The sequence below is a fragment of the Mesorhizobium sp. M1A.T.Ca.IN.004.03.1.1 genome (assembly GCF_003997555.1).
GTDB lineage: Bacteria > Pseudomonadota > Alphaproteobacteria > Rhizobiales > Rhizobiaceae > Mesorhizobium.
In genome coordinates, this window is record NZ_RZTV01000001.1 from 226,835 (window position 1) to 284,005 (window position 57,171).

53 protein-coding genes, 2 tRNA genes and 1 riboswitch (2 of these 56 only partly in view) are annotated in these 57,171 nt (G+C 65.0%); of the genes, 26 read left to right on the forward strand and 29 right to left on the reverse strand.

Annotated features, from left to right (window positions below; translation table 11 throughout):
- From EOD29_RS01095 to EOD29_RS01120, 6 genes are all read left to right on the forward strand, one after another.
- Positions 1-349, forward strand: partial view of an aminotransferase class V-fold PLP-dependent enzyme gene (locus EOD29_RS01095; protein WP_127245732.1) — the 3' portion only. The gene continues 842 nt to the left of window position 1, outside the view; only the last 349 of its 1,191 coding nucleotides appear in the window; its start codon lies beyond the left edge, outside the window; the stop codon is at positions 347-349.
- 10 nt (positions 350-359) lie between these two features.
- Complete coding sequence (locus EOD29_RS01100) at positions 360-1,322, forward strand: CoA ester lyase (RefSeq protein WP_095825700.1); 963 nt, start codon at positions 360-362, stop codon at positions 1,320-1,322.
- Positions 1,323-1,339: 17 nt separating this feature from the next.
- Positions 1,340-2,527: a malate--CoA ligase subunit beta gene (locus EOD29_RS01105; RefSeq protein WP_067001218.1), complete on the forward strand. Its 1,188-nt coding sequence runs from the start codon at positions 1,340-1,342 to the stop codon at positions 2,525-2,527.
- A gap of 13 nt (positions 2,528-2,540) precedes the next feature.
- Positions 2,541-3,440 carry a succinate--CoA ligase subunit alpha gene (gene sucD, locus EOD29_RS01110; RefSeq protein WP_067001220.1) on the forward strand — a complete coding sequence of 300 codons (900 nt, stop codon included), beginning with the start codon at positions 2,541-2,543 and terminating at the stop codon, positions 3,438-3,440.
- A gap of 88 nt (positions 3,441-3,528) precedes the next feature.
- Positions 3,529-4,497 (forward strand): D-glycerate dehydrogenase, encoded by a 969-nt coding sequence (locus EOD29_RS01115; protein ID WP_127239922.1) that lies wholly within the window; start codon positions 3,529-3,531, stop codon positions 4,495-4,497.
- A 66-nt stretch (positions 4,498-4,563) separates the two neighbouring features.
- On the forward strand, positions 4,564-7,248 hold the full coding sequence (locus EOD29_RS01120; RefSeq protein ID WP_127245733.1) for a phosphoenolpyruvate carboxylase: 2,685 nt from the start codon (positions 4,564-4,566) through the stop codon (positions 7,246-7,248).
- A 146-nt stretch (positions 7,249-7,394) separates the two neighbouring features.
- Here the strand turns inward: EOD29_RS01120 and EOD29_RS01125 are convergent.
- Positions 7,395-7,479, reverse strand: a tRNA-Leu gene (locus EOD29_RS01125).
- A 240-nt stretch (positions 7,480-7,719) separates the two neighbouring features.
- Here EOD29_RS01125 and lipB point away from each other — a divergent pair.
- Positions 7,720-8,463: a lipoyl(octanoyl) transferase LipB gene (lipB, locus tag EOD29_RS01130; protein ID WP_095780840.1), complete on the forward strand. Its 744-nt coding sequence runs from the start codon at positions 7,720-7,722 to the stop codon at positions 8,461-8,463.
- 10 nt (positions 8,464-8,473) lie between these two features.
- Here the strand turns inward: lipB and EOD29_RS01135 are convergent, their stop codons facing one another.
- The 23 genes from EOD29_RS01135 to EOD29_RS01245 form a co-directional block, all read right to left on the reverse strand.
- On the reverse strand, positions 8,474-9,724 hold the full coding sequence (locus tag EOD29_RS01135) for an SRPBCC family protein (protein ID WP_127245734.1): 1,251 nt from the start codon (positions 9,722-9,724) through the stop codon (positions 8,474-8,476).
- A 513-nt stretch (positions 9,725-10,237) separates the two neighbouring features.
- On the reverse strand, positions 10,238-10,921 hold the full coding sequence (locus EOD29_RS01140; RefSeq protein ID WP_197507520.1) for an ABC transporter ATP-binding protein: 684 nt from the start codon (positions 10,919-10,921) through the stop codon (positions 10,238-10,240).
- The gene (locus EOD29_RS01145; RefSeq protein ID WP_127245735.1) at positions 10,918-12,201 is read right to left on the reverse strand and encodes a lipoprotein-releasing ABC transporter permease subunit; all 1,284 of its coding nucleotides are present in this window, start codon (positions 12,199-12,201) and stop codon (positions 10,918-10,920) included. Before EOD29_RS01145 ends, EOD29_RS01140 begins: the two co-directional genes overlap by 4 nt.
- The gene (proS, locus tag EOD29_RS01150) at positions 12,201-13,526 is read right to left on the reverse strand and encodes a proline--tRNA ligase (RefSeq protein ID WP_127245736.1); all 1,326 of its coding nucleotides are present in this window, start codon (positions 13,524-13,526) and stop codon (positions 12,201-12,203) included. Before proS ends, EOD29_RS01145 begins: the two co-directional genes overlap by 1 nt.
- 576 nt (positions 13,527-14,102) lie before the next feature.
- The gene (locus tag EOD29_RS01155) at positions 14,103-14,387 is read right to left on the reverse strand and encodes a DUF1467 family protein (protein ID WP_067001240.1); all 285 of its coding nucleotides are present in this window, start codon (positions 14,385-14,387) and stop codon (positions 14,103-14,105) included.
- The gene (gene mce / locus EOD29_RS01160) at positions 14,384-14,788 is read right to left on the reverse strand and encodes a methylmalonyl-CoA epimerase (protein ID WP_067329189.1); all 405 of its coding nucleotides are present in this window, start codon (positions 14,786-14,788) and stop codon (positions 14,384-14,386) included. Before mce ends, EOD29_RS01155 begins: the two co-directional genes overlap by 4 nt.
- 100 nt (positions 14,789-14,888) lie before the next feature.
- Positions 14,889-16,559: a ribonuclease J gene (locus tag EOD29_RS01165; RefSeq protein WP_127245737.1), complete on the reverse strand. Its 1,671-nt coding sequence runs from the start codon at positions 16,557-16,559 to the stop codon at positions 14,889-14,891.
- A 49-nt stretch (positions 16,560-16,608) separates the two neighbouring features.
- A complete protein-coding gene (locus EOD29_RS01170) occupies positions 16,609-17,430 on the reverse strand; it encodes a biotin--[acetyl-CoA-carboxylase] ligase (RefSeq protein ID WP_067329185.1) in 822 nt (273 codons plus the stop codon).
- Between the two features lie 4 nt (positions 17,431-17,434).
- Positions 17,435-18,871, reverse strand: a complete 1,437-nt coding sequence (gene nuoN / locus EOD29_RS01175; protein ID WP_127245738.1) for an NADH-quinone oxidoreductase subunit NuoN — start codon at positions 18,869-18,871, stop codon at positions 17,435-17,437.
- A 13-nt stretch (positions 18,872-18,884) separates the two neighbouring features.
- Positions 18,885-20,390: an NADH-quinone oxidoreductase subunit M gene (locus tag EOD29_RS01180; RefSeq protein ID WP_095826201.1), complete on the reverse strand. Its 1,506-nt coding sequence runs from the start codon at positions 20,388-20,390 to the stop codon at positions 18,885-18,887.
- Complete coding sequence (gene nuoL / locus EOD29_RS01185) at positions 20,390-22,363, reverse strand: NADH-quinone oxidoreductase subunit L (protein WP_127245739.1); 1,974 nt, start codon at positions 22,361-22,363, stop codon at positions 20,390-20,392. The genes EOD29_RS01180 and nuoL overlap by 1 nt, the downstream gene beginning before the upstream one ends.
- Positions 22,364-22,374: 11 nt before the next feature.
- Positions 22,375-22,683 carry an NADH-quinone oxidoreductase subunit NuoK gene (gene nuoK, locus EOD29_RS01190; RefSeq protein ID WP_066998791.1) on the reverse strand — a complete coding sequence of 103 codons (309 nt, stop codon included), beginning with the start codon at positions 22,681-22,683 and terminating at the stop codon, positions 22,375-22,377.
- 1 nt (position 22,684) lies between these two features.
- Positions 22,685-23,305, reverse strand: coding sequence for an NADH-quinone oxidoreductase subunit J (locus EOD29_RS01195; RefSeq protein WP_066998787.1), 621 nt, complete (start codon positions 23,303-23,305; stop codon positions 22,685-22,687).
- 236 nt (positions 23,306-23,541) lie between these two features.
- Complete coding sequence (nuoI, locus tag EOD29_RS01200) at positions 23,542-24,033, reverse strand: NADH-quinone oxidoreductase subunit NuoI (RefSeq protein WP_066998784.1); 492 nt, start codon at positions 24,031-24,033, stop codon at positions 23,542-23,544.
- Positions 24,033-25,076, reverse strand: a complete 1,044-nt coding sequence (gene nuoH / locus EOD29_RS01205; protein WP_066998780.1) for an NADH-quinone oxidoreductase subunit NuoH — start codon at positions 25,074-25,076, stop codon at positions 24,033-24,035. Before nuoH ends, nuoI begins: the two co-directional genes overlap by 1 nt.
- A gap of 2 nt (positions 25,077-25,078) precedes the next feature.
- Positions 25,079-27,160, reverse strand: coding sequence for an NADH-quinone oxidoreductase subunit NuoG (nuoG, locus tag EOD29_RS01210; protein ID WP_127245740.1), 2,082 nt, complete (start codon positions 27,158-27,160; stop codon positions 25,079-25,081).
- Between the two features lie 72 nt (positions 27,161-27,232).
- Positions 27,233-27,913 (reverse strand): NADH-ubiquinone dehydrogenase, encoded by a 681-nt coding sequence (locus EOD29_RS01215; RefSeq protein WP_127245741.1) that lies wholly within the window; start codon positions 27,911-27,913, stop codon positions 27,233-27,235.
- A 72-nt stretch (positions 27,914-27,985) separates the two neighbouring features.
- A complete protein-coding gene (gene nuoF / locus EOD29_RS01220; protein ID WP_095829698.1) occupies positions 27,986-29,290 on the reverse strand; it encodes an NADH-quinone oxidoreductase subunit NuoF in 1,305 nt (434 codons plus the stop codon).
- 10 nt (positions 29,291-29,300) lie between these two features.
- Complete coding sequence (locus EOD29_RS01225) at positions 29,301-30,605, reverse strand: NADH-quinone oxidoreductase subunit E (protein ID WP_127245742.1); 1,305 nt, start codon at positions 30,603-30,605, stop codon at positions 29,301-29,303.
- The gene (locus EOD29_RS01230; RefSeq protein ID WP_127240924.1) at positions 30,606-31,796 is read right to left on the reverse strand and encodes an NADH-quinone oxidoreductase subunit D; all 1,191 of its coding nucleotides are present in this window, start codon (positions 31,794-31,796) and stop codon (positions 30,606-30,608) included. It abuts the gene before it with no gap.
- 9 nt (positions 31,797-31,805) lie between these two features.
- The gene (locus EOD29_RS01235) at positions 31,806-32,411 is read right to left on the reverse strand and encodes an NADH-quinone oxidoreductase subunit C (protein ID WP_066998762.1); all 606 of its coding nucleotides are present in this window, start codon (positions 32,409-32,411) and stop codon (positions 31,806-31,808) included.
- A 4-nt stretch (positions 32,412-32,415) separates the two neighbouring features.
- The gene (locus tag EOD29_RS01240; RefSeq protein ID WP_013531090.1) at positions 32,416-32,997 is read right to left on the reverse strand and encodes an NADH-quinone oxidoreductase subunit B; all 582 of its coding nucleotides are present in this window, start codon (positions 32,995-32,997) and stop codon (positions 32,416-32,418) included.
- Complete coding sequence (locus EOD29_RS01245) at positions 32,988-33,353, reverse strand: NADH-quinone oxidoreductase subunit A (RefSeq protein ID WP_127245743.1); 366 nt, start codon at positions 33,351-33,353, stop codon at positions 32,988-32,990. Before EOD29_RS01245 ends, EOD29_RS01240 begins: the two co-directional genes overlap by 10 nt.
- A gap of 334 nt (positions 33,354-33,687) precedes the next feature.
- Between EOD29_RS01245 and EOD29_RS01250 the strand changes: the two genes are divergently transcribed.
- From EOD29_RS01250 to EOD29_RS01285, 8 genes are all read left to right on the forward strand, one after another.
- Positions 33,688-34,887 (forward strand): winged helix-turn-helix domain-containing protein, encoded by a 1,200-nt coding sequence (locus EOD29_RS01250; protein ID WP_127245744.1) that lies wholly within the window; start codon positions 33,688-33,690, stop codon positions 34,885-34,887.
- 29 nt (positions 34,888-34,916) lie between these two features.
- Positions 34,917-35,116: riboswitch (cobalamin riboswitch) on the forward strand.
- 38 nt (positions 35,117-35,154) lie between these two features.
- Positions 35,155-35,583 carry a DUF1636 family protein gene (locus tag EOD29_RS01255; RefSeq protein ID WP_095826209.1) on the forward strand — a complete coding sequence of 143 codons (429 nt, stop codon included), beginning with the start codon at positions 35,155-35,157 and terminating at the stop codon, positions 35,581-35,583.
- A 1-nt stretch (position 35,584) separates the two neighbouring features.
- Positions 35,585-36,622, forward strand: coding sequence for a cobalamin biosynthesis protein CobW (gene cobW / locus EOD29_RS01260; RefSeq protein ID WP_127245745.1), 1,038 nt, complete (start codon positions 35,585-35,587; stop codon positions 36,620-36,622).
- 17 nt (positions 36,623-36,639) lie between these two features.
- On the forward strand, positions 36,640-40,236 hold the full coding sequence (gene cobN / locus EOD29_RS01265; RefSeq protein WP_127245746.1) for a cobaltochelatase subunit CobN: 3,597 nt from the start codon (positions 36,640-36,642) through the stop codon (positions 40,234-40,236).
- Positions 40,233-41,594 carry a precorrin-3B synthase gene (cobG, locus tag EOD29_RS01270; protein ID WP_127245747.1) on the forward strand — a complete coding sequence of 454 codons (1,362 nt, stop codon included), beginning with the start codon at positions 40,233-40,235 and terminating at the stop codon, positions 41,592-41,594. Before cobN ends, cobG begins: the two co-directional genes overlap by 4 nt.
- Before the next feature lie 3 nt (positions 41,595-41,597).
- The gene (locus EOD29_RS01275) at positions 41,598-42,230 is read left to right on the forward strand and encodes a precorrin-8X methylmutase (RefSeq protein ID WP_127245748.1); all 633 of its coding nucleotides are present in this window, start codon (positions 41,598-41,600) and stop codon (positions 42,228-42,230) included.
- Positions 42,227-42,985, forward strand: a complete 759-nt coding sequence (locus EOD29_RS01280; RefSeq protein WP_127245749.1) for a precorrin-2 C(20)-methyltransferase — start codon at positions 42,227-42,229, stop codon at positions 42,983-42,985. Before EOD29_RS01275 ends, EOD29_RS01280 begins: the two co-directional genes overlap by 4 nt.
- Positions 42,982-43,746 (forward strand): precorrin-3B C(17)-methyltransferase, encoded by a 765-nt coding sequence (locus EOD29_RS01285; RefSeq protein WP_095801991.1) that lies wholly within the window; start codon positions 42,982-42,984, stop codon positions 43,744-43,746. Before EOD29_RS01280 ends, EOD29_RS01285 begins: the two co-directional genes overlap by 4 nt.
- Here EOD29_RS01285 and EOD29_RS01290 read toward each other — a convergent pair.
- Positions 43,710-44,477 (reverse strand): cobalt-precorrin-6A reductase, encoded by a 768-nt coding sequence (locus tag EOD29_RS01290; protein ID WP_127245750.1) that lies wholly within the window; start codon positions 44,475-44,477, stop codon positions 43,710-43,712. The two genes, EOD29_RS01285 and EOD29_RS01290, sit on opposite strands and share 37 nt — an antisense overlap.
- 1 nt (position 44,478) lies before the next feature.
- Between EOD29_RS01290 and cbiE the strand changes: the two genes are divergently transcribed.
- From cbiE to EOD29_RS01330, 8 genes are all read left to right on the forward strand, one after another.
- Entirely contained in the window at positions 44,479-45,720 is a 1,242-nt protein-coding gene (gene cbiE, locus EOD29_RS01295; RefSeq protein WP_127245751.1) for a precorrin-6y C5,15-methyltransferase (decarboxylating) subunit CbiE, read from the forward strand.
- Positions 45,717-46,103, forward strand: a complete 387-nt coding sequence (locus tag EOD29_RS01300; protein WP_067323331.1) for a cobalamin biosynthesis protein — start codon at positions 45,717-45,719, stop codon at positions 46,101-46,103. Before cbiE ends, EOD29_RS01300 begins: the two co-directional genes overlap by 4 nt.
- On the forward strand, positions 46,100-46,864 hold the full coding sequence (gene cobM, locus EOD29_RS01305) for a precorrin-4 C(11)-methyltransferase (RefSeq protein ID WP_127245752.1): 765 nt from the start codon (positions 46,100-46,102) through the stop codon (positions 46,862-46,864). Before EOD29_RS01300 ends, cobM begins: the two co-directional genes overlap by 4 nt.
- Positions 46,861-47,676, forward strand: coding sequence for a uroporphyrinogen-III C-methyltransferase (cobA, locus tag EOD29_RS01310; RefSeq protein ID WP_164763676.1), 816 nt, complete (start codon positions 46,861-46,863; stop codon positions 47,674-47,676). The genes cobM and cobA overlap by 4 nt, the downstream gene beginning before the upstream one ends.
- Complete coding sequence (locus tag EOD29_RS01315; RefSeq protein ID WP_127245753.1) at positions 47,673-48,989, forward strand: cobyrinate a,c-diamide synthase; 1,317 nt, start codon at positions 47,673-47,675, stop codon at positions 48,987-48,989. The genes cobA and EOD29_RS01315 overlap by 4 nt, the downstream gene beginning before the upstream one ends.
- Positions 48,986-49,756, forward strand: coding sequence for an adenosylcobinamide-GDP ribazoletransferase (gene cobS, locus EOD29_RS01320; protein WP_127245754.1), 771 nt, complete (start codon positions 48,986-48,988; stop codon positions 49,754-49,756). Before EOD29_RS01315 ends, cobS begins: the two co-directional genes overlap by 4 nt.
- A 24-nt stretch (positions 49,757-49,780) precedes the next feature.
- Positions 49,781-50,806: a nicotinate-nucleotide--dimethylbenzimidazole phosphoribosyltransferase gene (gene cobT, locus EOD29_RS01325; RefSeq protein ID WP_127245755.1), complete on the forward strand. Its 1,026-nt coding sequence runs from the start codon at positions 49,781-49,783 to the stop codon at positions 50,804-50,806.
- A 92-nt stretch (positions 50,807-50,898) separates the two neighbouring features.
- Entirely contained in the window at positions 50,899-51,291 is a 393-nt protein-coding gene (locus EOD29_RS01330; RefSeq protein WP_095826219.1) for a hypothetical protein, read from the forward strand.
- Positions 51,292-51,339: 48 nt separating this feature from the next.
- Here the strand turns inward: EOD29_RS01330 and EOD29_RS01335 are convergent.
- Positions 51,340-51,415: transfer RNA gene (locus tag EOD29_RS01335), tRNA-Lys, on the reverse strand.
- A gap of 105 nt (positions 51,416-51,520) precedes the next feature.
- On the reverse strand, positions 51,521-52,423 hold the full coding sequence (locus EOD29_RS01340) for a PhzF family phenazine biosynthesis protein (protein ID WP_127245756.1): 903 nt from the start codon (positions 52,421-52,423) through the stop codon (positions 51,521-51,523).
- A gap of 131 nt (positions 52,424-52,554) precedes the next feature.
- Here EOD29_RS01340 and EOD29_RS01345 point away from each other — a divergent pair, with 131 nt between their 5' ends.
- Genes EOD29_RS01345 through EOD29_RS01355 form a run of 3 tightly spaced genes read left to right on the forward strand, consistent with a single transcriptional unit; the run spans position 52,555 to position 55,762 of the window.
- Complete coding sequence (locus EOD29_RS01345) at positions 52,555-53,841, forward strand: efflux RND transporter periplasmic adaptor subunit (protein ID WP_067323310.1); 1,287 nt, start codon at positions 52,555-52,557, stop codon at positions 53,839-53,841.
- Positions 53,838-54,548: an ABC transporter ATP-binding protein gene (locus EOD29_RS01350; protein ID WP_127245757.1), complete on the forward strand. Its 711-nt coding sequence runs from the start codon at positions 53,838-53,840 to the stop codon at positions 54,546-54,548. The genes EOD29_RS01345 and EOD29_RS01350 overlap by 4 nt, the downstream gene beginning before the upstream one ends.
- Positions 54,545-55,762, forward strand: coding sequence for an ABC transporter permease (locus EOD29_RS01355; RefSeq protein WP_127245758.1), 1,218 nt, complete (start codon positions 54,545-54,547; stop codon positions 55,760-55,762). Before EOD29_RS01350 ends, EOD29_RS01355 begins: the two co-directional genes overlap by 4 nt.
- Before the next feature lie 28 nt (positions 55,763-55,790).
- On the opposite strand, the gene EOD29_RS01360 is transcribed toward EOD29_RS01355, so the two are convergent.
- On the reverse strand, positions 55,791-56,510 hold the full coding sequence (locus tag EOD29_RS01360; protein ID WP_067323301.1) for a hypothetical protein: 720 nt from the start codon (positions 56,508-56,510) through the stop codon (positions 55,791-55,793).
- A gap of 4 nt (positions 56,511-56,514) precedes the next feature.
- On the reverse strand, positions 56,515-57,171 hold the 3' portion of the coding sequence (locus tag EOD29_RS01365; RefSeq protein ID WP_127245759.1) for an endonuclease/exonuclease/phosphatase family protein. Its footprint extends 456 nt past the window's final position; 657 of the gene's 1,113 nt are visible here — the last part of the coding sequence; its start codon lies off the right edge, out of view; the stop codon is at positions 56,515-56,517.

The following is a 57,171-nucleotide window of genomic DNA, read 5'->3' on the forward strand; positions in this document are numbered from 1 at the left end:
GGCGGTCGACGCTTGGGGGTTGAAGCTGTGCGCCAAGGCGCCGCAATGGCACTCCGATACGGTGAGCGCGATCCTGGTGCCGGAAGGCATCGACGGCGGCGACGTGGTCAAGCGTGCCTACCGCACCTATCAGACATCGCTCGGCGGCGGCCTCAACAAGGTCTTCGGCAAGGTCTTCCGCATCGGCCATCTCGGCTGGCTGAACGAGGTGATGGTCTGCGCCTCGCTGTCGGCGGCCGAAATGGCGCTGCTTGATTGCGGCGTGCGCCTGGCGCCGGGCTCGGGCGTGGCGGCTGCGATCGAGCATTTCCGGCGCACGGCCGCAATGCCGGTCGCCGAGGCGGCGTGAGGAACGGACGATGAGCCACACCATCAACCACCTCAAGAAGCTCAGGCTCCAGCGCAGCGAGCTGGCGGTTCCCGGCTCCAGCCCGGAAATGATCGACAAGGCGGCGAACAGCGCCGCCGACTTCGTCTTCCTCGACATCGAGGACGCGGTGGCGCCGCCCGACAAGGAGCGCGCGCGCAAGAACATCATCCAGGCGCTGAACGACATCGATTGGCGCGCCAAGGGCAAGACCGTGTCGGTGCGCATCAACGGCCTCGACACCCACTACATGTACCGCGACGTGGTCGACGTCATGGAACAGGCCGGCGACCGGCTGGACACTATCCTAGTGCCGAAGGTCGGCGTGCCGGCGGACCTCTATATGGTCGAGGCCATGGTCAACCAGATCGAGATGGCCAAGGGTTTCAAGACCCGGGTCGGTCTCGAAGCGCTGATCGAAACCGCGCTCGGCATGGCCAATGTCGAGGCGATCGCCGCCACGCCCGGCCGGCTCGAAGCGATGCATTTCGGCGTCGCCGATTACGCCGCCAGCAACAAGGCGCGCACCGTCAACATCGGCGGCCTCAACCCTGACTATCCCGGCGATCAGTGGCATTTCGCCCTGTCGCGCATGACTGTCGCCTGCCGCGCCTATGGCTTGCGCGCCATCGACGGACCGTTCGGCGATTTCTCCGACCCCGAAGGTTTCACAGCAGCCGCCAGGCGCGCCGCCGCACTCGGCATCGAAGGCAAATGGGCGATCCATCCGTCGCAAATCGCTCTGGCCAACGACGTGTTCTCGCCGCCGGAAAAGGAGGTCACCCGCGCTCGCCGCATCCTTGAAGTGCTCAAGGAAGCGGAGGCGCTCGGCAAGGGCGCGGCGGCGCTCGACGGCAAGATGATCGACGCTGCCTCGGAACGCATGGCACGCAATGTTCTGGTGGTGAGCGAGGCGATCGAGCGCGCCAGCCAGGCGCATAGCGCAGCGCATTAGATTACCGGGAGGACAAGATGGACATTCACGAATACCAGGCCAAGGAACTGCTCGCCCGCCACGGCGTGCATGTCCCGCGCGGCGGCCTTGCCTACAGCCCCGAGCAGGCGACCTACCGGGCGCGCGAGATCGGCGGCTCGAAATGGGTGCTGAAGGCGCAGGTCCATTCCGGCGCGCGCGGCAAAGCCGGCGGCATCAAGCTCTGCTCCAACGACGAGGAGATCTCCAACGCCGCCGAGGGAATGCTCGGCCGCAAGCTGGTCACCCAGCAGACCGGCCCGCGCGGCAAGCTGATCTCGCGCCTCTATCTCGAGGAAGCCGTCGACATCGCGCAGGAGCTCTATCTCGGCTTCGTGCTCGACCGCAAGGAAGAGCGCGTCATGATCGTGGCATCGGCCGCCGGCGGCATGGAGATCGAGGACATCTCCGAAAAGAAGCCGGATTCCATCATCCGCGCCACCGTCGATCCGGGCGTCGGCATGCAAGGCTTCCAGGCGCGCGAGATCGCCTTCGGCCTCGGACTTGAAAGCAATCTGATCGGCAAGGCGACCGAGACCATCCTCGGCTGCTACCAGGTGTTCCGCGACTACGACGCCTCGATGCTGGAGATCAATCCGCTGGTGGTGACCCGCGACGGCAGCCTCGTCGCGCTCGACGCCAAAATGTCGTTCGACGAGAACGCGCTGTTCCGCCGCCCGGAAATCTCGGAACTGCGCGACAAGAGCCAGGAAGACCCGCGCGAGACTTTTGCGAGCGATCGCGGTCTCTCCTATGTCGGGCTGGACGGCAATATCGGCTGCATCATCAACGGCGCAGGCCTTGCCATGGCGACGATGGACATGATCAAGATCGCCGGCGGCGAACCGGCCAATTTCCTCGACATCGGCGGCGGCGCTTCGCCCGAGCGGGTGGCGAAATCCTTCCGCGCCGTGCTCGGCGACAAGAATGTCGAGACCATCCTGGTCAACATCTTCGCCGGCATCAACCGGTGTGACTGGGTCGCCGAAGGCGTCATCAAGGCGATCCGCGAGGTCGGCGTCGACGTGCCGCTGGTGGTGCGCCTCTCCGGCACCAAGGTCGAGGAAGGACGCAAGATCCTGGCCGACTCCGGCGAGGCGGTGATCGTCGCCGACACGCTGGCCGAAGCCGCCGAAAAGGCCGTCGCCGCCTGGCGCGAAGCCACCAAGAACAAGAAAGCAGCCTGAGGGAGGTCGAGAAATGGCAATCCTGCTCAACCGCAGCACGCGCGTCATCGTCCAGGGTTTCACCGGCAAGATCGGCAGCTTCCACGCCGACGACATGAAGCGCTACGGCACCAAGCTGGTCGGCGGCGTCACCCCCGGCAAAGGCGGCCAGACGCATCTCGGCCTGCCCGTCTTCAACACCGTCAAGGGTGCTGTGCGCGAGACCCGCGCCGAGGCGAGCATCGTCTTCGTGCCGCCGCCCTTCGCCGCCGATTCGATCATGGAGGCGGCGGACGCCGGCATTAAGCTTTGCGTCTGCATCACCGACGGCATCCCCTCCCAGGACATGATGCAGGTGAAGCGCTACATGCGCCGATACCGCTTCGAAGACCGCATGCGGCTCGTCGGCCCGAACTGCGCCGGCGTCATCACGCCCGGACAGGCGCTGATGGGCATCATGCCCGGCAGCATCTATCTCCCCGGACGCGTCGGCATCGTCGGGCGCTCGGGCACGCTGGGCTACGAGGCCGCCTCGCAGATGAAGGCGTTGGGGATCGGTGTGTCGACCAGCGTCGGTATCGGCGGCGATCCGATCAATGGTTCGTCCTTCAAGGATATCCTTCAGCTCTTCGAGCGCGACGAGGACACCGACGCCGTGGTGATGATCGGCGAGATCGGCGGACCACAGGAAGCCGAAGCCGCGATCTGGGCGCGCGACAACATGCGAAAGCCGCTGATCGCCTACATCGCCGGGCTCTCGGCGCCGAAGGGCCGCCGCATGGGCCATGCCGGCGCCATCATCTCCGCCTTCGGCGAGTCGGCGCAGGAAAAGGTCGAGATCCTGAAAGACGCAGGCGTCGTCATCGTGCCGACGCCTGCCTCCTTCGGCGAGGTCGTGGCCGACACGCTGGCGCGGACCAAGAAGGCGGCGTGACGGCCGGGCGACGGCCGCATAGTCCACAAAATGTGAAGTCTGGGCCGCCGTAAACGCCGCGGCGGCCCGTCGATCAGCAGGAAACTCGATGAAACCGCGTTTGATTGTCACCCGCAGATGGCCGGCGGCCGTCGAAGCGATCCTCGCCGAACGCTTCGACACGACGTTCAACGACAGCGACGAGCCGCTGAGCCCTGCCGCGATGACTTCCGCCTTCGCGCATTTCGACGCGATCCTGGCGACGGTCAGCGACCGCTTGCCGGTTGCGGTATTTCCCGAGAACGCCGCCCGCACCCGCATCATCGCCAATTTCGGCGTCGGCTTCAGCCATATCGATGTCGCGGCAGCCCGCGACCGCGACATCGTGGTGACCAACACGCCTGGCGTGCTGACGGATTGCACCGCCGACCTTGCGCTTAGCCTGATGCTGGCCGTCGCGCGCCGGACCGGCGAAGGCGAGCGGCAGCTGCGAGCCGGAGAGTGGCGAGGCTGGTCGCCGACCCACATGGCCGGGGCAAAAGTGTCGGGCAAGACTTTGGGTATTGTCGGCATGGGGCGCATCGGCAAAGCGACGGCCAGGCGCGCGCATTTCGGCTTCGGCATGAAGATCGTATTCTTCAACCGGTCGCCGGTCGATGATGACGAGACGCGCGCTATGGGCGCGGAGCAGTTGCCGACTTTGGACGATGTGCTTACGGCATCCGATTTCGTCTCGCTGCACTGTCCGGGCGGCGCGGAAAACCGCCATCTCATCGATGCTCGAAGCCTGGGGTTGATGAAACGCGGCGCCTTCCTGATCAACACCGCGCGCGGCGACGTCGTCGACCAGGATGCCCTGATCGGTGCACTGCAACGGCGCGAGATCGCAGGTGCAGGTCTCGACGTCTTTGCCGACGAGCCCGCCGTTCCGGAAGCGCTGAAGCAGTTGGAGAACGTCGTGCTGTTGCCGCATCTCGGCAGCGCGACCGAGGAAACGCGGGTGGCGATGGGCATGAAGGTGGTGGAGAACCTGACCGCCTTCTTCGAGGGCCGCCCCGTCCCCGATCGGGTCGCCTGACAGCCGGCGCCGCCCTCCATTCAAGGCGCTGCTGCAGTTGCAATCGATGCAGCCGAGGAAAGCGGTTTGGAACAGAGCAGACGCATCAAATTTCGCGAGGACGAGCGCAGCCTCCTGTTGCGCCTGCTGCTTCAGGTCGCAAGCGCTCGTGAGCCCGAGGTCGCCGCCGTTCTGAGCGGGCGTCGGTCGCTTGTCTCTCTCGCCGCGGAACAGCGCATCCCGGCGCTTCAGGCGAGCGGCGTGTGGTTCCAGTTGCTGACGATTGCCGACGAGTTGCTTGCCATGCGGGCGCGGCGCGAACTCGAACAAGGCGCGGGCGCCGACGAGGTGCCCGGGTCTTTCGCCAGCGTGGTCGCGCAGATGGCGGCGAACGGCCGCTCGGCGGGGGAAGTCCAGGCCACGCTCGATGAGCTATGTGTCGGGCCGACCATGACCGCGCACCCCACGGAGGCCAAGCGCGTCACGGTGCTGGAGATCCATCGCCGCATCTATCGCAAGCTGACCGAGCTCGACCAGCCGCGCTGGGCGCCGCGCGAACGCGACCTGTTGGTCGCCGATCTGGAAAGCGAGATCGAGCTTCTGTGGATGACGGGCGAGCTGCGACTTGAGCGCCCGACGGTCGAGGGCGAAATCGCCTGGGGCCTGCACTTCTTTCGCGAGGTCATCTTCGAGGCAACGCCGCAGCTCTACGGCAAGCTTCAAGGCGCGTTCGAGCGCCACTATCCGGGAGAGCCGATCAGAATCCCGTGCTTCATGCGCTATGCCTCGTGGATCGGCGGCGACCGCGACGGCAATCCGAATGTGACGGCCGCAGTCACCGCTCATGCCCTGGCCGAATACCGCAATACTGCCATGGGCTGGTATCTGACGCAGGTGCAGCGGCTGGTGACGGTGCTCAGCGCCAGCTCCAACGTCATCGACCTGCCGCCGGGCTTTAAGCCGGTGCTGCAAACGGCGCTTGATAAAAGCGGACAGGCGCAGGCGATTGCCGCCCGCAACCCCGATGAACCGCTTCGCCAATTCGCTTCGGCCATGCTTGCCCGGCTGGCGGCGACGCGCGACGGCGGCACGGCGGCATATCTCTCGGCGGAAGCGTTTCGTGCCGATCTCAACGCACTGTCTTCCGTTCTCGAAGCGATCGGTGGGCGCGCGGTCGCCAGGCGCTTCGTCCAGCCTCTCATCTGGCAAGCCGGAAGCTTCGGCTTCCGTACGGTCTCGCTCGACATCCGGCAGAACTCCACGGTCGTCAACCGGGCGCTGGCCGAGCTGCTTGCGCTGATAGATCCCGCGGACCCGGTCGCACCCGGCACGCCGCGATGGTCGGCGCACCTCCGCTCAAGCCTCAGCCAGGGCGAGCAACCGGAGATCGACGCAGGCCGGCTCTCGCCTGAGGCGGCCGAACTGCTTTCGACATTCTCTGTCATCGCCAGGCACAATTCGGGCGCGGATACCGACACCGTTGGCTCGTTCGTGCTCAGCATGACCCGCTCGGCCGACGACCTGCTCGCGGTCTATCTGCTGGCGCAATATTGCGGACTTTCGACCGCCCCTGGTAGTAGCGGCACGATCAGGCTGCGCATCGTGCCATTGTTCGAGACCATCGCCGATCTGCAGGCCGCTCCTGCCGTCCTGAATGATTTGCTCGGCGTTTCGCTGGTGCGGCGGACTGTGCGCGATTTTGGCGCGCGCCAGGAAATCATGCTTGGCTATTCGGATTCCAACAAGGACGGCGGCTTCCTCGCCTCCAATTGGGAACTGGCGAAAGCGCAAAAGCGCCTTGCCGCGATCGGGCGCAAGCACAAGGTCAGGATCAGTTTCTTTCACGGTCGCGGCGGCTCCGTCAGCCGTGGCGGCGCGCCGACCGGCCGGGCGATCGCGGCGCAGCCGGCGGGCACTGTCGCCGGCAGGATGCGGGTAACCGAGCAGGGCGAGGTCGTTTCTTCGAAATTCGCCAATCGCGGCACCGGCCTCAACCAGCTCGAGGTTCTCGCCGCCGGCGTTCTGGCCCACAGTGTCGGATCGCCCGCTGATGTCGGGCCGAAGGAAACGCCGGAGTTCGACGAAGCGCTCGAGGCTCTGGCGGGCATGTCGCAGGCATCCAATGCCCGGTTGATGGCCGAGCCCGGCTTCCTCGATTATTTCAACCAGGCGAGCCCCGTTGCGGAACTGGCGCTGCTGAAGATGGGCTCACGGCCGGATCGCCGTTTCGGCGCCAGCGGCATTGCCGACCTGCGCGCCATTCCATGGGTGTTCGCCTGGAGCCAGAACCGTCATCTGTTGACCGGCTGGTATGGCATCGGCAGCGCGCTGAACGCCTTCGTCACGGTGCGCGGCGAGGCCGGGCGCGAGCTTCTGGCCCGCATGTTCGAGCGCTCGCGCTTCTTCCGTCTGATCGTCGACGAGGCCGAGAAGACGCTCTACCAGTCCGACATGGAGATCGCGCAGCTCTACGCCGGCCTGGTAGCCGACGCCGATGCAGCTTGGCGAATCTACGGCCGCATCGGAGCCGAATACGAGCTGACGCGACGCCTGATCGGTGACCTCACCGGCGGCGATCTTTCCGCGCGCTTTCCGATGTTCAAGCGGCGTTTCGACAATCTGCGGCGACAGATGGACGACATCCACTGCCTGCAGGTCGATCTGCTGCGCGAGGTTCGGACCAGTCCCGGCACGGCGGATCGAAGGCGGACGACCGACGCCCTGCTCGTCTCGATCAATTGCATCTCGGCGGGCCTTGGCTGGACGGGATAGGCCCGGTTTTTTGTCAGAACTGAAGGGCTTGAAACCCAAAGCGGCGGTGCGGTCCTCAGGATCTGGCGCCGCTTTTGTTTTGGCCCGCAGGACGTCGGACGCGCCACCTCACGGGCTCATCCAAGCAATGCCTTTTTGGGGGAGAATGGTGCGGTCGAGAAGACTCGAACTTCCACGGGTTGCCCCACAGCGACCTCAACGCTGCGCGTCTACCAATTCCGCCACGACCGCACGTGGTAGGAGCCGGAACCGTCCGGCCCGGGGCCTGTAGCAAATCGTTTCCGGCGAAACAAGGGTGCCGTGCGGAATATTCGCTAATGCATGTCGCCCAAAAGTGCATGACGGTTTTGGGCGAACGACATGCATCAGACAAAGCTCCTGGCGCAATGCTCCACAGCCTCGACACGGGCCGGCCGAAACTGGACGTTTCAGCCAATTGCCGCCATATGAGGGGAGCATCGAGAAAGTTCCATGACAGAACGCAGCCAGATCGCCACGTCGTTCCTGCCCCTTCCCGGTTCGGCGCCGGTCGAGTGGGTGATCGAGCCCGGCCTGACGTCTTATCCCGACGCGCTCGCCTTCATGGAATCGCGCGCCGAGGCCATCCGCAATGGCGCTGCCGGCGAGATGGTCTGGCTGGTCGAGCATCCGCCGCTCTACACCGCCGGCACCAGCGCCCGTATCGAGGACCTCATCGACCCTGACCGCTTTCCGGTCTTTGCCGCGGGACGCGGCGGCGAATACACCTATCACGGCCCCGGCCAGCGCGTCGCCTATGTCATGCTCGACTTGAAGCGCCGGCGCGAGGATGTTCGCGCCTTCGTTGCCGCGCTGGAAGAGTGGATCATCGGCACGCTTGCCGCCTTCAACGTGCGCGGCGAGCGCCGCGAGGATCGCGTCGGCGTCTGGGTGGTGCGGCCAGATCGGCCTGCCCTGCCTGACGGCACGCCCGCCGAGGACAAGATCGCCGCAATCGGCATCAGGCTCAGGCGCTGGGTGAGCTTTCACGGCATTGCCATCAATGTCGAGCCGGAGCTTTCCCACTTCGGCGGCATCGTGCCCTGCGGCGTTTCGGACCATGGCGTGACCAGCCTCGTCGATCTCGGCCTTCCGGTCACCATGGCCGATCTCGATCTCGCGCTGAAATCCGCCTTCGAGGACGTGTTCGGGCCTGCCGCGGCCCCGGTCGCCGAGCCGGCCCGAAAGGCAGGGTAATCCGGCGCGGCTACATCAGTTGCGCGGAGGCCCAGAGCACGCCATAGCCGTGAATGGAAAAGACCGCCAGCAGCGCGCCGGCCATGGCCAGGCGATCGAAGGCGTGGATCGACTTCAGCTCGTGACGCGGTTTCACGCCGCTGCCGACCGTGAGCAGGCTGAGGACCGAGAACACCGCGCCGGCGACGAGCAGGAAGCTGGGCGAGAAGCCGGCGCGCCAGCCGAGCGCCAGCAAGGCGAACAGCAGCAGGAAGGAGGCAAGCGCCAGCGCGATCGGACCCGGGCAGATTTGGCGCAGCACCTGGCCGCCGTCGAACTTCCACACCGGCACCAGATTGGCGATGTTGAACAGCGACGTGCAGCCGGCAAGCGTCGCCAGCAGCACTGCCGCCGGGCGGTGTCCTTCGCTGCCGGCAAGGCCGCTGGCGGCGATCAGCAGAGGCACAAGGAAAGCGGAGAAGCCCGCCCCCATCAGCGCCACGAACGCGACCTCGAAGCGGCTGTCATACGGCCTGCCGCCCATGGCGATACCGCCGAGCAACGGAATGAAGATCATGCGCACCCGGCGATGCCCCGTCAGGCGGAATGCCGCCATGTGGCCAAGCTCGTGCAGCGCCACCACCGAAGTTAGGATGACAGCCAGCGCCAGTCCCCCGAGGTTGAGGCCGAAGAACGGCCACAGGATGAAGGCCGAAAGCACGGCAAAGCCTATCTGGCTCACCGGATGCTCGAACCAGCCGCCCCTGCGATACGTTCCGGTTCTCGCCCAGACCTGCAACTTGGCGAGCTCGCGGCGCATGGCGAAGTAGCGGAAGATCAGGAAGGCGACGCCGCGATAGCGGTCGGTTTGCGTGAGCGTAACGCGCGTCGCATCGCCTTCGGGCGCGAGCGCGGTGGTTTCGCGATAGTCGGCCCAGAACGAGGGATCGAGAGCCGTGTCCTCAACGACGCGCATCGAGAAACGGCTGCCTTCCACCACATCGTCGAACCGCGCCTTGCGTTCGATCGGCCGCCCGTCGCGCCCTTCCCAGGACAGTTTGATCAGCGCCGTCCCCTCGCCGTCCAGCGGTTCGACGGAAAGGATTTCACCCGACCAGCCGGCGTCGCTGCCCAACGGCCACAGCGCCTGCCACAGGCGATTCCGGTCAGCCTCGATCACGCGGCTGACCGTAACCGTGCGCAGCCCGAGCGGCACCGTCATCAAGAGAAAGATCAGTCCGAGATTTCCGGCCACGAGTGTGACCGTGGCGATGACCGACACTGCCCTTTGCTCCCTGTCTTTGCGGGGCAAGCTAGCGGGGGTCCGGCCAAGAAAAGCTTAACAACGGGCGGGCTCGTGCCCGTCCCAAACAGAGAGCGCACCCTTCGTCCGTCCAAGGCGGCGGCGCGAAGCCGCCTGCTCACATGGCGCCAATCCAGATCGCCATGGAAATGAGAAAGGTGCTCATGCAGACCAGCGAGACGACATCCTGAACCAGATCGGCCATAACTCTCTCCTGTTGTTAATATGTTCGCAATTTGTTCTAATTTTGTTCGAATGTCAACGATCGAAGAACGGCATGCCGAGTGAATTCAGGCGATCCGTTTGGGCACGGTTAAGGAAAGATTGACGAGACGATAGGCTCTTTTGAGCGCGCGGAGGGCAAGTCGAGATCAGCCCGAGCCGAGGATGGCGGCTTTTGAGAACCGGAACGGCGGGTACTTGTTCGTAGGTGAGTACGGAAGCGCAGAAGCTGCGGTCGATAGGCCGGCCCCAGCCTAATATCGGCTTGCCTTAAAGCGGCACCACCTTGCCCTCTGCCAGCGTGACCCGCCGGTCCATGCGCGAGGCCAGTTCGTGATTGTGGGTGGCGATCAGCGCCGCCAGCCCTGACTGCCTGACCAGCGCCTCCAGCGCATCGAACACGTAAGAGGCGGTGGCCGGGTCGAGATTGCCGGTAGGCTCGTCGGCCAGCAGCACCAGCGGCGCATTGGCGACCGCGCGCGCGATCGCCACGCGCTGCTGCTCGCCGCCGGATAGCTCGGCCGGCCGGTGCTGCGCCCGCTTGCCGATCTGCATGTAGTCGAGAAGCTGCGCCGCCCGCTCGGATGCCTCCTTGCGGCCGAGCCCCTTGATCAGCTGCGGCATCATGATGTTTTCGAGCGCGGTGAACTCCGGCAGCAGATGATGGAACTGGTAGACGAAGCCGACATCGTTGCGGCGGATAGCCGTGCGCTCGTCATCCGACAGCCGGCCACAGGCGCGGCCGCTGAGGATCACGTCGCCGGCGTCCGGCCGCTCGAGCAGCCCCGCCGTATGCAGCAGCGTCGACTTGCCGGTGCCCGACGGCGCCACCAGCGCCACCATCTCGCCACGCCTAAGCGAGAAGTCGGCGCCGTTCAGAATTGTCAGCTTGCGCGGCCCCTGGATATAGTGCCGCTCGACGCCCTTAAGCTCGATAATGGCTTCGGCCATCACTCGTACCTCAAGGCTTCGACCGGATCGAGCCGGGCTGCGCGCCAAGCCGGAAACACCGTGGCCAGGAAAGACAGGGTGAGCGCCATGATGACGACATAGGTGGTCTCGCGCGGGTCCATCTTCGCAGGCAACTGGCTGAGGAAATAGAGCTCGGGATTGAACAGGATCCTGCCGGTCATCCAGGAGAAGAACTGGCGGATTGATTCGATGTTGAGGCAGATGACGACGCCGAGCAGCACGCCGGCGATAGTGCCGGTGACCCCGATCGCAGCCCCCGTCATCAGGAAAATGCGCAGGATCGCGCCGCGCGACGCGCCCATGGTGCGCAGGATCGCGATGTCGTGGCCCTTGTCCTTCACCAGCATGATGAGGCCGGAGATGATGTTGAGCGCCGCCACCAGCACGATCAGCGTGAGAATCATGAACATGACGTTGCGCTCGACCTGCAGCGCCGAGAAGAAGGTCTCGTTGCGCTGGCGCCAGTCGACGAGGTCGACCGGCCGCTGCGCCGCCTGCTCGACCAACGGCTTCAGCGCATCCACATTGTCCGGATTGTCGACATAGATCTCGATGGTCTGCGCCCGTCCGTCCATGTTGAAATAGAGCTGCGCTTCCGAAAACGGCATGTAGACGATCGAGCTGTCATATTCCGACATGCCGACCTCGAAGATCGCCGCCACCTTGTAGCCCTTCATGCGCGGCGTGGTGCCAAGCGGGGTAACGTCGCCTTCGGGTGAGATCAGCGTGATGGTGTCGCCGAGCACCAGCCCGAGATTCTCGGCCATGCGCTTGCCGATCGCCACGCCATCGCCGGTGTCGAAACCGTCGAGCGTGCCCTGCTTGATGTTGCTGGACACAATCGAGATCTTGTTGATATCCTCGGCGCGAATGCCGCGCACCAGCGCGCCGGTGCCGCCGCCGACATTGCCTTGCGCCAGCACCTGCCCGTCGATCAGCGGGATAGCGTATTTGACGCCGGCAACGCCGTTGATGCGGCTCGCCACCTGCGCATAGTCCTCCAGCGGCGAATCGAGCGGCTGCACGATCAGATGGCCGTTGACGCCAAGGATGCGGGTGAGCAGCTCGGCGCGAAAACCGTTCATCACTGCCATGACCACGATCAGCGTGGCGACGCCCAGCATGATGCCGAGGAACGAGATCGAGGCGATGACCGAGATCACCGTCTCCTTGCGCCGCGAACGCAGGTAGCGCCACGCCACCATGCGCTCGAAGCCTGAAAAGGCGCCTGCCGGCGATCGAGCTGCAGCCGCCTCGCCCATCACGCGATACCCAGGCGTTTCTGGGCCTCCGCGATCGGCAGCGTCTCGCGCTCGCCGCTCCGGCGGTGCTTGATCTCGACCTCGCCGCTAGCCACCCCGCGCGGTCCGACGATCACCTGCCAGGGCAGACCGATCAGGTCGGCGGTTGCGAACTTGCCGCCCGGCCGCTGGTCGGTGTCGTCATAAAGCACGTCCTTGCCGGCCGAGGTCAGCGCTGCGTAGAGCTCGTCGCAGACGCGGTCGCATTCGGCATCGCCGATCTTCATGTTGATCAGACCGATATTGAACGGCGCGACCGCTTCCGGCCAAATGATGCCGTTATCATCATGGCTCGCCTCGATGATTGCCGCGACCAGCCGCGACGGGCCGATGCCGTACGAGCCGCCCGAAGCATAATGGTCCTTGCCATCGGGACCGGTGACCTTCGCGTTCATCGGCTTGGAATACTTCTCGCCGAAATGGAAGATATGGCCGACCTCGATGCCGCGCGCCGAGAGCCTCTCGCCTTCGGGTACCTTCTCCCATGCCGCTTCGTCATGCATCTCGTCGGTGGCGGCATAAGGAGTCGTCCATTTCGTCACGATGCCGCCGATCTCGGCATCGTTGGAGAAGTTCGTATCCGCGCTGGGCACGTCGAGCGACAGATAGGCGCGGTCGCAGAACACCTGGCTCTCGCCGGTCTCGGCCAGGATGATGAATTCGTGGCTGAGGTCGCCGCCGATCGGGCCGGTATCGGCGCGCATCGGAATGGCCTGCAGGCCCATGCGCGTGAACGTCCTCAAGTATGAGACGAACATGCGGTTATAGGCGGCTCTGGCGCCTTCAAAATCGAGATCGAAGGAGTAAGCGTCCTTCATCAGGAACTCGCGCGAGCGCATCACGCCGAAGCGGGGGCGCACCTCGTCGCGGAACTTCCACTGGATGTGATAGAGGTTGAGCGGCAGGTCCTTGTAGGACTTGACGTAGGCGCGGAAGATCTCGGTGACCATTTCCTCATTGGTCGGACCATAGAGCATGTCGCGGTCCTGCCGGTCCTTGATGCGCAGCATCTCCTTGCCGTAGTCATTGTAACGGCCGCTCTCGCGCCACAGATCCGCCGACTGGATGGTCGGCATCAGGATTTCCAGCGCGCCGGCTCGATTCTGCTCCTCGCGGATGATCTGGCAGACCTTGTCCAGCACGCGCTTGCCGAGCGGCAGCCAGGAGAAGCTGCCCTGCCCCTGCTGGCGGATCATGCCGGCGCGCAGCATCAGCCGATGCGAGACGATTTCGGCCTCACGGGGGTTTTCTTTGAGAATGGGCAGGAAGTAGCGCGACAAACGCATGGACTGGTCCGTGAATGAAAAAATGGCGGCGCGGGGAATCGGCGCAACCGAGGCTGCTTGCCCGGGCTTCATAGCCATTTCATGACCGAATGGAAACCCGAGCGCTCCAAAGTGTTGCGGCGTTCTGCGCATGATCAAAAGGCCCGTTTTGGCCACCAAAGTGCCGCATCTGGCCTTTTGATCGATTCATAAGCAAGCCCTGCCCCACTATTGTGCAGTGCAGCACGATATTGCCTATTCGGGGGCAAAATTCTTCGTGACATTTTCACCTGCCTTGGTCTAGTGTGCGCCGATAACCGAGAGGGCGGAGAAAAATCTGCTCTCCTACGCGGTCAAAGTCTTGGGAGGATGCGATCTAGGCGCGGTTACTCGCTGCCGCCGGACACCGGAAACAGATCGGACGCGTTTAAATTGCAAGGCCTCGTGCCTTGCATTTTTTTTGTGCAATCATCTGCTTAGCACCACGATCTGCCAAACAGCATTATGCTGCGTCAGCCCTTGAAATCGGAAGCCGGCTTCCGATTTCAACCAGCACGGGCGCGGGCTGATCAATACTTGCGGAAACTGGACAGAGCGCTAGCGGCCGGCAGTATGAGTAAAGTCCGGCACGATGTGCGGAATGTCGTCGAAACCGAAGCCGAGCCCCCTTGTCAGGCCGTAGAAAATGCCGATCACGATCGCGGTGACGACCGTCGTGCGGATCGCCGCGCGCAGCATGTGCGGTCCCTTCGGCGCGCTCGAGACCGTGCCGAGCGTCACGTCCTTGTCCTCATCCTGGGTGCGCAGGCTGAAGGGCAGCACCGCAAACAGCACCAGCCACCAGGTGACGAAGAACAGTGCGACAAAGGAAACCCAGTTCATGCCTGCTCCAATTCGACCAGCGTGCCGAAGAAATCCTTGGGATGCAGGAACAGCACCGGCTTGCCATGCGCGCCGATCTTCGGATTGCCGTCGCCGAGAACACGCGCGCCGCTCGCCTCGAGATGGTCGCGCGCGACGAGGATATCGTCGACCTCGTAGCAGACATGATGCATGCCGCCCGACGGGTTCTTCGCGAGGAAAGCTGCGATCGGCGAAGCGTCGCCCAGCGGCTCCAGCAGCTCGATCTTGGTGTTGCCGACATCGACGAACACAACCGTGACGCCATGTTCCGGCAGCGCCTGCGGCTCGCTCAGCCGAGCGCCCAGCGTATCGCGGTACGCAGCTGTCGCCGCAGCCAGGTTCGGCACGGCAAGCGCGACATGATTTAGGCGTCCGAGCATAAGCGTTCCGAAAGTTAGGGGAGTAGGGGGGTAGGAAAAACTCCGAGCTATTTGCTATTTGCTATTCCCTACTCCCTTATTCCCGTACTCCCCTACTCCCTTATCTAGTGACAAACACCGTCACCAGCGGCTTCTTGCCCCAGGCTTCGTTGGCGGCGCCGCGGACGGCGCGGCGCACGGCCTCCTGCACAAGGTCGAGGTCTTTTCTGCGCTGGCGGGGGATCGAGTCCACCGCGCCGATTGCCGCATCGAGCATCAAGTCCTCCAGCGCCTCGCCGCTGGCATCGGCCTCGGCGACACCGATCGCCACCAGATCGGGATCGCCGGCTAGCTCGTATTTCTCGTCGAGCACGACGTTGACCGCGACATGCCCGGCATAGGACAGCTTGCGCCGGTCGCGTATGCCCATCGCCTGGTCGGTTCCGATCAAGTATCCATCCTTGTAGAGGCGGCCGAACGGCACCTGGTCGATGATCGTGGCCGGACCGGGCCAGAGCCTCAGCATATCGCCGTCGCGCACCTGTGCCACCTGGCCGATGCCCGACATCGACATCAGCGAGCCCTGCGCCACCAGATGCGCCGCCTCGCCGTGCACCGGCACGCCGATCTGCGGCCGCACCCATTCATACATCTTGCGCAATTCGCTGCGGCGCGGATGGCCGGAGACATGCACCAGCGCGTCGCCGTCCTCGATGATCTTCATGCCGAGGTCGATCAGCCGGTTCTTGATCTCCAGGATCGCCTTCTCGTTGCCGGGAATGGTGCGCGAGGAAAACACCACCGTGTCGCCGGCCGTCAGCGCCACCGACTTCATCTCGTCGCGCGACAGCTTCGCAAGTGCGGCCAGCGGCTCGCCCTGGCTGCCGGTGCAGATGACCACCAGATTCTCGCGCGGGATATAGCCGTAATCCTCCTCGGCAATGAATTCCGGCAGGCCGTCCATGTAGCCGAGTTCGGTCGCGACATCGATCACGCGCTTCAGCGAGCGGCCGAGCACAAGGCACTGGCGGCCGGCGTCCCGCGCAGCCTTGGCGATCGAAACGATGCGCCCGACATTGGAGGAAAAGGTGGTGACCGCGACGCGGCCCTTGGCGTTTTCGATGACGCCTTTCAGGCCCTCGCCGACCGCCACTTCCGACGGCGACTCCCCTTCCCGCAGCGCATTGGTGGAATCGCAGATCAGCGCCAGCACGCCCTTGTCGCCGTAAGCGCGGAAGCGCGCCTCATCCGTCTTGGGGCCGATCGTCGGCGCCGGATCGATCTTCCAGTCGCCGGTGTGGATTACCGTGCCGGCGGGCGTAGCGATCGCCAGCGACATCGGCTCGGGAATGGAATGCGCAACCGGGATGGCTTCGATCTCGAACGGCCCGATAGTGAACGTCTCGCCGGCCCTGTAGATCATTGCCGGGATTTTTGGCGCGTTCTGCTCGCCCTGCCGTTTGGCCTCCAGCAGGCCGGCGGTGAACGGCGTCATCCAGACCGGCACTTTGAGCTTCGGCCAGATATCGAGCAGCGCGCCGTAATGGTCCTCATGCGCATGGGTTACGACCACGCCGCGCAAGCCGTCGAGGTTCTCCTCGATGAAGCGTGTGTCGGGCAGGATCAGATCGACGCCCGGATGCGCGCTGTCCGGAAATGTGACTCCGACATCGACTACGATCCATTCGCGCGCGTCCGCGGGCCCGTAGCCATAGAGGGCGAAGTTCATGCCGATCTCGCCGACGCCGCCGAGCGGCGCGAAGACGAGTTCGGCGTTCTCAGTATTCGCCATAAATCCTTTCCTTCCTGGCCAGTCAGGCCAAGCCAATCAAATCAAGTCGTCAAAGACGGGCCGACGCGACCGCGCCGAAATGCACGTCGCCGGCCGCGATCGTCAAAACAGTTCCGTCATCGTCGCGGATCACGAAACGGCAGTCCTCGTCAATGGTTTCGAAGACGCCGCGCACCACATTGCCGTCAATTCTGACAGCAACCTCGCCGCCGAGCCCCGCGGCGCGCGCCAACCAGCGTTTCCTGATCGCGCTAAGTCCCCGCCCGTCGTCCCACAATCTGAAATTCTCGCTCCAGGCATCCGAGAGCGCCAGGAACAGCATCTCGGCATCGCAATTGGCACCCAGCGCCTGCAGCGACGTCGCCGGATAAGGCAGATCCTCGGGGTATGCCACGACGTTGACGCCGATGCCGACGGCAACCGCGAAACGGCCGCCTTCGAGCAGGGTCGATTCCAGCAGGATGCCGGCAAGCTTGGCGCCGGTGGCGAGCACGTCGTTCGGCCATTTCAGCTCGAAGCGGTTGCGTCCTTCGCTGGCTCCGTCCAGGCCAACGGCGATCCGGCCTTGCGGGACGACGGCATCGAGCGCGTCGGCCAATGCAAGCCCGGCGACGAAGCCAAGCGTCGCGGCGAGCCGCAGCTCGCCATTCGGAACCAGAAGCAGCGTCGCCGCCAGATTGCCTTCAGGCGTCGCCCAGGCGCGGCCGCGCCGACCGCGTCCGCTTTCCTGCTTCTTCGAGACGACCCAGAGTTTTCCCGGATCGCCCGCGCGCGCGTGCTCCAGCGCCAGCGCGTTGGTCGAGCCGACGCTGTCATGGGCCTCGAGCCGGAACCCCTCCGACGCCGCGGTTGGAGCCAGCCGAAATGCCATCCCGTCAGAAGAAGGTCTTGGCGGCGGCTTCGGCATAGCTGCCGATCGGCCCGCCGATCAGCACATAGAACAGCACGAAGGCGCCGCTGACGCCGAGCACGAGGCGCAATTCGCTGGCCATCGGCACAAAGCCGCCGACAGGCTCGTCGAACCACATGATCTTGATGATGCGCAGGTAATAGTAGGCGCCCACCACCGAAGCCAGCACGCCGATGATCGCCAGGGCATAGAGATGCGCGTTGATGGCGGCGAGGAACACGTACCATTTCCCCCAGAAGCCGGCGAGCGGCGGAATGCCGGCCAGCGAGAACATCAGGATGGTGAGGATGGTGGCCATGATGGGATTGGTCGAGGCGAGGCCCGCCAGATCGCCGATCTGCTCGACATTGCCCTCCTTGCGCCGCATGGCGAGGATGAAGGCGAAGGTGCCGAGCGTCATCACCAGATAGATCAGCATGTAGATCGCCACGCCGCGCACGCCGGCCTGGCTGTTTGCGGCAAGGCCGACCAGCGCGTAGCCCATATGACCGATCGAGGAATAGGCCATCAGCCGTTTGATGTTGGTCTGGCCGATCGCGGCGAAGGCGCCGAGCGCCATCGAGGCGATCGAGATGAAGACGACGATCTGCTGCCAGTCGGCGGCGATCGGCTTGAAGGCGCCCATGGTGACGCGCACGATCAGCGCCATCGCCGCCATCTTCGGGGCGGCGGCCAGGAAGGCGGTGATCGGCGTCGGTGCGCCCTCATAGACGTCCGGCGTCCACATGTGGAACGGCACCGCCGAGATCTTGAAGGCGAGGCCGGCGAGCACGAAGACCAGGCCGAAAACAAGGCCGAGCTGACGTTCGCCGCTGCCCAGCGCCGTCGCGATCTCGTGAAAGCCGGTGTTGCCGGTATAACCGTAGACCAGCGAGATGCCGTAGAGCAGCATGCCCGACGACAGCGCTCCGAGAACAAAATATTTGAGGCCGGCCTCGGTCGAGCGGACATTGTCACGGTTGATCGCCGCCAGCACATAGATCGCCAGCGACTGCAGCTCGAGCCCGAGATAAAGGCCGATCATGCCGTTGGCCGAGATCATCAGCGTCATGCCGAGCGTGCACAGCACGATCAGCACCGGATATTCGAACTTGTCGAAATGCTCCTGCCTGGCAAACCGCATCGACATGACGAGCGTGACGGCCGAGCCGATCAGCGCCAGCATCTTCATGAAGCGGCCGAAGGAGTCCTGGACGAAAGCGCTGCCATAGGCAGACCCCTCGCCGCCGGAGAAAGCCAGCCAGAGGCCGGCGATCACAAGCACCGCGACCGCGAGCCCGGTCACCGTCGTGGTGTTGTCGGAGCGCGAATAGGCACCCACCATCAGAAGCGCCAGCGCGCCGATGGCGAGGATCAGTTCCGGCGTTGAGAGCGAAAGGCTGGAGAGAAGGTCCGGCGTCATGGTATTTCCCCGGTCAGTTCGCCGCCGCGGTCTGCGCGGAATTGATGGATGCGGTGACGTTGGTGACGAGCGCCTTGACCGACTGCGTGGTGGCATCGAACACAGGCGCCGGATAGACGCCGAAGAAGATCACCAGCACCACCAGCGGGTAGATGATCGCCTTCTCGCGCGTCGACAGATCGAGCAGGTTCTTCAGGCTCTCCTTGGTCAGCGCGCCGAAGATCACGCGGCGGTAGAGCCAGAGCGCATAGGCTGCCGACAGGATCACGCCGGTAGCGGCGAAGAACGCCACCCAGGTGTTGACCCGAAACACGCCGAGCATGGTCAGGAACTCGCCGACGAAGCCGCTGGTGCCCGGCAGGCCGACATTGGCCATGGTGAAGATCATGAACGCGGTCGCGTATTTCGGCATGTTGTTGACCAGCCCGCCATAGGCGTCGATTTCGCGCGTATGCATGCGGTCATAGATGACGCCAACGCACAGGAACAGCGCGCCGGAGACGAGGCCGTGGCTGAGCATCTGGAACATCGCGCCCTGCACGCCCTCCTGGTTCATCGCGAAGATGCCCATGGTGACGAAACCCATATGGGCGACCGACGAATAGGCGATGAGCTTCTTCATGTCCTCCTGCATCAGCGCCACCAGCGAGGTGTAGATGATGGCGACGACCGAGAGCGTGAAGATCAGCGGCGCGAACATCTCCGACGCCAGCGGGAACATCGGCAGCGAGAAGCGCAGGAAGCCGTATCCGCCCATCTTCAACAGGATGCCGGCCAGGATGACCGAACCCGCCGTCGGCGCCTCGACATGCGCGTCGGGCAGCCAGGTGTGCACCGGCCACATCGGCATCTTCACCGCGAAGGAGGCGAAGAAGGCGAGCCACAGCCAGGTCTGCATGTTGGCCGGGAAGTTATGCGTCAGCAGCGTGGTGATGTCGGTCGTGCCGGACTGGAAGAACATCGCCATGATGGCGAGCAGCATCAGCACCGAGCCGGCAAGCGTATAAAGGAAGAACTTGAACGAGGCATAGACGCGCCGCTTGCCGCCCCAGACACCGATGATGATGAACATCGGGATCAGGCCGCCCTCGAAGAAGACGTAGAAGAGCACGATGTCGAGCGCGCAGAACACGCCGATCATCAGCGTCTCGAGGATCAGGAAGGCGATCATGTAGGCCTTGACGCGCTTCTCGATCGCATCCCACGAGGCCAGGATGCAGAGCGGCATCAGGAAGGTGGTCAGGATGACGAACAGCATAGAGATGCCGTCGACGCCCATATGGTAGGAGATGCCCGAATCCAGCCAGGCGTGCTTCTCGACGAATTGGAAGCCGGCCTGCGAATTATCGAAGCCCTTCCAGATGAACAGCGACACCACGAAGGTGAACGCCGTCGTGATGAAGGCGATCGAGCGGATGTTGCGGCGCGCGTTTTCGCTGTCGTCGCTGATCGGCAGAATGAGCAGAACACCAACCAGCGGCAGGAAGGTGACCAGCGAGAGGATTGGCCAGTCGGTCATCAGAGCATCATCCAGGTGACGAGAGCGGCCACGCCGATCAGCATGGCGAAGGCATAGTGGTAGAGGTAGCCGGTCTGCAATTTGACGACGTGGTTGGTGACGTCGACGACGCGCGCCGAGATGCCGTCCGGGCCGAGCCCGTCGATGATGGCGCCGTCACCGGTCTTCCATAGGAACCGGCCGAGGCGCTTCGCCGGCCGCACGAAAAGGAAGTCGTAGAGCTCGTCGAAATACCATTTGTTGAGCAGGAAGCCGTAGAGCAGGCGATGGTTGGCGGCGACGCTCCGGGGCAGTTCCGGCGAGCGGATGTAGAACTTCCACGCGACCGCAAAGCCGATGACCATGGCGATGAACGGAGCCAGTTCCACCCACAACGGCAATTCGTGGATCTCGTGCAGGATGTGGTTGTCCGGCAGCGTGAACAGCGAGGCCTTCCAGAACTCGGCATAGCCCTCGCCGATGAAGGCGCCGTGGAAGATGATGCCGGCAAACAGCGCGCCGGCAGCCAGCACGTAGAGCGGCACCAGCATCACCGGCGGCGATTCATGCACGTGATGCATGACCTCGTGGCTGGCGCGCGGCTCGCCGTGGAAGGTCATGAAGATCAGTCGCCAGGAATAGAAGCTTGTGAAGGCGGCGGCGATCACGAGCAGCACGAAGGCAAAGCCCGCGACCGCGTTGTGGCTGGCAAAGGACGCTTCGATGATGGCGTCCTTGGAGAAGAAGCCGGCGGTGCCGATCACCGTCGCCGGGATGCCGACGCCGGTCAGCGCCAGGGTGCCGATCACCATCATCCAGTAGGTCTTGGGGATGAGCGTCCTCAACCCGCCCATCAGGCGCATGTCCTGCTCGTCGGAGACGGCGTGGATGACCGAGCCCGAGCCGAGGAAGAGCAGCGCCTTGAAGAAGGCATGCGTGAACAGATGGAAGATCGCCGCGCCATAGGCGCCGACGCCGAGCGCCACGAACATGTAGCCGAGCTGCGAGCAGGTCGAATAGGCGATGACGCGCTTGATGTCGTTCTGGACAAGGCCGACAGTGGCCGCGAAGAAGGCGGTGAAGGCGCCGATGAAGGTGACGACGGTCAGCGCCGAATGCGACAGCTCGAACAGCGGCGAGAGCCTCGCCAGCATGAACACGCCGGCCGTCACCATGGTCGCGGCATGGATCAGCGCCGAGACGGGCGTCGGGCCTTCCATGGCGTCGGGCAGCCAGGTGTGCAGCGGCACCTGCGCCGACTTGCCCATGGCGCCCATGAACAGCAGCAGGCAGACCACCGTCAGCGCCGTGTGCTTGTCGAGCGCATGGCCGAGGAAGGTGAGCACCGCGGCCCCCTCCGGCGCGCCTTCGGCCGGAAGGAAGGAGGCTGCGTTGGCAAAGACTGTGCCGAGATTGACCGAGCCGAACAGCACGAAGACGCCGAAAATGCCGAGCGCGAAGCCGAAGTCGCCGACGCGGTTGACGACGAAGGCCTTGATCGCAGCGGCGTTGGCGGAGGGCTTCTTGTACCAGAAGCCGATCAGCAGATAGGAGGCGAGGCCGACGCCTTCCCAGCCGAAGAACATCTGCACCAGATTGTCGGCCGTCACCAGCATCAGCATCGCGAAGGTGAACAGCGACAGATAGGCGAAGAAGCGCGGCCGGTTCGGATCGTGGTGCATGTAGCCGATCGAATAGATATGGACCAGCGCCGACACGGTGTTGACGACGACCAGCATCACCACCGTCAGTGTGTCGATCCTGAGCGCCCAGGCGACGTCGAGCCCGCCCGCCTGGATCCAGCGCAGCACCGGCACGGTGAACACTTCGCCATGGCCGAAGCCGACGGTGAAGAAGGCGATCCACGACAGCACCGCCGCGATCACCAGGAAGCCGGAAGTGATGTATTCGGATGCCTTGGCGCCGAGCGAATTGCCGAACAGACCGACAATCAGGAAGCCGAGCAGCGGAAGGAAGACGATGGCCTGGTACATGGTTGTTCCCGTCAACCCTTCATCTGGTTCACGTCTTCGACCGCTATCGAGCCGCGGTTGCGGAAGAAGACGACAAGAATGGCAAGTCCGATCGCGGCTTCCGCCGCGGCGACCGTCAGCACGAACAGGGCGAATACCTGCCCTACGAGGTCATGCAGCGCCGCCGAGAAGGCGACGAAGTTGATGTTGACCGCGAGCAGGATCAGCTCGATCGACATCAGGATGACGATGATGTTGCGGCGGTTCAAAAAGATGCCGAACACGCCGAGCGTGAACAGGATCGCCGATACGGTCAGATAATGCGCGATGCCGACGACCATCTCAGATACCCTCGCCCGACTTGACCTTGCGGATTTCCATGCCCGTTGCCGGCGTGCGGCCGACCTGCGCGGCGATCGACTGCCGCTTGACGCCTTCCTTGTGGCGCAGCGTCAGCACGATGGCACCGATCATGGCGACCAGAAGCACGAGGCCGGCGATCTGGAAATAATAGAGATAGTCCGTGTAGAGGATGTCGCCGAGCGCCGCCGTGTTGGAGCGCGCGGCGAGGTCCGGCGTTGCCTTGGCCACCGTCGAGGCAAGCTGCGGCGCGAAGCTGTAGCCGCCGAGCACGACGATCAGCTCCGCCGCCAGGATCAGCCCGACCAGCGCGCCGATCGGCGCATATTGCAGCGCGCCCTGCTTCATCTCCGCGAAGTCGACGTCGAGCATCATGACGACGAACAGGAACAGCACCATCACCGCGCCGACATAGACGACGAGCAGGATCATCGCCAGGAACTCGGCGCCGGTCAGCATGAACAGGCCAGCGGCATTGAAGAAGGTGAGGATCAGGAACAGCACGGAATGCACAGGGTTGCGCGACGAAATGACCATGAAAGCCGACGCCACGGCGATAAAGGCGAAGAGGTAGAAAAAGACCGCCTCTAGTCCACTCAGCATGGGGTTCCCTCGGGTTCCTGTCCGAACACTGGCTCAGCGCCCCTGCTCGATGTCGCCGCCGCCTCCGGCTGGCAAAGTTGCGTGTTCCTATCGCATGTTCCGATCGGGTTGAAAGACCCGATCGAAAGAAACATGCGACACTCTTTTCATTCCGGAGGATGATCTGGTCCGAAAGTCTGCAACTTTTCGGGGACCATCCTTTGGACGAGGCCCTCGCCCCGTCCATGCGTCAAATGTCAGCGATAGGGCGCGTCCAACGCGATGTTGCGCGCCAGCTCACGCTCCCAGCGATCGCCGTTCGCGAGCAGCTTTTCCTTGTTGTAGTAAAGCTCCTCGCGCGTCTCGGTCGCGAATTCGAAATTCGGCCCCTCGACGATGGCGTCGACCGGGCAGGCTTCCTGGCAGAAGCCGCAATAGATGCACTTCACCATGTCGATATCGTAGCGCACGGTGCGCCGCGTACCGTCGTTGCGGCGCGGGCCGGCTTCGATGGTGATCGCCTGTGCCGGACAGATCGCCTCGCAAAGCTTGCAGGCGATGCAGCGCTCCTCCCCATTGGGGTAGCGGCGCAGCGCGTGCTCGCCGCGGAAGCGCGGGCTGGTCGGTCCCTTCTCGTGCGGATAGTTGATCGTCTCCTTCGGCGCAACGAACTGGCGCATCGACAGGAAGAAGGCGCTGACGAAATCCTTCAGCAACAGGGCCTTTGCGGCTTGGGCAAGAGCGGACATCACGCAAACCCCGTGATCTTGAGGAAGGCCGCGGTGGCGACGACCATGAACAGCGAGATCGGCAGGAAGACCTTCCAGCCTAGCCGCATCAGCTGATCATAGCGGTAGCGCGGCACAAACGCCTTCACCATCGAGAACATGAAGAACACCAGGCAGACCTTGAGCACGAACCAGATCAGGCCCGGCACCCAGGTGAAGGGTGCGAAGTCGAACGGTGGCAGCCAGCCGCCGAGGAACAGGATGGTGGCCAGCGCGCACATCAGGACGACGGCGACGTACTCGCCCAGGAAGAAGAGCAGGAACGGCGTCGACGAATATTCGACCATGTGTCCGGCGACGAGTTCCGATTCCGCTTCCACCAGATCGAAGGGCGGACGGTTCGTCTCGGCCAGCGCCGAGATGAAGAACACGATGAACATCGGGAACAGCGACAGCCAGTGCCAGTCGAGGAAGGTGTTGGGCAGGCCGAGCTTAGTGCCGAGGCCATCCTGCTGCGAGAGCACGATGTCGGAGAGGTTGAGCGAGCCGACGCAAAGCAGCACGGTGACGATGACGAAGCCGATCGACACCTCGTAGGACACCATCTGCGCGGCTGAGCGCAGCGCGCCCAGGAACGGATATTTCGAGTTCGACGCCCAGCCGCCCATGATCACGCCGTAGACCTCGAGCGAGGAGATGGCGAAAACATAAAGGATGCCGACATTGATGTTAGCGATAGCCCAGCCTTGATTGACCGGAATGACCGCCCAGGCCGAGATCGCGAGCACGGCTGAGACCAGCGGCGCCAGCAGGAAGACGCCCTTGTTGGCGCCCGACGGGATCACCGGCTCCTTGAAGACGAATTTCAAAAGGTCGGCGAAGGCCTGCAGCGTGCCCCAGGGACCGACCACGTTCGGGCCGCGGCGCAGCTGCACCGCAGCCCAGATCTTGCGGTCGGCATAAAGCACGTAAGCCACAAAGATCAAAAGAACGACGATCAGCACGACCGACTTCAACAGGATCAGCAGCGCCGGCAGCACGTAGAAGGAAAAGAAGGTGTCCATGCTTATTCCGCCGCCTGCTTGAAGCCGCTCTTGGCCAGCGCCGAGCACTCAGCCATCACGGCCGAGGCCCGCGCGATCGGGTTGGTGAGATAGAAGTCCTTCACCGGCGAGGTGAAGGTGCCCTTGTTCAAGCGTCCGCCGAGCTTCGCCGCCCTGGCAACGCCGTCGGCGCTGCCCGCCGCGACATGATCGACGCGGGCAAGATGCGGGTATTCGCCATAGAGCTTGGCGCGCAGCTGCGCGAGCGAATCGAACGGCAGCTTCTTGCCGAGCACATCCGACAGCGCCCGCAGGATCGCCCAGTCCTCGCGCGCTTCGCCCGGGGCGAAACCGGCGCGGTTGGTCTGCTGCACGCGGCCTTCCGTGTTGACATAGGTGCCGGATTTTTCGGTGTAGGCAGCGGCCGGCAGGATGACATTGGCGCGGTGCGCGCCCGCATCGCCATGCGTGCCGATATAGACGACGAAGGCCCCGCCGGTCCTGGCCATGTCGATCTCGTCGGCGCCAAGCAGGAACAGGAGATCCGTCGCGCCCAGCATGCCGGCGACATTCTTGCCGCCCTCGCCCGGCACGAAGCCGACGTCGAGGCCGCCGACTCTGGCCGCCGCGTTGTGCAGCACCGCGAAGCCGTTCCACTCGGCCGTGACGGCATTGACGGCCGTCGCCAGCCTTGCCGCCTGGCCGAGCACTGCCGCGCCGTCCGAGCGCGCCAGGGCGCCCTGGCCGACGATGATCAGAGGATGCGCCGCATTCTTCAGCACCTCGAAGAACTTGCCGTTGCCGTCGGCCAGGTCCTTCAAGGATTCTGGGCCGGCGCCGATGAGCTCGTAGTCATAGCGCGTGTCGCCGATCTCGCCGATGACGCCGATCGGCAGGTTGCCGCCGCGCCAGCGCTTGCGGATGCGGGCGTTGAGCACCGAGGCCTCGAAGCGCGGATTGGCGCCGACGATCAGCACCGCGTCGGCCTGCTCGATGCCTTCGATGGTCGGATTGAAGATGTAGCTGGCGCGGCCGAGCGATGGATCGAGCGCAGCGCCGTCCTGGCGGCAGTCGATGTTCTTGGAGCCGAGCGCCGCCATCAAAAGCTTGAGCGCATAGATTTCCTCGACCGCGGCGAGGTCGCCGGCGATGGCGCCGATGCGCTCGGGCGCGGTCTTCGACACCTCGTCCTTGATCGCCGTGAAGGCTTCCGCCCAGCTTGCCGGAGCAAGCTTGCCGTTCTCGCGAACGTAGGGACGATCGAGGCGCTGGGTGCGCAGGCCATCCCAGATGAAGCGCGTCTTGTCCGAGATCCACTCCTCGTTCACGGCCTCGTTGACGCGCGGCAGGATGCGCATCACCTCGCGGCCGCGGCTATCGACGCGGATCGCCGAGCCGACGGCGTCCATGACGTCGATCGACTCCGTCTTGGTCAGCTCCCACGGCCGCGCCTGGAAGGCGAACGGCTTGGAGGTCAGCGCGCCGACCGGGCAAAGGTCGATGACGTTGCCCTGGAGCTCCGAGGTCATCGCCTGTTCGAGATAGGTGGTGATCTCGGCATCCTCGCCGCGGCCGATCAGGCCGAGTTCGGAGATGCCGGCGACCTCGGTGGTGAAGCGGACGCAGCGCGTGCAGTGGATGCAGCGGTTCATCACCGTCTTGACCAGCGGACCGATATACTTGTCTTCGACCGCCCGCTTGTTCTCATGGTAGCGCGAGGAGTCGACGCCGAAGGCCATCGCCTGGTCCTGCAAGTCGCACTCGCCGCCCTGGTCGCAGATCGGGCAATCCAGCGGATGGTTGATCAGTAGGAACTCCATCACGCCTTCGCGGGCCTTCTTGACCATCGGCGTGTTGGTGAAGATTTCCGGCGCTTCGCCGTTCGGGCCGGGGCGCAGGTCGCGCACGCTCATGGCGCAGGAGGCCTGCGGCTTGGGCGGGCCACCCTTCACCTCGATCAGGCACATGCGGCAATTGCCGGCGATGGACAACCGCTCATGGAAGCAGAAGCGCGGCACTTCCGCGCCGGCGTCCTCGGCCGCCTGCAGCAGCGTGTAATGGTCGGGTACCGTGATCTCTTTCCCGTCGACCTTGAGCTTTGCCATTCGCCTCAAACCCTCGCGGATTTCCCGCAATCTTTCGTTCCGGGGCGCGACTACGCCCGGCATTTCATCTCACTATTTGGCGGCCAGCGCCGCCGCTTGGCCAGTCCAGTCGTCGCGGCCGACGCGGCCGGCGAGCGACAGGTAATCCTCGACCCAGGCGATCTCTTCCGCGGTCCAGGCAGCGATCTGGTCGTAGGACCAGATGCCAAGACCATTCAGCACCTTCTCCAGCTTCGGCCCGATGCCCGATATCGCCTTCAGGTCGGACGGCTTTGCCGGCTTGTCGATCGCCTTGGGCTGCCTGAAATCTTCCGGCATCAGACCGGTCGCGGCCGTTCCGGCTACCGTGTCGCCTCTCGCGTCGAGCGCCTTCTCAGCGCTGACGTTCGCCGCGATGTCGGTCACATCCCTGGCGAAGGTCTGCGCCTCGGCGATCAGCGTCTCGGTCGCCTTGCGCGCCTTGGACGAATTGTTGGCAGCTTCGGTCCGCGCCTCGAGATCGTCGAGGAACGGCTGGAGCATGCGCTGCGAGGCTTCGACGGCGCCGGAGAACGCGCCCAGCCAGACACCCAGGGCATGGTTGGCGAAACCGATGCCTACCGCCGATAGTGCAGCCACGCCCGCGACAGGATGCGCCATCAGGTTGACGGCGCTGGCCATCTCTCGCGGCATCATCTTGGTCAGGTCCGGGTTCATCTTCTCGAGTTCGTCCAAATAAGGCATCAGCGGGTAGGCTATCGAATACGGCGCCATAGACATCTCCTGGTCGTTTCTTCGTACGCCCCGCCCCTGCTTTCCGTCCCGGGCAAAGCCCGTCTTGCAAATCTATTCCGCCGCCACCATCACCGGCTCGACCCGGTGCGCGTTGCGCGAAAACTCGTCGATGCGGCGCTCCACCTCGCCGCGGAAATGCCGCATCAGGCCCTGGATCGGCCAGGCCGCGGCATCGCCCAGCGCGCAGATCGTATGGCCCTCGACCTGCTTGGTGACATCGAGCAGCATGTCGATCTCGCGCTTCTGCGCTTCGCCGCGCACCAGCCGCTCCATCACCCGCCACATCCAGCCGGTGCCTTCGCGGCACGGCGTGCACTGGCCGCAGCTCTCATGCTTGTAGAAGTAGGAAAGCCTGGCGATCGCCTTCACGATATCGGTCGACTTGTCCATGACGATGACGGCCGCAGTGCCGAGGCCGGATTTGAGGTCGCGCAGCGCGTCGAAATCCATCGGCGCGTCGATGATCTGCTCGGCCGGCACCAGCGGCACCGAAGCGCCGCCCGGGATGACCGCGAGCAGATTGTCCCAGCCGCCGCGAATGCCGCCGCAATGCGTCTCGATCAGTTCCCGGAACGGGATCGACATCGCCTCCTCGAAAGTGCACGGATTGTTGACGTGGCCGGACACGCAGAAGAGCTTGGTGCCGGCATTGTTCGGCCGGCCGAATGACGAGAACCAGGCAGCACCCCGGCGCAGGATCGTCGGCGCGACGGCGATGGATTCGACGTTGTTGACCGTGGTCGGGCAGCCATAAAGGCCGACATTGGCCGGGAATGGCGGCTTCAGTCGCGGCTGGCCCTTCTTGCCCTCGAGGCTTTCGAGCAGCGCCGTCTCCTCGCCGCAAATATAGGCGCCGGCGCCGTGGTGCATATAGACGTCGAAGTCGTAGCCGGAGGTGTTGTTCTTGCCAATGAGCTTGGCCGCATAAGCCTCGTCGATGGCGCGCTGCAGCGCCTCGCGCTCGCGGATGAACTCGCCGCGCACATAGATGTAAGCAGCGACCGCGCCCATGGCGAAACCGGCGACCAGCGCGCCCTCGACCAGCGTATGCGGATCGTTGCGCAGAATGTCACGGTCCTTGCAGGTGCCGGGCTCGGATTCGTCGGCATTGATGACGAGATAGCTCGGCCGGCCATCGCTCTGCTTGGGCATGAACGACCATTTCAGGCCGGTTGGGAAGCCGGCGCCGCCACGGCCGCGCAGGCCGCTTGCCTTCATTTCGTTGATGATCCAGTCGCGTCCCTTGGCGATCAGGCCGGGTGTATCGTCCCACATGCCGCGCGCCTGCGCTCCGGCCAGCGACTTGTCGAAGAGGCCGTAGATGTTGGTGAAGATGCGGTCTTTGTCCTGAAGCATTGTTCGTCCCTCAGACCGGCTTCTTGCCGAAGACGCGGATGTACTCGGCGACGCCGCCCTTGGCGAGCGCCTTGGCCTGCTTCACCCAGTCGTCGCGCTCGATACGGCCGCGGAAATTGAGATAGCCGTCGACCCATTCGCGCTCGGCCTTCCTCCACGCAGAGACCTGCGCGAAAGTATAAATGCCAAGCGAATGCAGGACGCCTTCGATCTTCGGACCGACACCGGAGATCAGCTTCAGATCGTCGACCGTTGCCGGACGCGCGATCCCAGCCGGGCGGTTCTTGTCCTCGAGCGAAGGCTTGGCCGTCTTGGTCGCAGGCTGCTTCGCTTCCGGCGACTTGAAGGCGGACGCCGGCTCGGCCTTGGGCTTCGGCCCGCTGCGCGGCTTCGAAACCGCCTCGACTTCCGGAGAAGCCTGGTTGGCATTGGCTGCGGAGTGGCGCGGCGCCCTGACGCTGGCCGCCTTCTCGGTGGCGGGCGAAACCTTGACCGGCGACGGTGTCCTTAGTGCCGGACTGGTTTCGGGCGCGTCGGTTTTCGGCTTGCCGGATTTCGATGGCCCGACAGGGGCCGAGGGCGGCGCGGCAGGCGCCTGCGAGACGACGGCGGCGGATGCAGCAGCGGGCGCTGCGGCAGCGGCTTGTCTGGCTGCCTTCGCGGCGGCCTTGGCTTCCTTGTCGCGGGTGGATTTCAGGATTGCCTTCTCGCTTTTCAGCGTCGTCAGGCCCGTGGCCGGCTCCGAACCGATGCGGCCGTTCTGCGGACCGGGCTTCACCTCGGCGCCTTTGCCGGCTTCATAGAGATCGATGATCTCGGCAAGGCGCTCCGGCGTCAGGTCTTCGAACGTGTCCTTGAAGATCATGACCATCGGCGCGTTGACGCAGGCGCCGAGGCATTCGACTTCCTCCCACGACAGCGTGCCGTTGTCGTTGGTATGGAACTGGTCGTGATGGATCTTAGACCGGCACACATCCATCAGCGCTTCCGAGCCGCGCAGCATGCAGGGCGTGGTGCCGCAGACCTGGATATGGGCGCGGGTGCCGACCGGATTGAGCTGGTATTGCGTGTAGAAGGTGGCGACCTCGAGGCCGCGGATGCGCGGCATGCCGAGCATATCCGAGATCGTCTCGATCGCCGCTTTCGTCACCCAGCCTTCCTGTTCCTGAGCGATCATGAGCAACGGGATGATGGCCGACTGCTCGCGTCCCTTCGGGTATTTGGCGATCCACTGCTGCGCCGCCGCGGCGTTCGCCTCGTTGAAGGCGAAGGAGGCTGGCTGGACGCTGGCATCTGCGAGACGGCGGACTGACATTTAGCGATCGACCTCACCAAACACGATGTCGAGGGAGCCAAGCACGGCGGTGACGTCGGCCAGCATGTGGCCGCGGCACAGGAAATCCATGGCCTGCAGATGCGCAAAACCCGGCGCGCGCAGCTTGCAGCGATAGGGCTTATTGGTGCCGTCGGAGACGAGATAGACGCCGAACTCGCCCTTCGGCGCCTCGACAGCCGCATAGACCTCGCCGGCCGGCACGCGATAGCCCTCGGTATAGAGCTTGAAATGATGGATGAGCGCTTCCATCGAGCGCTTCATCGCCGCGCGCTTCGGCGGCACCACCTTGCCGTCGAGGTTCGACACCGGTCCGGCGCTCTCCTTGCCGAGCAGAAGTTCGACGCACTGGCGCATGATCTTGGCCGATTGGCGCATCTCTTCCATGCGCACGAGATAGCGGTCGTAGCAGTCGCCGTTCTTGCCGATCGGGATGTCGAAATCCATCTCGGAATAGCATTCATAGGGCTGCGCCTTGCGCAGGTCCCAGGCGGCACCCGAGCCGCGCACCATCACGCCCGAAAAACCCCAGGCCCAGGCGTCGGCGAGCGACACCGTGCCGATGTCGACATTGCGCTGCTTGAAGATGCGGTTGCCGGTGAGCAAGGCGTCAAGGTCGTCGACCGACTTCAGGAACGGATCGATCCACTTGCCGATATCCTCGATCAGCCTCTGCGGCAGGTCCTGATGCACGCCGCCTGGCCGGAAGTAGGCCGCATGCATGCGCGAGCCGGAGGCGCGCTCATAAAACACCATCAGCTTCTCGCGCTCGACGAAGCCCCACAGAGGCGGCGTCAGCGCGCCGACGTCCATCGCCTGCGTCGTCACATTGAGGATGTGCGACATGATGCGGCCCATTTCGGAATAGAGCACGCGGATCAGCTGGCCGCGCTTCGGCACCTCGATGCCGAGCAGGCGCTCGGCCGCGAGCGCGAAGGCATGCTCCTGGTTCATCGGCGCGCAATAGTCGAGCCGATCGAGATAGGGCACCGCCTGCAGATAGGTCTTGGCCTCGATCAGCTTCTCGGTACCGCGATGCAGCAGGCCGATATGCGGATCGACGCGATCGACCACCTCGCCGTCCAGCTCCAGCACGAGACGCAAAACCCCGTGCGCAGCAGGGTGTTGAGGCCCAAAGTTAATGTTAAAATTGCGGACGGAGGTTTCAGCCATTGTGGCGCCTCAATTTGGCTTCGCCTTTTCATCGCCCGGAAGGACGTAATCCGTTCCCTCCCATGGGCTCAAAAAGTCAAAGTTTCTAAATTCCTGCTTCAATTCCACCGGCTCATAGATGACTCGCTTGGCCTCGTCGTCGTAGCGAACCTCGACGAAGCCGGTCAGTGGGAAGTCCTTGCGCAGCGGATGCCCCTCGAAGCCGTAGTCGGTGAGGATGCGGCGCAGGTCCGGATGGCCCGAGAACAGCACGCCGTAGAGATCATAGGTCTCGCGCTCGAACCAGTCGGCGCCGGGATAGACGCCGGTCAGCGACGGCACCAGCGTCTCCTCGTCGGCCTGGACCTTGAGGCGGATGCGGACGTTCTGCTTCGGCGACAATAGGTGGTAGACGACGTCGAAGCGCTTGGCACGCGACGGATAGTCGGCGCCGCAAATGTCGATGATCGAGACGAACTGGCAGCGCGGGTCGTCGCGCAGGAAGGTCGCGACCTCGGTCAGGTTGCCCGGCTCGACGCAAACCGTCAGTTCGCCATAAGCAAGCACCGTTTCGCCGATGCGGCCGGAGAGCTTCTCGCCGAGATAGGTGGAGAGTTCGTGCAACGCCAAGGCCATTGGTTCACCGTTCGATCGTGCCGGTGCGGCGGATCTTCTTCTGCAACAGGAGAATGCCGTAGAGCAGCGCTTCGGCGCTCGGCGGGCAGCCGGGGACATAGATGTCGACCGGCACGATGCGGTCGCAGCCGCGCACCACCGAATAGGAATAGTGATAGTAGCCGCCGCCATTGGCGCACGAACCCATCGAGATGACGTAGCGCGGCTCCGGCATCTGGTCGTAGACCTTGCGCAGCGCCGGCGCCATCTTGTTGGTCAGTGTGCCGGCGACGATCATGATATCGGACTGGCGCGGAGACGCGCGCGGCGCGACGCCGAACCTCTCCGAGTCATAGCGCGGCATCGAGGTGTGGATCATCTCGACCGCGCAGCAGGCGAGACCGAAGGTCATGAACATCAGCGAGCCGCTGCGCGCCCAAGTGATCAGCGCCTCGGTCGAGGTGACAAGGAAGCCCTTGTCGGCCAGCTCATTATTGATCTCGAGGAAGAAGGGATCGTCCTCCCCCACCGGCCTGCCGGTGTTGGGATCGATGATGCCCTTGGGCTTCGGCGCGACGAGGGTGCCTGAACTGTCGTTCAATCCCATTCCAGCGCTCCTTTTTTCCATTCATAGGCAAAGCCGATGGTCAGCACCGCCAGGAACACCATCATCGACCAGAAGCCGAGCATGCCGAGCTTGGAGAAGGACACCGCCCACGGGAACAGGAAGGCGACCTCGAGATCGAAGATGATGAACAGGATCGACACCAGGTAGAAGCGGATGTCGAACTTCATGCGGGCGTCGTCGAATGAGTTGAACCCGCATTCATAGGCGGAAAGCTTTTCCGGATCGGGATTGCGGTAGGCAACCAGGAACGGCGCAACGATCAGCGCCAGGCCGACAACCATCGCCACTCCGATGAAGAGCACGATGGGCAGATACGAACTTAGGAGTGCGCTCATGCGACGACTTTCCTTCGGCGGCCAGTTCACTTTGATTACAGCAACGGACTCTAAGGCGGAAGCGTGACAGTTTAACCCGCTGAACCGTTTTAGGTGGCCTATGCTGCGACGCGGCGAGGGTTAGCGCAGCGGTTTCGGCGACGCAAGTCAAACCTTGTTCAAAATCCGGCCCTGGACGCCATATCGGAAGAAACTGGTCCGATCCGCTCCTGTTTGATTTCCTTCATGTTTTAGTCCACTTTTCTATCCTGACATATCTCCCGCCATTTGCCTGTTAGCATGGCCGGAATCACCGACTGGAAATCCCGGCAAAGGATCAGGGCAAGGTAGCTGGATGAAGGAAAAGATCTCGCTCGCCGCCGCAAGGCGCATTGCGCTCGGCGCGCAGGGTTTTACCGATGCGCGGCCGGCCGGCACGCCCGATCGTCGCCATCTCGCCCGTGTGCTTTCCCGAACTGGCCTGCTGCAGATCGATTCCGTCAGCGCCGTGGTGCGCGCCCACTATATGCCGCTCTATTCGCGCCTCGGCCCCTACCCCCTTGCGCTGCTCGACAACGCGGCCCTCACGCGCAAGCGAACCGTCTTCGAATACTGGGCCCATGAGGCTTCCTTCCTGCCCGTCGAGACCTATCCGTTGATGCGCTGGCGCATGCAGCGGGCCGAGAAAGGCGAGGAAATGTATCTCGGCCTCGCCAAATGGGGCCGCGAGCGCAAGGCGATGATCGAGGAGATCTACGGGCAAGTCGCGGAACGCGGGCCGATCGCCGCCTCCGACATCGAAGGCCACAAGGGCAATGGCGGATGGTGGGGCTGGAGCGAGGCCAAGCACGCTTTCGAATGGCTGTTCTGGGCCGGGCGCATCACCACCGCCTACCGGCGAGGATTCGAGCGCTATTACGACCTGCCCGAGCGGGTTCTGCCGCAGGCCATCCTCGACCTGCCGGTGCCCTCGGTCGAGGACGCGCATCGCGAATTGCTGCGCATTTCCGCGCGCGCCCACGGCATCGCCACCTATGGCGATCTGCGTGACTATTTCCGCCTGGCGCCTGGCGATACGAAGGCCAGGATCGAGGAACTGGTCGAGACGGGCGAACTGCTGCCGGCGAAGGTCGAAGGCTGGGACAAGCCCGCCTATCTCCACAAGGATGCCCGCTTTCCGCGCCGCATCGAGGCTCGCGCCCTGCTCGCGCCCTTCGATCCGGTGGTTTTCGAACGCACGCGCACCGAGAAGCTCTTCGGCTTCCGCTACCGCATCGAGATCTACACGCCAGCCGAGAAGCGCCAGTACGGCTACTACGTGCTGCCTTTCCTACTCGGCGACCGGATCGTTGCCCGGGTCGATCTGAGAGCTGACCGCCCGGCCGGAGTGCTGCGCGTCCATGCGGCTTTTGCCGAAGCCGGCGCTCCCGCCGAAACGGCCGCACAGCTCTTCGATGAGTTGAAACAGATGCAGGCATGGCTCGGCCTGGAAACCATCGAGGTGATGCCGGGCGGCGACCTTGGGCCGGCGTTGGCCGACATTTCGGTGTCGTAGCCGCGCGTTGACATGCCAGCACCTCTAAGCCTAAATCCGCCGCAGACGGTCTCCTCCCGGCAAGGGGAGGAGCCAAGAGGGAATGCGGTGCGGGAAAACCCAAATCCGCGGCTGTCCCCGCAACTGTGAGCGACGAGCCTCAGCCGAAAACCACTGGGATGTTCCCGGGAAGGCGGCGCAAGGCGACGACCCGCGAGCCAGGAGACCTGCCGTCTGAGACATGAGAATCCGATCGCTCGGCGGGTTTTCCGGGCAAGGAGCCTGGTTTTGGATCGCAACGTCAGTTTTCCGGCTAATACCGCGGACATTTCGTCCGAACCTCGCGACGCGCTATCGGAAGTGACCGTCATCGTCTGCTCCTCCTGCCGCGATGAGACCGGTTCGGACGCGCATCCGCGCGCCGGCGCCCTCCTTGCCGAAGACGCGCGCCGCGCCGCGCCGGACGAGAAAATCCGCATCCGCACCGTCGAGTGTCTCGGCAATTGCAAACGCCGCCTGAGCGCGGCGCTGCTGCGCGACGGCTGCTGGAGCTATGTCTTCGGTGACCTGGAAACGACCAGCGGCGCCGACCTCGTCACCGGCGCAAAGCTCTTTGCCACCTCGACCGACGGCCTCATCCCCTGGCGAGGCCGGCCCGATTCCCTCAAGCGCGGCCTGGTTGCCCGCCTCCCTCCCCTCGACCTGCTGAAGGACTGACATGACCGCATCCCTCTCCCGTGTTCCCTGCACTGTCGTCACCGGCTTTCTCGGCGCCGGCAAGACCACGCTGATCCGCAACCTGCTCGAAAACGCCAAGGGCAAGCGGCTGGCGATCATCGTTAACGAATTCGGCGATGTCGGCATCGACGGCGAGATCCTGAAAGGCTGCGGCATCGACACCTGCCCAGAGGAAAATATCGTCGAGCTCGCCAATGGCTGCATCTGCTGCACCGTCGCCGACGATTTCGTGCCGGCGCTCGACCAGATCCTGTCGCGCACGCCGAAGGTCGACCACATCCTGATCGAAACCTCCGGCCTCGCTTTGCCGAAGCCGCTCGTCCAGGCCTTCCAGTGGCCGACGGTGAAGAGCCGCGTCACGGTCGATGGCGTCATCGCGGTGGTCGACGGTCCGGCGCTGGCCGACGGCCGCGTCGCCTCCGACATGGACGCCCTGCAGGCGCAGCGCGCCGCCGACGATTCCCTCGACCACGATGATCCGGTCGAAGAGGTGTTCGAGGACCAGATCGCCTGCGCCGACCTCATCATCCTGTCGAAGAGCGATCTGATGGACGCGGCGGGCTCAGTCCGCGCCAATGCCGTTATCGGCGAGCACGTGGCGCGCGCGGTCAAGGTCGTGCCGACCGCACAGGGCAAGGTCGACCCGTCGGTGCTGCTCGGTCTTGGCCTCGCCGTCGAGGACGACATCAAGAACCGCAAGACCCATCACGATGACGAGCTCGACCATGAGCATGACGATTTCGACTCCTTCGTCCTCGATATCCCGTCCATCGCCAGTCCGGATGAGCTGGCAAAGCGCGTCGCTCTCGCCGCCGAGCAGGAAAACGTTCTGCGCGTCAAAGGCTTTGTCGAGGTGGGCGGCAAGCCGATGCGGCTGCTGCTCCAAGCCGTCGGCCCGCGCGTCAATCACTATTACGACCGCGCCTGGACGCCGGACGACGACCGCCGATCGCGGCTCGTCGTCATCGGCCTCAAGGGGCTGAACCGCCCGGCGATCGAGCGTATCCTCGCCGGCTGAGGCAAGACCGAACCGCGATGCACATCCTCACCACGACATCCGCCTCGCTCGACGATCTCGCCGAGCCGATCGACCTCAGGCAGACGCCTGCGGATGTCGTGGCCCTGTCCTTCACCGACAGCGATCTCGCCGGCCTCGCCGCTGCGTGGAAGGCCGACGCCGCGCGGCTGCCGTCGATGCGGCTGGCAGCACTTCGCGATCTCCGCCATCCGATGTCGGTGGACCTCTGGATCGACAGCGTTGCCCGTCACGCCAAGGTGGTCCTCGTCCGCATCCTGGGCGGCTACGACTGGTGGCGCTATGGCTCCGACCAGCTCGCCGCGGTCGCACGCGAGCGCGGCATCAAGCTGGCGCTGCTGCCGGGCGAAAGCCATGACGAGGACCAGCGGCTGATCGAAGCCTCGACCCTGCCGCGCGCCGAACTCGACGCCCTGCTCGGCTATTTCCGCGAAGGCGGCCCGGCGAACATGAGCGCGCTGGTGCAAAGACTGGCAAGGCTCGCCGGGTCGGATACGGCCGTGGCCGAGCCGGTGAGCGTGCCGAAGGCGGGGTACTATCAACCAGGAATCGGAGTTGTCGCGAAATCAGTCTTCTTGAACGTCGGCGATCCGTCACACCTCCCTCTGTCCGGCAGGAGAGAGGGGGGTGTGGCGGAGCTCAACATCGACAGCGTCGGTGCCCCCGTCATCCCCATCCTCTTCTACCGCTCGATGCTGCTTGCCGCGGACGTCGCGCCAATCGATGCACTCGCAGATGCCCTTCGCTCGCAGGGCATGACGCCAATGCCGATCTTTGTTTCGAGCCTCAAGGACCCGGTATCGCTGGCTTTCGTCGAAACCGCCATCACCTCGTTGAACCCGTCCGCCATCGTCACTGCAACCGCCTTTGCTTCCGGTGCCGAGCCTGGTGCCGAAACGCTCTTCGACCGTGCCGGCGTGCCCGTGTTCCAGGTCATCGTCGCCACGACGCGGCGCGAAGTCTGGGAGAAAAACCAGCGCGGCCTGGCGCCCGCCGACCTTGCCATGCATGTCGTGCTGCCCGAGCTCGATGGCCGTATCCTCGCCGGCGCGATCTCCTTCAAGGGCGAGATCGACGCCGATCCGGCGCTGGCCTTCCGCGCCTTCGCCAACCGACCGGAAACGGATCGCGTCGCCCAGGTCGCCGCTCGCGTCGCGGCGATCATTCGCCTTCAACGGACGGAGCGGGCGGAACGCAAGCTGGCGATCCTGATTCCGGATTATCCAAGCGCGCCCGGACGCACCGGCTATGCTGTCGGCCTGGATGTGCCGTCGAGCGTGCTCGCCATGCTGCAGGACCTGAAGGAACAGGGCTATGCGGTTGATGGGATTCCACAATCGCCACGCGGGCTGCTGGATGTGTTGGAGGTGGGTGGACTTGGTCTCACCTTACAGGAATATCTCGCCTTTTCGGCAGCGCTTCCCGAAGGTGCACGCGACACGGTTGAGGCAGCGTGGGGGAGAGCCAACGACAAAGCTCACGTCAATGCGCCCCCCTCTGTCCTGCCGGACATCTCCCCCTCTAGGGGGGAGATTGCGCCTGCATCGATGCTTTCGCCAATCATCAACGCTGGAGGAGAAGCGCCGTTAGCGAAACTGCCAATCTCCCCCCTTGAGGGGGAGATGTCCGGCAGGACAGAGGGGGGTGTTCAAGCGCCTCCTTCCGCAAGCTTCCCCTTCCGCGCCGCCACCTTCGGCAACGTCACCGTGGCGCTGGCCCCCGACCGTGGCCGCTCCGCAGACCGCCGCGCTGACTACCACGACCCGACCCTTCCCCCGCGCCACGAGCTGATCGCCTTCGGCCTGTGGCTGCAAAAGTCGCTCGGCGTCCACGCCATCGTCCATGTCGGCGCGCATGGCACGCTGGAATGGCTGCCGGGCAAGACGGTCGCGCTCTCCGACACCTGCTTTCCCGAGATCGTCACCGGCTCGCTGCCGGTTGTCTATCCCTTCATCGTCTCCAATCCCGGCGAGGCGGCGCAAGCCAAGCGCCGCATCTCGGCCGTCACGCTCGGTCACCTGCCGCCGCCGCTGACCGGCGCCGGGCTCGACGAGGCGCAACAGAGGCTTGAGCGGCTGGTCGACGAATACGCACAAGCCGACGGGCTCGACCGCCGCCGCCGCGACCGTCTGGCCAGGCTCATCGTCGAGACAGCGGAGAAATCCGGGCTGGCTGCCGAAGCCGGAGTTGCCGGAACCGATGTGCCGGACGAGGCGCTGCGCCGCATCGACGCGTGGCTGTGCGACCTCAAGGATTTTGCCGTCAAGGACGGGCTGCATGTCTATGGCCGCGCGCCGGAAGAAGAGGCCGATCCACTGCGCCGCCAAAGCGCCGAGACCGAAAAAGACGCCCTGCTCGCTGCGCTCGACGGGCGTCACATCAAGGCCGGACCGGCAGGCGCGCCGGCGCGCGGCCGTTCCGACGTGCTGCCGACCGGCCGCAACCTTTTCACCTCCGATCCGCGCACCATGCCGACGCCGACCGCCTACGATCTCGGGCAGGCGGCGGCGGAAGAAGTCGTGCGCAGCTACATGCAGAGCCATGGCGACTGGCCACGCTCGCTGGTCATCGACCTCTGGGGCTCCGCCTCGTTGCGCACCGGCGGCGAGGAGATCGCGCAAGGCCTGGCGCTGATGGGCTGCCGGCCGCAATGGGATGCCGCAACGGGCCGCGTCACCGGCATCGAGGTGATGCCGCCGGCCGCCCTCGGCCGCCCGCGCGTCGACGTCACCTGGCGCATCTCCGGCCTGTTTCGCGATATGTTCCCGACCCAGATCGCGCTGATCGACGCCGCTGCCAGCGCCGTCGCCGGTCGCGACGAGGACGATTCGGAAAATCCGCTTGCCGCCGCGGCCCGTGCCCAAGGCAAAATCGGTCCGCGCATTTTCGGCACCTCGCCCGGCACTTACGGCGCCGGAGTCGAGGAATTGCTGTCGCGCGGCGAATGGAGCGCGCGCGAAGAGATCGGCCGCGCCTATCTCGAAGCAACCTCGCATGCCTATGGCGGCGCCGACGGTGAGGCCATCTCCGCGCCCGGCGTCTTCGAGGGCCGCATCGCCGACGCGGACCTGCTTGTCCACACCGGCGACGACCCGGGCCGCGACATCCTCGAAGGTTCGGCCGATGTCGCCTTCATCGGCGGGTTTTCGGCCGCACTTGCCGCGCTTGGCAGGAATGCCGATGTCATCGTGCTCGACACGACTGACCCTAAGAAGCCGAGGCCGCGATCGGTCGGCGAAGCCGTGTCGCGCGTGGTGCGGGCCCGCGCCGTCAATCCGCGCTTCATTGCCGGGCAGATGCGCCACGGCCCCCGCGGCGCCTCGGAATTCGCCGAGACGGTCGACCGCCTGGTCGGCTTCGCCGAGACCACGCATGCCATATCGGGCGCGCTGATCGAGGCGGTGCACGACGCCTATATCGGTGATGCGGAAGTCCGAGCCTTCTTGCTGCGCGAAAATCCCGCCGCCGCGAAGGTCATCGCTGAGCGATTCCTGGCTGCGCGACGGCGCGGTCTCTGGCATCCGCTCAGGAATTCCATCGACGACGATCTCACGGCCTTGATCGCCGAGGCGCAGGCAAGCGAGGTGGCGGCATGAACGCCTTCTCGCGTCGTGGCGCCTGCCCCGCGTTGAGCGCGCCGATGCAGACCGGCGATGGCCTGCTGGTGCGGCTCAATCCGGTTCCTGGAGGGCTTGCACCCAAGTCGCTGATCGGTCTTTGCGAATCCGCCTTGCGCCACGGCAACGGCATCATGGAAGTGACCGCTCGCGGTAGCCTGCAGATCCGGGGCCTGACCGCAGACAGCGCTTGGCTGCTGGCGGCGGAAGTGGATGCGCTGGGCATCGCCGTGCGGACGGGCGTGCCGGTGGAGACCGGGCCGCTCGCGGGTATCGACCCGCAGGAGATTGCAGATTCGCGCCCCGTGGCCGATCGGATCAGGCTGGCTATTGAAGAGGCGGGGCTGACGCCACGGTTGGGGCCGAAGGTGTCCGTGGTCGTCGACGGCGGCGGGCAGTTGGCTGTGGATGCGCTGACGGCTGACGTGCGGCTGAAGGCGGTGCGGACTGTGGCCGGCGTCCAGTGGAGCGTGTCGGTTGCCGGTGACAGCCAAAGCGCGAAGTCACTCGCCACTGTTGACGAGGATACGGCGCGCAACATCGCGGTGGCTGCACTAAGGATGGTGGCCGAAAAAGGCCGCGAGGCGCACACGCGGGATTTGTCGGACCGGCAGTTGGCTTCGCTCGCAGGCTGGCATTCCTTCGCGCCCCCCTCTGTCCTGCCGGACATGTCCGGCAGGACAGAGGGGGGCGCCGTAGGGCGTCAGCATTCGCCCATCGGCCTCTTCGACCTGAGCAGCAGCCACGCCCTCGGCATCGGCCTGCCCTTCGGAAGTATGCCGGCGCAGAACCTCATCGACCTCGCCGCCAGGGCCTCCGATCTGGGCTCGGCCGAAATCCGCATGGCCCCAGGCCGCACCCTACTTTTCCTCAACCTCTCCCCATTCGCCAGCGCCTCTCTCCAAGCCTCCGCGTCCGCCCTCGGCTTCATCACCGCCCCCACCGATCCGCGCACCCGCATTGCCGCCTGCCCCGGAGCGCCCGCCTGCGCCTCCGGCCGCATCGCCACCCGCGCCATCGCCGAAGAAATCGCAACGGAAAGCCCCGATCTCTTCGATGCCTCCCTCACCCTCCACATTTCCGGCTGCGCCAAGGGCTGCGCCCATCCCGGCCCAGCGGGCCTCATCCTGGTCGGCGACGAAAACGGAGCCGGACTTGTCGTGGACGGGACGGCAAAGGCCCTTCCTGCCGGATACAGGCCGGGCTATGACGCCGCGCGCGGGGTCGCCGGCATTGCGGCGGCGATCCGCAACGCACTGCATCCCGGCGAGACCGCCGCCGCTTGCCTCACAAGGCTCGGCGCGACTGAGATCGCCGAACTCTATCGACGGAACTGAAGAATGGCCGCCTACGACTATATCCATGACGGGATGGCGATCTACGAGCGCTCTTTCGCCATCATCCGCGCCGAGGCGAAATTGTCGCGCTTTTCCGAGACAGAGGCCGATGTCGCGATCCGCATGATCCACGCCTGCGGCCAGGTCGAGGCAGCCAGCCAGTTCGTGTTCTCCAGCGGTTTCGTTGAAGCGGCCCGTGCCGCCCTTGCCGCCGGGGCGCCGATCTTCTGCGATGCCGAGATGGTCGCCCACGGCATCACCCGTGCCCGCCTGCCGGCCGGAAACGAGGTGATCTGCACGCTGCGCGACCCGCGCACCGTCGATATCGCCAAGGAAATCGGCAACACGCGCTCGGCCGCCGCTATCGACCTTTGGAGCGAGCGCATGGCAGGTTCGGTGGTCGCCATCGGCAACGCACCGACCGCGCTGTTCTATCTGCTCGAAAAACTGCGCGACGGCGCGCCGAAGCCGGCCGCCATCATCGGCATGCCGGTTGGTTTCGTCGGTGCTGCCGAATCCAAGGATGCACTGGCGGAAAACTCCTACGGTGTGCCTTTCGCCATCGTGCGCGGCAGGCTGGGCGGCAGCGCCATGACGGCCGCAGCACTCAACGCATTGGCGAGGCCAGGCCTGTGAACGCTTTCCCCAAAGGCCGGCTCGTCGGCGTCGGCACCGGTCCCGGCGATCCGGAGCTGTTGACGCTGAAAGCCGCGCGGGCATTGGCTGAAGCGAATGTCGTCGCCTATTTCGCCAAGCGCGGCAACAACAGCAACGCGCGCGCCATCGTCGAGGCGCACTTTCGCCCGGATATGGTCGAGCTGCCCTTGCTCTATCCGGTGACGACCGAGATCGACAAGGATCACGACGACTATCGCTCGCAGATCACCGATTTCTATGAGCAGTCCGCCGAACAGGTCGCCGGGCATCTCGGCGCCGGCAAGATGGTGGCCGTGCTGTCGGAGGGCGATCCGCTTTTCTACGGCTCCTATATGCATCTGCACGTGCGCCTCTCGCACCGATTCCCGACAGAAGTCATTCCCGGTATCACCGCCATGTCCGGCTGTTGGTCGGCGACCGGCCTGCCGATCGTCCAGGGCGACGATGTGCTGACCGTGCTTCCCGGCACGATGAGCGAGTTCGAGCTGACGCGACGGCTGGCCGATACCGATGCCGCCGTCATCATGAAGGTCGGCCGCAATCTGCCGAAGATCCGCCGCGCGCTGGAAGCGACCGGCAAGCTGACGAAGGCCGTCTATGTCGAGCGCGGCACCATGCCGGGCAGCGTGTCGATGCGGCTCGCGGAAAAGCCAGACGACAAGGCCCCCTATTTCGCCATCGTGCTGGTCGCCGGCTGGTCGGCGCGTCCCGGAGTTCCCGGAGCCAAGCCTTGAGCGGCCGCCTCACCGTGATCGGCCTCGGCCCCGGCAATGCCGATCAGGTCACGCCGGAGGCGATCCGCGCCGTGACGGAGGCTTCCTTCTTCTATGGCTACAAGCCCTATCTCGACCGGCTCGAGCTGCGACAGGACCAGACCCGCATCGCCTCCGACAATCGCGAAGAGCTAGCCCGCTCGAACGAGGCGCTGGCCAAGGCAGCCGAAGGTCACAGCGTCGCTGTCGTGTCCGGCGGCGATCCCGGCGTATTCGCCATGGCGGCCGCCGTCTGCGAGGCGATCGAAGCCGGTCCGCCAGAATGGAGGTCAATCGACCTCGCGGTCGTTCCCGGCGTCACCGCCATGCTCGCGGTCGCCGCCCGCATCGGCGCGCCGCTTGGCCATGATTTCTGCGCCATCTCGCTCTCCGACAATCTAAAACCCTGGGAGCTGATCGAGCTGCGTCTGCTGGCGGCGGCCGGCGCCGGCTTCGTCATTGCGCTCTACAATCCGATCAGCAAGGCCCGCCCCTGGCAGCTCGGCCGCGCCTTCGAATGCCTGAAGGCCATTCTGCCGGGCACCACCCCGGTGATCTTCGGCCGCGCCGCCGGCCGGCCCGAAGAGCGCATCGAGGTGTTTCTGCTCGCCGACGCCGATGCGGCAAAGGCCGACATGTCGACCTGCGTCATCATCGGCTCGCCCGAGACCCGCATCATCAAGCGCGGCGACAAGCCCGCGCTGGTCTACACGCCGCGTTCGGCAACTGGGTCGAGAAAATGATCGACCATCGCAGCCAGCTGATCGACGGTCTCGGCCGACGCAACGTCAGGCAGCGGCGGCCTGCGCACCATGATCACCTCGATGCCGAGCGCGCGCGCCGCGGCGATCTTGCCGTAGGTCGCCTCGCCGCCGCTGTTCTTCGAAACGACGGTATCGATGGCGTATTTTTCAAGCAGCGCGCGCTCGTCCGCTTCGGGGAACGGCCCGCGCGCCAGAAGGTAAACTGCGTCAGGCACAGCCAGCTTTGGCTCGATCGGGTCGACGCTGCGAATGAGATAGCGATGCTGCGGAGCGGCCTCGAACGCGCCGGCTTCCTGCCGGCCGATCGCCAGCAAGACTCGTCGCGGCGCCGTGCCAAGCGCCTTGGCCGCTTCAGCGACGCTCTCCACGAAAGTCCAGCGATCACCCGCGACAGGCTGCCAGCCGGCACGCCGCAGCGCAACCATCGGCACGCGGGTTTGCCTGGCCGCCTCAGCGGCATTGGCCGACATACGGGCCGCGTAAGGATGCGTGGCGTCGACCACCAGATCGACCTGTTCCCGATGGAGGTAGGCGGCCAATCCCTGCATGCCGCCAAAGCCGCCGCTACGCATGGGCACGCCTTGCGCCATGGGGCTTTCGGTGCGGCCGGCGAGCGACAGCGTGATCGAGAAATCCTTCCGGCGAGCCAGCTTGCCCGCCAGCTGCCGGGCCTCCGTGGTTCCGCCGAGAATCAGAATACGGTGGGTCATCATGCCTGCTGAGGGTTCGCGCGCTGCCAAGCCGGTCGCAAGATGGCTGACCATCGTCGGCATCGGCGAGGACGGTGTAGCGGGTCTGGGCGACGAGGCCAAGCGCAGGATCGCCGAGGCCGAAGTCATCTTTGGCGGCAAGCGGCACCTCGCGCTCGTCTCAGACTTGGCCAAGGGCAAGGCGCGACCGTGGCCGACGCCGTTCGATGCCGAGATGCATGATGTGCTGGCGCTCGAAGGCAGAAGCGTCTGCGTGCTGGCTTCCGGCGACCCGTTCTTCCACGGCGTCGGCGTCACGCTCGCGCGCAAAGTGAAACCGGATGAGATGCTCGTCCTGCCGGCGCCGTCATCGCTGTCGCTAGCCGCCTCCCGTCTCGGCTGGGCGCTGCAGGATGTCGAAACCATCTCGTTGCATGGCCACTCGATCGACCTCCTCCGCCCCCTGCTCCACCCCGGCGCACATATCCTTGCGCTCACATCCGACAGCGACGCGCCGGCCGCCATCGCCGCGCTGCTTGACGAACTCGGCTTCGGTCCGTCGCGGTTGACGGTTCTCGAAGCGCTTGGCGGCCACGACGAAACCCGCCGCGCTGTCCGCGCCGACGCCTTCGATCTCAAGAACATCAATCCGCTCAACGTGCTGGCGCTCGAAATAGAATCGACTCCGGATGCGCGCATCCTGCCTTTGACCGTCGGCCTTGCCGATCATCTGTTCGAGCATGACGGCCAGATCACCAAGCGCGAGATCCGCGCCATGACGCTGTCGGCGCTGGCGCCGCGGCGCGGTGAACTGCTCTGGGACATCGGTGCCGGCTCCGGCTCGATCGGCATCGAATGGATGCGGGCTCACCCTTCGATGCGGGCGATTGCCATCGAAGCCGACAACGAGCGCGCCGCCCGCATCCATCGCAACGCCGCGCATTGCGGTGTGCCCGGTCTTGTCGTCATCGAAGGCTCGGCACCGAAAGCGTTGGCAACACTGGAGACACCAGACGCCATCTTCATCGGCGGCGGCGGCAGCGATGCCGGCGTGCTGCAGACAGCGATCAAGTCGCTGCGCGCCGGCGGCCGCTTGGTCGCCAATGCTGTGACGCTGGAAATGGAGGCGCTGCTGCTTGGCCAGCATACCAGGCGCGGCGGCGACCTTCTGCGCATCGCCCTCTCGCGTGCGGCGCCGGTCGGATCCATGCAGGCCTGGCGTCCGGCCATGCCGGTCATGCAATGGAGCTGGGTAAAGCCATGATGGTCGCGGGTATCGGCTGCCGGAAGGGTGTGACGCCGCGCGACGTGCGGGCCGCGATCGAGACCGCGCTCGAAGCGCATGGGTTGGCAGTAACCGCGCTTTCAGCGCTGGCAACGGGCGAAATGAAACGCGACGAGCAAGCGATCTTTCTTGCCGGTCGCGACCTCGACCTGCCCGTGCTCGTCGTCTCCGACGACGCCTTGCAAACCGTCTCGTCTGGCACGATCAGCCAATCCGAATGGTCGCTTGCTCATGCCGGCACGCCGTCGGTTTCGGAAGCGTCGGCCCTGGCCGCGGCCGGCAAAGAGGCGAAACTGCTTGGGCCGCGCACGGTACTTGGTCCTGTTACCTGTGCCATCGCCCTTGGTGGAGGCCCAAAATGACCGTCCATTTCATCGGCGCCGGCCCTGGTGCTGCCGACCTCATCACCTTGCGCGGCAGCCGCCTGCTGGCGTCCTGCCCGGTCTGCCTCTATGCCGGCTCGATCGTCGCGCCGGAACTGCTCGAACACTGCGCGCCCGGAGCCAAGCTGATCGACACCGCGCCGATGTCGCTCGACGAGATCGAGGCCGAATATCTTGCCGCCCACAAAGCCGGCCAGGACGTCGCGCGCCTGCATTCTGGCGACCTTTCGGTGTGGAGCGCAGTGGCCGAGCAGATCCGGCGGCTCGAGAAGCGCGATATCCCCTACACGATGACGCCGGGCGTGCCTTCCTTCGCGGCGGCGGCGGCGGCGCTTCGGCGCGAGCTTACCATTCCCGAGCTCGCGCAGAGCCTCGTGCTGACCCGCGTGTCTGGCCGCGCCTCGAAAATGCCGCCCGGCGAGACGCTTGCTGGCTTCGGCCGCACCGGCGCAACTCTAGCCATCCATCTCGCCATCCATGCCATCGACCGCATCGTTGCCGAACTCACGCCGCTCTACGGCGCAGAATGCCCAGTGGCGGTCGTCTTCCGCGCTTCCTGGCCGGACGAGCGCATTCTGACCGGCACGCTGGGCACGATCGAGGCGCAGCTTGCGCAAAATCCGATGGAGCGCACGGCGATCATCTTCGTCGGCAGCGCATTGGCCGCGCAGGATTTCGGCGAGAGCTCACTTTACGACGCCCACTACCAGCGGCGTTTTCGCGGACGGGACGGATTGTGAACGCCAGCACCAACAGAAACGGACGGGCAACGGTGGAGCAGGCGCTGGCGCGGCTGAACTTCAAGCCGCGCGCGCTGGAGCCCGGCCATGTCTGGCTGGCCGGCGCCGGCCCCGGCGATCCCGGCTGCCTGACGCTCGAAGTGCTGGCGGCACTCGGGCAGTGCGATGCCCTGGTCTATGACGCGCTGGTCTCGCCCGATGTCGTCGCGGTTGCTGCAGGCGCGGAGCTCTTCTACGCCGGTAAACGCGGCGGCCAGCCCTCGATGAAGCAGGACGACATCAACGCCCTGCTCGTGCGGCTGGCGCACGAGGGCCGCCGCGTCGTGCGGCTCAAGGGCGGCGATCCCTATATTTTCGGCCGCGGCGGCGAAGAGGCGTTGTCGCTGGCACGGGAAAACATACCATTTCGGGTGCTCTCCGGCCTCACCTCCGGTCTCAGCGCATTGGCCGCGACCGCCATCCCCGCCACCATGCGCGGCATCAACAAGGCGGTCATCCTTGCCACGGGCCATGCCGCAGGCACCGATGACGACATCGACTGGGCCGCAATCGCGCGCACCGGCCAGCCGGTCGTCATCTATATGGGCATGACCAATCTGCCGGTGATAGCGGCAAAGCTGCTCAGCGGCGGCCTCGCGCCGTCGACGCCTGCCGCCGTGATCGTTGCAGCGACCACGCCGCAGGAGCGCATCGTTGTCGCCACGCTCGCCACAATCGCCGAGGAGGCCGCTGCCGCCGGGCTCGCCTCCCCGGCGCTGATCGTCGTCGGCGGTATCGTCGCCATGCGCGCGGCACTGGCGGGCGGGGCATGACGGCGCGCGCGATCATCATCGGCGCGCCGCGCTCCGGCTCGGGCAAGACCAGCGTCACCATAGGCCTGTTGCGCGCGCTTGCCCGGCGCGGGCTGAAGGTGCGGGGCGCGAAGTCCGGACCGGATTACATCGATCCCGGCTTCCATACCGCCGCCACCGGCCTCTCCGGCGTCAATCTCGACAGCTGGGCGATGCCGCCTTCCCTGCTCAACGCGCTGGCGAAACAGGCAGCGTCTGATGCCGAGTACGTCATTCTCGAAAGCGCCATGGGCCTGTTCGACGGCATTCCCGCGCCGGAAGGCCGTTCGGGTTCGGCGGCCGATCTCGCCAGGCTCTATGGCCTGCCGGTGCTTCTGGTGCTCGACGTTTCCGGTCAGTCGACCACGGCCGCCGCCGTCGCCAAGGGCTTTGCCACCTACGATCCGGATGTGCGCATGGCCGGCGTCGTGCTCAACCGCCTCGGCAGCGAGCGCCATCGCCGACTGGCGGGCGACGCGATCGAGGCGATCGGCCTGCCGGTGGTCGGCGCCATCATGCGCGATCCGACGCTCAACCTGCCGGAGCGGCATCTCGGCCTCGTCCAAGCAGGGGAGCACGAGAACCTCATGGCGCATCTCGACCGGCTTGCCGACATGGTCGAGAAGTCGCTCGATATCGACGCCATTCTCGCGCTGGCGAGCCCGCTCGAACCCACGGCCGGCGACTTCGGCGAGGCGTTACAGCCGCCAGGCCAGCGCATTGCGCTGGCCGAGGACGCCGCCTTCACCTTCCTCTACCCGCACGTCGCCTCATACTGGCGAAACGCTGGCGCCGAGATCGTGCCCTTCTCACCGCTTGCCGACGAAGCGCCGAGCCAAGATTGCGATGTCTGCTGGCTGCCAGGCGGTTATCCAGAACTGCATGCCGGCAAGATTGCGGCCGCTGGCAACTTCCGTGCCGGAACGGCCCGTTTCGCCGCGAGGAAGCCAGTGCATGGCGAGTGCGGCGGCTTCATGGTGCTGGGCGAGGCGCTGGAGGATGCGGACGGCGAGAGCCATAAAATGCTTGGCCTGCTTGGCCATTCGACAACCTTCGCCAGCCGCAAGATGAACCTCGGCTATCGCGAGGCGCGGCTGCGCGCCGGGTGTCCGCTTGGCAGCGAAGGCATGCTCATCCGCGGCCATGAGTTCCACTATGCGCAGATCGCCGCCACAGGCAATGACGAGCCGCTGGCGGACCTCGCCGACGGCCAGGGCAATCCGCTGGGCGCGTCGGGTTACCGGCGCGGCCATGTCAGCGGCACTTTCTTCCATGCCATTGCGAGGGGCGCATGAGCGGCGGCCTTTCCGAGCCTCGGCGATTGCTCGACGACATAGGCCTCAGCCTTGTCTTCTTGACGCGGCTGAGGCTGCCGTCGAGCGATTTCGGCGGCCGCAGCCTAGCCGAAGCGATCTGGGCGGCACCCTTTGCCGGTCTCGCCGTCGCCGTCATCGGCGCGCTTGTCTACGCCATCGTTGGCGCCCTGGGCCTTGCCGCCGGTCCGGCTGCGGCGCTCGCGCTTGCAGCGACGATGCTTGTCACCGGCTGCCTGCACGAGGACGGGCTCTCCGATATCGCCGATGGATTCGGCGGCGGCAGGACGCGCGAGAAGAAGCTGGAGATCATGCGCGACAGCCGCATCGGCGCCTATGGCGCCGCGGCGCTCGGCATCTCGCTGCTCATCCGCTGGAGCGCGCTTTCGGAACTGGCCAGCCCTGGCCACATCTTCCTGGCGCTGTTGGCAGCGCACGCCGCCTCGCGCGGCCTGTTCGGCGCCTTCATGCATCTTCTGCCGCCGGCGCGCCCCGATGGGCTGTCGGCCGACGCGGGCTCGGTCACTGCCGAAACCGCCGTCGTTGGCGCCGCGCTCGGAGCCATGGCGCTACTGGCGCTCGGCCTCGGCGGCGCAATTGCCGCGGTCGTCCTGCTTGGCCTGGTGTTTGCCGCCTTTCGTGCGCTCTGCCTCAGCCAGATCGGCGGCCAGACCGGCGACACGATCGGCGCGCTGCAGCAGCTCGGCGAGATCGCCGTGCTGCTTGTCGCTTCCGTTTGCCTTTCCTGATTCTCTTTCGGAGACCTTGCCCTCATGTCCCCCCAAACAACTTCGTTCAAATCGCTCGAAGACCTTCGCGCCGCCTGCCTCGATCTGTCCGGCGGCAGCGATCCGGCCGCCGCCGCCGTTGCCCGTCGCCAGGACACGTTGACCAAGCCGCAGGGCAGTCTCGGCCGTCTGGAAACGATCGCGGCGTGGTTGGCCCGCTGGCAGGGCCGCGACATGCCGAAGCTCGATGCGGTCAAGGTCTTCGTGTTTGCCGGCAATCACGGCGTCACCGCGCAGGGCGTGTCTGCCTATCCTTCGGAAGTCACTGTGCAGATGGTGGCGAACTTCGCCGGCGGCGGCGCTGCGATCAACCAGCTCGCCCGCGTCGCCGGCGCCAGGCTCGACGTCATCCCGCTCGATCTCGACCACCCGACCGGCGATTTCACGCAAGCGCCGGCCATGGACGAGCATACCTTCCTCGCCGCGGTCTCGGCCGGCTACGACGCCGTGACCAACGATCTCGACCTCGTCTGTTTCGGCGAGATGGGCATCGGCAACACCACGCCGGCAGCAGCGATCTCGGCCGCTCTTTTCGGCGGCGGCGCGGAAAAATGGACCGGCCGCGGCACCGGCGTCGATGATGCCGGATTGATCCGCAAGATCACCGCCATAGAGGCGGGCCTCAAGCGCCATGCCGATTCGCTTTCCGACCCGCTGAAGATCGCCGCCGCCCTTGGCGGACGCGAGCTTGCGGCGATCTTCGGCGCCACGCTGGCCGCGCGCAAGAACAACGTGCCGGTGTTGCTCGACGGCTTCGTCTGCACCGCCGCCGTCGCGCCGCTGGCAAGGCTGCACCCGACCGGGCTGGCGCACACCGTCGCCGCCCATGTCTCGGCCGAAGCCGGTCATCGCCGCCTGCTCGAAGCGCTGGGCCTGCCGCCGCTGCTCGACCTCGGCATGCGGCTCGGCGAAGGCTCCGGCGCCTGCCTTGCCGTCAACATCGTCCGCTCGGCGCTGGAGTGTCATACGAGAATGGCGAGTTTCGCGGAAGCCGGCGTTTCGGAAAAATAATCTTCCTTCAAAATTTCAACGCTGTTGAAATGACGAAATAACGTCGTCTTGATTGATTCGTGCGACAGAGATGTTTCACGGGAGATCGAACGATGTATTTGAAGGGCCTAATATTTGTTACGTTTCTTGCTGGGATGGCACTGCCGGCCCTTGCCCAAGATCAATATGTTCGCCCGCTTCGCCCCGGCGAAGACGGATCTGCCAGAATCCAATCGTCGATTTCGATGACCCTTCCGGTCAAGGACGACGAGGACGCAGCCGCCCAGCAGCAGGCCGCACTTCGCTCTTTCTACAAGGTCGCGGCCGTCAGTTGCGCCATGGTGGCCGAGACTGTCGCCGACACCTGCGAAATCACCGGCATGACAACTAACGTCAATGCCCGGGACCGCAATGTCGGCGGTTATGGCGGATCGCAGGTTACGGTGACCGGCCAGATCACGATGAAGGTCAAGTTCAAGGCCAGCTTGAGCAAGACAGCGCAGTAGGACTGGTGCCCATCTCGCTTGTTTTCTGGCCGCTTTATGAAAAGACTTTGGTGGGTGTGCACAGGATCGAACTGTGGACCCGCTGATTAAGAGTCAGCTGCTCTACCAACTGAGCTACACACCCACACCGCCGGGAAATCCAGCGTCGGCGGCGCATATAGCCGCCGGTTTGAACGATGTCCAGCCCTGCCGGATCATTTCCAGACAAATCGCCGAATTGCCGCAGGTGTCACACAAAAATCTGGCCTTCCGCCACTTTGATCGCATGGCCTCCGATGCGCGCGGAGGCCAGTTTTCCGCCGTCGACATTGAGCTCGAGCCGGATGCGCGAGGGTCTCCCCATTTCCAGCCCCTGCTCGATCCAAAGCTGCGAGATCCCGTCGGTTGGACCGTCGAAATGCATGATGGCGCCGGCAAAGGCCGCCGCCGCGGAGCCGGTCGCCGGATCTTCGTAGGAGGGATTGCCCGGCACGATCATGCGCACATGGAAGGCGCTGTCGTGATGCACCGTCTCGCGGCAATAGACGTACGGGCTGGCGAAGGCCCATTCGCTCTTGCGCGGCGCGAGTTCGGACCATGCCTGGTTGTCCAGCCTGACTTTTGCGGCGGCTTCGAGGCCGGCAACCGGAATGGTGACGTAGGGCACGCCGGCCGACCAGAAGGAGACGCGGTGATTCTCGAAGCCGAGCTCATGCGGGCCAAGGCCAAGCGCGGCGCCGATCATTTCCGGTTCGGCGGCGAGTTCCAGCCGCTCAGGCAGTTTCGCCAAGTCGAATTCGGCGAAGGTAGCGCCATCATGCTTGCTGACCGCGCAACGCACGGGGCCGATGTTCTCCTCCAGCACAAAGATGCCAGTCGCTTCGCCAGCCTGCTCCGCAAGCGCGATAGCCGACCCAACCGTCGGATGGCCCGCGAACGGCATCTCATAATCGGGCGTGAAGATGCGTATACGGTTGCGATGCTTGGGATTTTCGGGCGGCAGCACGAACACCGTCTCGGACAGGTTGAATTCGCGCGCGATCGCTTGCATGGCGGCTGTATCCAGCCCCTCGCTGTCGAGCACCACCGCCAGCGGATTCCCGGCCAGCCGCTCGGTCGTAAACACGTCGTAAAGCAAGTAGTCGCGCGTCATTTGGAAAACCTTCCGCCTCGTCCCGAATTTCTGCTCGATCCCAACATGAGGGAAATTTAATTTGAAATTCGAACCTCAAGGCATGATTTGTTCACGGATAGGGACATCATTTGTCGTTATAGGGGTCCGTGGTGGACCAGCTTGTCAATCCGCCAAACGCAGAAACCGACACTTCCATCGAAACGGCCCTCGGGCTCGACCGCAAAGGCGTGAGCCGCAAGCGCCGCCGCTTCCGGCTCTACGCGCTGCTGGCGCTGGCTGTCGTGGCGGCCGCGATCGCCGGCTACCGCTGGAACGCCGTCTCGCCGCCCCGGATCGAATACACGACCGCGCCGGCGACGATTGCCGACCTGACCGTCAAGGTGTCGGCGACCGGCACGCTGCAGCCGCTGACGCAGGTCGACATCTCCAGCGAGCTTTCCGGCATCGTCCGCGCCGTCGCCGTCAACGAGAACCAGCAGGTCAAGAAGGGCGACGTGCTCGCGACCCTCGACACCGCCAAGCTCGAAGTCCAGATCGAGCGCGCCACCGCCTCGGCAAAGGCGGCGGCGGCCGCCGTCGAAGATGCCAAGGTCACGCTGCAGGAAAACCAGAACGCGGTGGTCCGCGCGAGCGCCCTCACCAAGCGCGGCATGGCGACGGATCAATCGCTTGAGGCCGCGACCGCGACACGCGATCGCTCCAAGGCCGCGCTCGACAGCGCCGAGGCCAATCTCGCCATCGCCGAAGCTGATCTGAAGGCCCAGCAGACCGACCTTGCCAAGAGCACCATCTACGCGCCGATCGACGGCATCGTGCTCACGCGCTCCGTCGATCCGGGGCAGACGGTCGCTTCTTCGCTGCAGGCGCCGGTGCTGTTCGTCATCGCTGCCGACTTGCGGAACATGGAGCTGCAGGCGGCGGTGGACGAGGCCGATATCGGCCAGGTCAAGCCCGGCCAACATGCCCGCTTCACCGTCGATGCTTTCCCGGACCGTCCCTTCGACGCCGAGATCCGCGACATCTCCTATGCCTCCGTCACCACCGACGGCGTCGTCACTTACAATGCACGGCTGGAAGTCGACAACGGCGAGCTTCTGCTCAGGCCAGGCATGACCGCCACGGTCGCGGTGGTGACCCGGCAGGCCAAGGGCGTGCTCACCGTGCCGGCCACAGCCTTCCGTTACCGCCCGGCGCAACAGGCGGCCCGCGGCTGGAGCCTGCGCGACCTCTTTACCGGCCGCATGGGGCGCCCCAACCGGCAGCGCGAGGCGACGAAAGCGCCGATCGACGGCTCGCGCACGCTCTATGTGTTGGACAACGGACGGCCGCATGCCCTCAACGTCAGGATCGGCTCGACCGACGGCGAACTGACCGAGATCACGTCCGGCCTCGAGGAAGGCGCAGAGGTCATCACCGGCTCGCAGCAACGGAGCTGACCGTGTCCGCTCCCCTGCTCATCACCTTCGACAGTGTATGGAAGAGCTATGGCGAGGGCGAAGCGTGCGTGCACGCACTTGCCGGCGTCGATCTTGCCATCCGCAGAAGTGAGTTCGTCGCCATCATGGGACCGTCCGGCTCGGGCAAGTCGACGGCGATGAACATCATCGGCTGTCTCGACACGCCGACGGCCGGAACCTACCGCTTCATGGGCGTCGATGCCGGCCGGCTCGACCGCAACCGCCGCGCCCTGTTGCGCAACCTTTATGTCGGCTTCGTCTTCCAGGGCTACAATCTCCTGCCCCGCACCACGGCGGCGGAAAATGTCGAGCTGCCTCTGATCTATCGCGGCGTTTCCGCCCGCGAGCGCCGGGAGCTGGCCATGCAGGCGCTCGCCCAAGTCGGACTTGTCGGGCGCGAACATCACACGCCGGCCGAGCTCTCGGGCGGCCAGCAACAGCGCGTGGCGATAGCGCGTGCCATCGTCACCAAACCGACTCTGCTTGTTGCCGACGAGCCCACCGGAAATCTCGACACCGCGCGCACGCACGAAATAATGGAATTGCTGACCAGGCTGAACGCCGAACTCGGCCTCACCATCGTCATGGTCACGCACGAAGCCGACGTCGCGGCATATGCCGGGCGCACGGTGCGCTTTCTCGACGGCCACGTCGCTTCAGATGGAGCGAAAGCCGAGGCAGCATGATTTGGGAAACCGTCCGCCTTTCGCTGATTTCCATCCGCCGGAACGTGCTGCGCTCGTTCCTGACCCTGCTCGGCATCGTCATCGGCGTCGCCGCGGTCATCGCCATGCTCACCATCGGCTCCGGCACCACCGAGAAGGTCAAGGCCGACATCTCGAAACTCGGCAGCAACCTGCTCGTCGTCCGCTCGGGCCGTCCGGCAGGGCCTGGCGGCCCGGGCGGGCTCGACCAGGTCACCCGACCGCTGGCCACCAAGGACCTCGAAGCACTGGTTGCCGATCTCAGCGGCGCACGCGCCATCGCACCGGCGTCGCAAAAACAGGTGCGGGTCATCTTCGGCACGGAGAGCCTGACGTCGGGCGTTACCGGCACCGACAGCGCCTATCTCGACGCGCGCGACTGGAAGCTGGTGTCGGGCCGTCCCTTCAGCGATTCCGAGACGCGCGCCGGCGCCGGCGTCTGCCTGATCGGCGAGACGGTGCGGCAGCAGTTCTTCGGCGCCGGCGATCCGGAGGGCGAGACGATCCGTGTCAACCGCACCTCCTGCCGGATCATCGGCCTGCTCGAGCCGAAGGGTTACACCGGCTTCGGCCAGGATCAGGACAATGTCGTGCTGATGCCGCTGGCCGCCTACCAGCGGCGCATCGCCGGCAACCGCGACATCGACTCGATCTACATCGCCGCCGACGACAGGACGCCGACCACCGAACTGCAGCCGCGCGTCGAGGACATCCTGCGCGACACGCGCCGCATCACGCCGGACCGCGATGCCGATTTCTCGATCCGCGACATGACCCAGATCGCCGACGCCATGGCCAGCGCCACCACCACCATGACCGGCATGCTGGGTGCCGTCGCCGGCGTCAGCCTTCTGGTCGGCGGCATCGGCATCATGAACATCATGCTGGTATCGGTCACTGAGCGCACGCGCGAGATCGGCATCAGGCTGGCGATCGGTGCGCACGAAAAACACATCCTGATCCAGTTCCTGGTCGAGGCGACGGTGCTGTCGCTGCTTGGCGGCATCATCGGCATCCTGATCGGACTGGCGCTCGCAGGCCTGGCCTCGGTGACGCTGACGATACCCTTCGCGCCGAGCCCGGCGGTCATCCTGCTCGCCGTCGGTTTTTCGGCGCTGATCGGCATGGTGTTCGGCTTCTTCCCGGCACTGCGCGGCGCGAGGCTCGATCCGATCGAGGCGCTAAGGCACGAGTGAACCGCCGCGTCGTCGGCCCGTGATCGAGTCAGACCAGCTCGTTGGCGAAATGCCACTTGATCAGCGGCCTCATATGGCCCATCAAGCCTTCCGGCAGGTCTGCGGCGTGCCGGATGATCACCGGACCTTCGATCTCCGGCTCTTTCTCGGCGGCAACGAAGGCTCTGATGCGCCGCGCAAGCTCTTCCGCCGGCTCGGGAACGTGATAGCGGCGGAAGATCACCGTGCCGCTCGAAGTCGACAGCGCATAGTAGCGCTGTCCGCGGGCGGCGCCCGACAGATCGATCCCGGTTTCCTCGCCCACCTCGCGGATCATGTTGAAATCGATATCGACGACGCCGTCGCGGAAATCGATCGGCTCGAAGGAGCCGGCGGCGAAATAGACGCGGCCGGCGTTCACCGTGTGCGAGCCCATCCGGATCGCCACCAGCGCATTGTCGCCGGCAACCAGCACGGCGTGCGCATAGGCATGTTCGGCGCCGCTCAGCTCCCGGTTTTTGCGCCACAGCATGAAAGTCGAGTACTTCACCGCATGACAGCGACCGATGAGCCGGCTGTCGCGATAGCTCAGCGCTGAAAGCAACACCACGGTGCCGTCATATAGCGCCGGCTTCATCTCCATTTCGCGGCGCCAGTTTTCCGCGATCGCTGTCTGATTGTCGCGCTCGAACGGATGCGGGCTGGCAACGAGCCGTACGTCGACCGCGTCGACCGGCAAAATGACATTGCGCGGCAGGTCGAAGCTCACGGGCTCAGGCCATGTCCAGGTTGATCACCACCGGGCAATGGTCGGAGGCCTTCGGCCTGTCCCACCCGGCACGCGGAAAACGCTCGACTTCCTGGCCAGGCGGAAAGATGGTGCGCCAAGGCTGACCGTTGCGGATGATCTCCGGAACCGCGGTGGCGTTCTTCGCCGCCAAGGCCTTCGACAGCAGGATATAGTCCAATTGGCACAAATGCCGCTCTTGCGGGCCGCGCGTGTGATAAAAACTCCAGCGGTCCATCTCGGGCCGCCGCTCGACGACATTTTCGCAAAAGCCGCCGGCGGTCAGAACGTTGATCGAGGACTGCGCTTCGTCGACGACCTGGAAGCGATAGCCGTCGAAGCTGTCGCCTTCGATCTTCACGCGCTGCCGATAATCATTCATGTCGCCGCAGATTGCCCAGCGCTTGTCGGCCGCATGGTCCTTGCCGAAGCGGTCCTCGATGATGCGGCGCACGGCCTGCGCCTCGGCGATGCGCAGTGGCATCGTCGCCTCGCGGCCATCGAGACCGTTGCGCGGCGAGCCCATTGACTTGAAATGCACGAGGTACAGCGTAAGCGGCACGCCGCCGACCGTTATGTCGATTTCCAGGCAGTCGCGCCGGAAGACGCGTTCGGTGGCCAGGTGCCCGAACGCCGCCAGTTC

Bases quoted from the DNA above. Each gene is read 5' to 3' on its own strand.
- EOD29_RS01100 (WP_095825700.1), top strand. From the start codon at position 360: ATGAGCCACACCATCAACCACCTCAAGAAGCTCAGGCTCCAGCGCAGC.
- EOD29_RS01105 (WP_067001218.1), top strand. From the start codon at position 1,340: ATGGACATTCACGAATACCAGGCCAAGGAACTGCTCGCCCGCCACGGC.
- sucD (WP_067001220.1), top strand. From the start codon at position 2,541: ATGGCAATCCTGCTCAACCGCAGCACGCGCGTCATCGTCCAGGGTTTC.
- EOD29_RS01115 (WP_127239922.1), top strand. From the start codon at position 3,529: ATGAAACCGCGTTTGATTGTCACCCGCAGATGGCCGGCGGCCGTCGAA.
- lipB (WP_095780840.1), top strand. From the start codon at position 7,720: ATGACAGAACGCAGCCAGATCGCCACGTCGTTCCTGCCCCTTCCCGGT.
- EOD29_RS01145 (WP_127245735.1), bottom strand. From the start codon at position 12,201: ATGGGCGAGGCGGCTGCAGCTCGATCGCCGGCAGGCGCCTTTTCAGGC.
- proS (WP_127245736.1), bottom strand. From the start codon at position 13,526: ATGCGTTTGTCGCGCTACTTCCTGCCCATTCTCAAAGAAAACCCCCGT.
- EOD29_RS01155 (WP_067001240.1), bottom strand. From the start codon at position 14,387: ATGAACTGGGTTTCCTTTGTCGCACTGTTCTTCGTCACCTGGTGGCTG.
- mce (WP_067329189.1), bottom strand. From the start codon at position 14,788: ATGCTCGGACGCCTAAATCATGTCGCGCTTGCCGTGCCGAACCTGGCT.
- EOD29_RS01165 (WP_127245737.1), bottom strand. From the start codon at position 16,559: ATGGCGAATACTGAGAACGCCGAACTCGTCTTCGCGCCGCTCGGCGGC.
- EOD29_RS01170 (WP_067329185.1), bottom strand. From the start codon at position 17,430: ATGGCATTTCGGCTGGCTCCAACCGCGGCGTCGGAGGGGTTCCGGCTC.
- nuoN (WP_127245738.1), bottom strand. From the start codon at position 18,871: ATGACGCCGGACCTTCTCTCCAGCCTTTCGCTCTCAACGCCGGAACTG.
- EOD29_RS01180 (WP_095826201.1), bottom strand. From the start codon at position 20,390: ATGACCGACTGGCCAATCCTCTCGCTGGTCACCTTCCTGCCGCTGGTT.
- nuoL (WP_127245739.1), bottom strand. From the start codon at position 22,363: ATGTACCAGGCCATCGTCTTCCTTCCGCTGCTCGGCTTCCTGATTGTC.
- nuoK (WP_066998791.1), bottom strand. From the start codon at position 22,683: ATGGTCGTCGGCATCGCGCATTATCTGACCGTATCGGCGATCCTGTTC.
- EOD29_RS01195 (WP_066998787.1), bottom strand. From the start codon at position 23,305: ATGCTGAGTGGACTAGAGGCGGTCTTTTTCTACCTCTTCGCCTTTATC.
- nuoI (WP_066998784.1), bottom strand. From the start codon at position 24,033: ATGTCCGCTCTTGCCCAAGCCGCAAAGGCCCTGTTGCTGAAGGATTTC.
- nuoH (WP_066998780.1), bottom strand. From the start codon at position 25,076: ATGGACACCTTCTTTTCCTTCTACGTGCTGCCGGCGCTGCTGATCCTG.
- nuoG (WP_127245740.1), bottom strand. From the start codon at position 27,160: ATGGCAAAGCTCAAGGTCGACGGGAAAGAGATCACGGTACCCGACCAT.
- EOD29_RS01215 (WP_127245741.1), bottom strand. From the start codon at position 27,913: ATGGCGCCGTATTCGATAGCCTACCCGCTGATGCCTTATTTGGACGAA.
- nuoF (WP_095829698.1), bottom strand. From the start codon at position 29,290: ATGCTTCAGGACAAAGACCGCATCTTCACCAACATCTACGGCCTCTTC.
- EOD29_RS01225 (WP_127245742.1), bottom strand. From the start codon at position 30,605: ATGTCAGTCCGCCGTCTCGCAGATGCCAGCGTCCAGCCAGCCTCCTTC.
- EOD29_RS01230 (WP_127240924.1), bottom strand. From the start codon at position 31,796: ATGGCTGAAACCTCCGTCCGCAATTTTAACATTAACTTTGGGCCTCAA.
- EOD29_RS01235 (WP_066998762.1), bottom strand. From the start codon at position 32,411: ATGGCCTTGGCGTTGCACGAACTCTCCACCTATCTCGGCGAGAAGCTC.
- EOD29_RS01240 (WP_013531090.1), bottom strand. From the start codon at position 32,997: ATGGGATTGAACGACAGTTCAGGCACCCTCGTCGCGCCGAAGCCCAAG.
- EOD29_RS01245 (WP_127245743.1), bottom strand. From the start codon at position 33,353: ATGAGCGCACTCCTAAGTTCGTATCTGCCCATCGTGCTCTTCATCGGA.
- EOD29_RS01250 (WP_127245744.1), top strand. From the start codon at position 33,688: ATGAAGGAAAAGATCTCGCTCGCCGCCGCAAGGCGCATTGCGCTCGGC.
- cobW (WP_127245745.1), top strand. From the start codon at position 35,585: ATGACCGCATCCCTCTCCCGTGTTCCCTGCACTGTCGTCACCGGCTTT.
- cobN (WP_127245746.1), top strand. From the start codon at position 36,640: ATGCACATCCTCACCACGACATCCGCCTCGCTCGACGATCTCGCCGAG.
- cobG (WP_127245747.1), top strand. From the start codon at position 40,233: ATGAACGCCTTCTCGCGTCGTGGCGCCTGCCCCGCGTTGAGCGCGCCG.
- EOD29_RS01275 (WP_127245748.1), top strand. From the start codon at position 41,598: ATGGCCGCCTACGACTATATCCATGACGGGATGGCGATCTACGAGCGC.
- EOD29_RS01290 (WP_127245750.1), bottom strand. From the start codon at position 44,477: ATGACCCACCGTATTCTGATTCTCGGCGGAACCACGGAGGCCCGGCAG.
- cbiE (WP_127245751.1), top strand. From the start codon at position 44,479: ATGCCTGCTGAGGGTTCGCGCGCTGCCAAGCCGGTCGCAAGATGGCTG.
- EOD29_RS01300 (WP_067323331.1), top strand. From the start codon at position 45,717: ATGATGGTCGCGGGTATCGGCTGCCGGAAGGGTGTGACGCCGCGCGAC.
- cobM (WP_127245752.1), top strand. From the start codon at position 46,100: ATGACCGTCCATTTCATCGGCGCCGGCCCTGGTGCTGCCGACCTCATC.
- EOD29_RS01315 (WP_127245753.1), top strand. From the start codon at position 47,673: ATGACGGCGCGCGCGATCATCATCGGCGCGCCGCGCTCCGGCTCGGGC.
- cobS (WP_127245754.1), top strand. From the start codon at position 48,986: ATGAGCGGCGGCCTTTCCGAGCCTCGGCGATTGCTCGACGACATAGGC.
- cobT (WP_127245755.1), top strand. From the start codon at position 49,781: ATGTCCCCCCAAACAACTTCGTTCAAATCGCTCGAAGACCTTCGCGCC.
- EOD29_RS01330 (WP_095826219.1), top strand. From the start codon at position 50,899: ATGTATTTGAAGGGCCTAATATTTGTTACGTTTCTTGCTGGGATGGCA.
- EOD29_RS01340 (WP_127245756.1), bottom strand. From the start codon at position 52,423: ATGACGCGCGACTACTTGCTTTACGACGTGTTTACGACCGAGCGGCTG.
- EOD29_RS01355 (WP_127245758.1), top strand. From the start codon at position 54,545: ATGATTTGGGAAACCGTCCGCCTTTCGCTGATTTCCATCCGCCGGAAC.